The organism is Paenibacillus sp. 23TSA30-6, assembly GCF_014858585.1.
Lineage (GTDB): Bacteria > Bacillota > Bacilli > Paenibacillales > Paenibacillaceae > Paenibacillus.
In genome coordinates this window covers 1-57,671 of the sequence record NZ_SLTL01000027.1, presented here as the reverse complement: position 1 = coordinate 57,671, position 57,671 = coordinate 1, and the positions used below count along the sequence as shown (strand labels likewise).

Genomic DNA, 57,671 nt, shown 5'->3' with positions numbered 1-57,671 from the left:
TATGCTTCTGTAATGGAAAATATTCTTTATTTCTCTATGGTACGTATCTCCGAATTAATATGAATTCTCTACTTTTCCTTATATTCTTCACAATATACTCTAAACAACCGATAAAATAATAAATAGGCCATCGGAGGTTGGAAGAATGAATCTGCAATTTTCGGTTTCAACGAATCAGATGAATGGACAGGCGAACGGTGTGTCTCAAATTAGTGAAGGTTCCACTGCTGGAAACAAAACAACTGAGTTATTAGTAACTGCCATTAAAAGTGGATCAGCTCTAACTAAATTGGAGCAGCAGGGGGTTGCTATTCCTCTTGGAGAAGAGCAGCTTATCCGTGCTATAGACCGCGCAGTCAAAGCTCTTCAGGGGCCCACAACCACGTTGGAAATGAGTGTGCACGAAAAGACCCATCAGATCTTGGTTAAGGTTCTGAACAAAGATACAGGTGAACTGATTCGAGAAATCCCACCTGAAAAGACTTTGGATTTAGTGGCAAAGATGATGGAAATTGCAGGAATTCTTATCGATGAAAAAGTATAAGGAGGTAATGAAATGCGTATAAACGGTTTCTCAGGAATGGATATAGACAGTATGGTCACATCAATGATGACTGCCAAAAGAGCTCCTTTAAACAAGCTGAATCAGCAGAAACAGACATTGGAGTGGACGCGTGATAGCTACCGTGAGTTAAATACTAAAATTGTACAATTTAGAGACAAACTATCCAGCATGAGTAAGTCAGAGACAATGAATACTCAGAAATCGACGTTAACTGGTAATACAACGGCTATTAAAGCGGAAGCTAATGCTGATGCTAGCTCTACACCTATGTCTGTAGTCGTTAACAAGTTAGCAACAAAGTCCAATATGCAAACCTCTACAGGCTTACGTACTGCTGGAAGTAGTACAGCAGATGCTACTAAAAATACAACATTGGAGCAAATTGCAGGTGGTAGTGCATCAGATACTTATGAGTTAAATATAAATGACAAAACAATCACTTTTCTAAAAACCGATACAATATCTGCAGTGATGGGCCGTATCAATTCGGAAGGGGCGAACGTAACAGCGACCTTCGATGAAATCAGCGGCAAGTTCTCCATTACAGCTAAAGAATATGGGGATAGCAATAATATTAAATTAACAGGTGCCGATAAGCAGGCTAAAAGCAGTACGCTCATGGATTTATTCCAAATTAGTTCTACAGATGTAAAGGCGGCTGAAAAAGGAGAAGTTATAGTAACGAATACTGCGGATTCGAGTTCTAAAACTTATAATCCTGATAAGAACTCCCTTGTCGTTAATGGAGTGTCGCTGACTCTGTTAGAGACCACGGGAACCACTGGACCTGCCAAAATAACAACCCAATCAGATCCAACAAAAGCTATGGAGACCATTAAATCTTTTGTGGATACTTATAATGACCTATTAAGTACATTTAATACGAAACTAAGTGAACAAAAGTATCGAGATTTTCCTCCACTGACAGCCGATCAGAGGAAAGATATGAAAGAAGATGAAATTAAGCAGTGGGAAGAAAAGGCCAAAAGTGGTCTCCTCAAAAATGATTCCATTTTGAGTTCTGCTGTGTCTTCTATGCGCATGATTATTTCCAGTAAGTTAGGTGATTTGAGTTCAGTTGGTATTACTACAGGTCAGTACTACGAAAATGGTAAACTACAGATTAATGAAGAAAAGCTGAAGGCTGCTTTAACGACAAATCCGGAAAAGGTTTTGAGTATATTCCAAGGTTCGTCTGCTGATGTAACCAGCAAGCCTCTCTTTAGCGAATTAAGAAGTAAGCTTGATACTACGTTGGACATGTTTGTAAAAAAAGCAGGTACATCGAAATTTGATACGAATGGCAGTATGACCTTTAAAACAGAAAGTGTAATGGGAGATCAATTAAAAGGCTATAATCGCCGTATTACAGATCTAACAAGCAGACTCAAAGATGCTGAAACTCGTTATTACAAGCAGTTTTCTGCCATGGAATCGGCTATGAGTAAGTACCAATCGCAGTCGTCCAATTTGACAAACCTTTTAAAATAGTCTAGAAAAGGGTGGTTAGTTTGATTTCATCTCCTTATGAAAAATATAAACAGTCTTCGGTGCAGACATCTACTCCGGGGCAACTCATTATTATGTTATATGACGGTGCCATTCGCTTTGTAAAGGCCGGTCTTGAGGGAATATCATCCAATGATATTGCTAAAGCAAACATAAACCTGGGCAAAGCACAAACTATTATTAGTGAGCTAATGTCTACGTTAAACTACTCGTATGACATTTCCAAAAATTTATATGCTTTATATGAGTATATGAACTATTTATTGATCCAAACCAATATCAAGAAAAAGATTGAGTCAGGTGAAGAAGTTCTCGGTTATCTGCAAGAATTGCGTGAAACTTGGGTTGCAGTGAACAAGCTGACGGCAGGTATGTCATTGTCATCGGAACAGTAAGCTATGATAAATGACGCTTTATCCCAATTGGAGCAACTAACCCAACAATTCATACTTCGACTGAATGAGACAAATTACGAGGAAGTTGAGATTTTTGTCGAAGTTCGTCAAATGAAGGTGGATAAATTGCTGAGTGTCTTGGAAAATACGTCTATGACAGCGGAGCAAAAACGGAAATTAGAGTCTATTCTAAGCCATGATGCAATAATTGATCAGCACATGCAATCGCTAAAACAGGAAGCCCAAAATTGGCTTGTCCAGCGAAATATGGCCAAATCGCAACGCAGTGCTTATGAATCTAACTATACGCCTGATAGCTTTCTGATGGATCGTAGGAAATAAATTTAAAAAGCTCTCGCCCAACACGTTTTATTGTGTGGACGAGAGCTTTTTAACATTTGTAAAGTCTCTAATAAGTTTAAGCGAAAAGAAAGAACACATACAAAAAAATCTATCAATTTATCGTTTCAGGCACTAAAATGTAGTTTAAAACATGATTAGTAAGTCTACTTTAGTCCAAGTTTTAATAGTTCAAGAGAACAAAGTTGTTGACTATTTACCCATTGTATTATATATGGAATAACTATGCATGAAAACATTATCAATTCCAATTGACAATGGATAACTTTGGGTGGTATAGTCGGAAATGTGGGCGAGAGCTTCACTTCATTTGATGACGAAGGGAATGTTAGTGCATGCAAGGTAAAGTTAAATGGTTTAACGCAGAAAAAGGTTATGGTTTCATTGAAACTGCTGATGGCGGCGACGTATTCGTTCATTTTTCCGCAATTCAAACAGAAGGCTTCAAAACACTTGAAGAAGGACAAGACGTGGAGTTCGACATTGTCGAAGGCGCACGTGGACCACAAGCCGCTAACGTAACCAAATTATAATCATCCCCGGCATAGCCGACCTACATAATTGGTAAGATGGTTAGCAATGGATAACGCGCTAGCAACTGCCCTGGAATATATTCCAGGGCTTTTTTATGTTTTCTAAAGGAGCTAGGCGATACACAGCACGGTGAAAAGTTACTCTACAGAACCGTCGAAGTCAGCCATCTCCACGAAAATGGTGTTGGAGGAAGCAGACTGCTTCTCTACGCGTCTGTTTGGATAGCGGAATTGATAGCGCAGAATGACTTGAGCGATTAGATAAGCACGAAGTGCGGATTCAATGTCCAAGGAAAAGACGATGACGGTCTTATGGTCTGGGTCAAGACGGCCCAACGGGATACCTTGGAGCAGTTTAGGGTAAGGAAGTGGCACAGAGTTCACAGTGACCGTTCGCAGTAAAAGGAAATCTTCGGCTGCGAATGGTGCAGTGAGTAATAGCTCCTCCAGCGGAGTGTTGCCGATGTTTTCCACGTTGACGGTAAAGGACAAGGTATCTTCTTGCCCGACACGTAGCGCTGGAGCTAAGTGTGAGTTTAGGAATAGCTGCGATGACGGTCACGCCGACGGTGTTGGATTGAGCAGTCTCTTGAACAGTTTCACCTCCGCTACGACGTGAGGTATACGCGATGGTGGCTTGGTTGCTGAAGGTTCCATCCACGGGTGCTTCGCGGATTTGGGCTTGTAGCGTAAGGATGACAGTCTCACCTGGAGCAATATCCGGGAGATTGGTTCCTGTGCCCGGATTAGCGCCTGACTGAGCTTCCTCCTGGATCGTCAGGCTGTTAGGTACGTAAATCAGTCCTTGCGGCAACGGGTCTGTGAACAATGGATATAGCGCCGGGATATCGCCTTTGTTCGTGATTTGTACGGTAAATGTGAGCGTATCGCCTACGGAGGCATCGGCGGTATTCACATTTTTGATTAATTCAAGCAGTGGATATACGACTGGAGTGTTGATGGCATTTGTGGCCAGAGAGCCCGATACGGATCTTCCTCCAGGTAGTGTGAACGAATAGGCAAGCGTAGCCTGATTGACGATGTAGCCGGATGAAGGTGTTTTGGCTACGGTCACTTGATAAGTCAGCCTTAAGGACTGTCCGGGTTCCGCAGATCCGAGACTAACACCAACAGGCAGAATTGGTCCCCAACAAGGATTGACCGTTCAACTGAATGGTGCCAGGAACGAACAGAGTTCCATCAGGAATAAAGTTTTGCAGGGTAACTTCTGTGGAGATACTTACATCAAGCTGCGGGTCAAAGACGGCTACAGTCACGATGTTGCTGGTAACCTCGCTCGTACCGTTGCTATCAGCATACCGGAGCTGCACGCTATTGTTTAGACGGCCTCCGGCAGGCAGTGACTGAACGTTCATGGTGTAGGATACATTCACTTTTTGCCCCGGTTGAAGGCTGCCGATGAATAATGGTTCACCTGGTTTGATCAAGGCAGGTGAATCATTGACCGAGGTTGCAGATTCAGGGCTGACGGTAGTGGACAAGGCGGGGGTTTGAAATGTGACCGGATTGCTGGCGCTGGACAACACATTAGTGCTGCCGTTGGCATAGCTTCCTCCCCAAATAAGCTCAGCATACAGCACCGTACTGCCCGCAGGAAGCACAAGAAATGCTGTCGATGAGTTACTTGTAATTGCAGAGGTTGCGCCCAATGGATACGTGCCAAAGCGAGAGGCTGTATTGGTTGTGATGAAAGCGCCAATGCTGGTTACAGTTCCCGGTACTCCTACCGAAGCGGAATGGGCCAGTCCGAGCGTATTCCCTATAAAGGTAACAGCCCCCGTCTGGTTCGTTGCATAACGCTGAATAAAAGCCATGGATTAGCTTCCTACTTTCTACCTATTCCAATATTTTCCGTTTGGAGGGTCGTCGTTTGGGAAGAGCCAACGTAATAATCCTTTCGTATAAAATCGCCACGCATGGTAACTAAGTCGTGCATGCACCACAGGCCTGCATCGGATTCAGTGTGAAAAAGCCTCCCTCCTTTTTCGTTAAAGTAGCTGAGCGTAAAGCTGGGAATACATAAAATGTCACGATGCAGTAGATCAACTATTTTTATATGTGTTCATTATTCACATGTGTGTGCAGGTCTCTTTAAAACATGATCTTTTTCAAAAGATGAGATAGTCGCCAAGGGTTTTATCGAAAAAAGAAGATTTTTGTAAAATAGCTCCGAAATGTTGGGTGTTTTTTTACTTGGCGTTAACATATGTGCTATACTGAAGGGGCAAAGGAGGCGTGCCCTATGAACTTAACAGTACGAGGTCAACAGATCGAGGTTACCGACGCTTTGAAGGACTACGTTGATAAGAAATTCAGCAGACTTGAGAAGTATTTCGATGCACCCCCGACGTCTGACGGAAGTGTAACGTTAAGCACAACCAGAGATTTGCACACTGTAGAAGTAACCATTCCTTTGCCGGGGCTTGTACTCCGTGCCGAAGACGAAAGCGACGACATGTATGCGTCCATTGATGCCGTGGTAGACAAGCTTGAGCGGCAGATCCGCAAGCATAAAACCAAACTGAACCGTAAATTCCGTCAGGAAGGCAGTTTGAAGACCCTTTTTGTAGAAGGGACGGCAGGTGGCGTAGCTGTTGCTGAAGATGAGGATTCAGAATTGGATGAGCTGGAAGTCGTCCGCACCAAGCGTTTCTTATTGAAACCGATGGATGTGGAAGAGGCCATTCTTCAAATGAACATGGTTGGACATAATTTCTTCGTATTTGCCAATATCGATAACGAAGAAGTCAGCGTGGTTTACAAGCGCAATGACGGCAAATATGGTCTGATCGAACGGGAATAATCTGTAAGGCAGGAACTTATCTTGTTTTAAAATGAATAGAGGGTTCCCGATTGAAAGCATGCTTCATTGGAGATTGGGGAGAATGAAAATAACGACGAGCCTTATCCTTGCGAACCTGGCGGGGTAGGGCTCTTTTATATGTTTTTCTGAAAATGAAATGTAATTTTAATGCAAATAAACGTAACTAATTGTGTATTTCATGCGTCAATTGTTTTGGTATCTTTAACCGGATGCAAATCAGGGAGCGGCTTGTGTTGCGGCATGTCCTACAAACTGTTACAATTTATGCAAAGAACATCGCACGATGGGCTGGTATAGCCGGGCCTGTCAAACATATCGGGATCAATTTCATCATGGACCCTTTCTTATTGTGAAATTGATTCTATTAATTGTTTTGCGTGAAAGGGGTAAACCATGTTAGGAATTGTAAAGAAAATTTTTGGGGATACAAACGAACGTGACGTCAAGCGTTTAATGAAGACGGTTGAGCTGATCAATAAATTAGAGCCGGATTTCGAGAAGCTATCGGATGAGGAGCTGCAAGCGAAAACGGCGGAGTTTAAAGCCCGGATTGAGCAGGGAACTACAGCGGAAGAGATTTTGCCGGAAGCTTTCGCAACCGTTCGTGAGGCATCCAAGCGGGTGTTGGGCAAACGTCATTATGACGTACAGATGCTTGGCGGTATTGCGCTGCATGAAGGTAGAATTGCCGAAATGAAAACCGGCGAAGGGAAAACACTGGTGGGAACACTGCCGGTTTATTTGAATGCACTGTTGGGTAAAGGCGTGCACGTGGTTACGGTCAATGACTATTTGGCGCAACGTGACAGCGGAGAAATGGGACAAATCTATAACTTCCTGGGCATGTCGGTCGGGCTGAATTTGTCTGGTCTGGGTCATGGAGAAAAGCAAGCTGCATATGCTTGCGACATCACGTACGGCACGAACAATGAGTTTGGATTCGATTACCTGCGTGACAACATGGTGCTTTATAAAGAACAGATGGTACAACGTCCGTTGTACTTCTGTATCATTGATGAAGTGGATTCGATTCTCGTCGATGAAGCTCGTACACCATTGATTATTTCAGGACAAGCTCAAAAATCGACGGAGCTGTATTTTGCGGCTGACCGTTTTGTGAAGAGTTTGAATGTTGAAGAAGATTACACCTTGGATATCAAGGTGAAGTCGGTTGCTTTGACTGAGAACGGTGTATCCAAAGCTGAGAATTTCTTCGGACTGGAGAACCTGTACGATCAGGAAAGTGTGACAATTAATCACCACATCGTACAAGCCTTGAAGGCTAACGCTATTATGCGTCTGGATGTGGATTATGTCGTAGCTGACGGCGAAGTTCTGATTGTCGATGAATTCACAGGCCGTCTGATGGCCGGACGTCGCTACAGCGATGGTTTGCATCAGGCGATTGAAGCGAAGGAAAACATCGTTGTACAGAACGAGAGCATGACGCTGGCGACGATTACTTTCCAAAACTATTTCCGTATGTATCGCAAATTGGCGGGTATGACGGGTACAGCTAAAACAGAAGAAGAAGAATTCAAAAAAATATATGGTCTGGAAGTTCTCCAGATCCCTACGAACCGGGCGAATCAGCGTGTGGATATGCCTGACGTAGTATACAAGAGCGTAAAAGGTAAATTCCATGCGGTAGTGGATGAAATTGTGGAGCGCCACAAAAACAACCAGCCGATATTGGTAGGTACGATTTCTATTGAAAATTCGGAGCTTCTTTCCGAAATGCTGAAACGCAAAGGCGTCCGGCATAAAGTGCTTAACGCCAAGTATCATGCCGAGGAAGCTGAAATCATTTCCCGTGCGGGTGAAGCGGGTTCCGTAACCATTGCCACGAACATGGCGGGACGTGGTACAGATATCGTGTTGGGCGAAGGCGTAGCGAGTATTGGTGGTTTACACATCATCGGTACAGAGCGTCACGAATCTCGCCGTATTGATAATCAGCTTCGCGGACGTGCAGGACGTCAGGGTGATCCGGGCTCCACACAATTTTACTTATCGCTGGGCGATGAGTTAATGAAGCGTTTTGGTGCAGACAACGTGCTGAATATGATGGAACGCTTGGGCTTCGAGGAAGACCAACCGATTGAAAGCCGAATGATTACACGTGCTATCGAATCGGCGCAAAAACGCGTTGAGGGCAACAACTTTGACCAGCGTAAAGTCGTTCTCCAGTATGATGACGTGATGAATCAGCAACGTACTATTATTTACAAACAGCGTCGTGAAGTGCTGGAATCCGAGAACATTAAAAAAGTTGTATTCGACATGATCAAGCCTGTCATTGAGCGTGTGGTTGAAGCTCATTGCGGCGATGACATTCCTGAAAACTGGGAACTTGAAGAAGTGGCAGAATATGTGAACAGCAATCTGCTTGATGAAAATGCAATCAGTCGTGATGATCTGTGGGGTAAAGAAAAAGAAGAGATCGTTGAAATGATCTTCGAGAAAGTTACGGAAAGATACCACAGACGTGAAGAGACGATTGGTGAAGACATGGTACGCGAGTTCGAGAAAGTTATCGTATTGCGTGCAGTGGATAGCAAATGGATGGATCATATCGATGCTATGGATCAGCTGCGTCAAGGTATTCACTTGCGTGCTTATGGTGGTACCGATCCATTGCGTGAATACCAGTTTGAAGGTTTTGAAATGTTCCATGCCATGATCGCCAGCATCCAGGAGGAAGTAGCGACTTACATCATGAAGGCGCAAATTGAATCCAACCAAGAGCGTCAGGCCGTTATCGACGAAGACAAAATTTCGACGAGTGGCGAACCTGCTGCTCCTAAAAAGAAATCCGCCCCTTCGCGTCCGCGCAGAAAATAACGGATTGAAGGACGGATTTAGGGAAGCATTCATTTCCTGTAATGCATATAATGGCAGGCGGCAGTTTATCCAACTGACCGTCGGCCATTTTGTGCCATACAGGGGAGCACCCGGTTATTTAAAAGCCGTTTGACTTTACGGCGGTCGGTAGCGAAGCGAAGGATTTGAATCTGGAGAAGCGTCAGCGTTCGTAAGATCAAATCCTTCGCGTAGCGTCTCTTATCGCCCGTCCGTAACTCAACACATTTTTAAACCTTTAACCTAATGACTAAAAGGAGAATGACATAATGATCGATCCAAATGTAAAGCATGATTTAAGAGAAATAGGCAAGAAACTAACAAACCTTAGGGGGTCTCTTTGACTTAGATCTCAAACAGGAAATGATCGCAAACTTTGAGGAAAAGATGGCTGCGCCTGATTTTTGGGATGATAACGATAAAGCCCAAGCCGTGATCGCGGAAATGAACGCGGTTAAGTCTTCTGTAGACAGCTATGAACAGCTCCGTCAGGAATATGAGGATGCGGGGATGATGGCTGAGCTGGCTGATGAGGAAGGCGACGAAACACTGGCTGGAGAAATTGAAAACAGTATCAGGTCCTTGCTGAGCAAGCTTCAGGAGTTTGAATTGCAATTGCTTTTAAATCAGCCATATGACAAGCTTAATGCTATTTTGGAGTTGCATCCGGGGGCAGGTGGAACCGAGTCGCAGGACTGGGGTCAAATGCTGTTACGGATGTATACACGCTGGGCAGAAAAACGCGGCTTTAAGGTAGAAACGCTGGATTACCTTGCGGGTGATGAAGCAGGGATCAAAAGTGTAACGTTGCTGATCAAGGGCTATAATGCTTACGGCTACCTCAAAGCAGAAAAAGGCGTGCATCGTCTCGTTCGCATTTCTCCATTTGATTCTTCGGGTCGTCGGCATACGTCGTTCGTATCCTGCGATGTCGTGCCGGAAATTGCGGATGATGTGGACGTTGAAATCCGGACAGAGGATCTTAAAATTGATACCTACCGGGCCAGTGGTGCAGGCGGTCAGCATATTAATACGACCGACTCAGCAGTTCGGATTACGCATCTTCCTTCTGGCATTGTTGTAACTTGTCAAAATGAGCGCTCCCAGATCAAGAACCGTGAGCAGGCTATGACGATGCTTCGTTCCAAGCTCTACGAGCGCAAAATTGAAGAGCAACGGCAACAATTGGACGAAATCCGTGGGGAACAGTCCGATATTGCATGGGGCAGCCAAATTCGTTCTTACGTGTTCCACCCATACAGTATGGTGAAGGATCATCGTACCAGTGTAGAAACAGGCAACGTAGGGGCTGTCATGGATGGCGATCTGGACCCGTTCATCGACGGTTACCTGCGGAGTCAGATCAAGCTGGACGCAGAATAATAGCCTGTACGTTTTCCTACAGTCCCGTAGGCCAAGTGCCTGTGGACTGTAGGAATTTTTGTGTACACGGTATTTTTAAATTAAAGGAGAATACGAAAGATGTCCCAAATGAATCTCCCCGCTGCTCGGCGAAGACGCCGTAAGCCTCTGATTGCCGCCAGTGGCCCCGCTCGCAATGTGATGGATATTCTGCTCATTGTGCTCGGCTCCTTCATTACGGCGCTGACCTTCAATATGTTCCTGCTTCCGAACCGAATTGCATCCGGGGGTGTGTCGGGTTTATCTATTTTGGGCGAGGACCTATTTGGTCTGGAACCAGCTTATACGCAGTGGGGAATGAATATTCCGTTATTTATAGCGGGAGTGCTGCTGTTAGGAAAGAAATACGGTTTGCGTTCCCTGCTGGGGAGTATCATGCTGCCGTTATTTGTGTACGTAACTAAGGATTGGGCAGTTCCGACAACGAATCCGCTGTTGGCTTCGCTGTATGGTGGAATTGGAGTAGGATTGGGATTGGGCACCGTGTTCCGGGGCAGAGGCTCGACGGGTGGGCTGGCTATTTTGGCGCAGATCATTCAAAAATATTCCGGCCTCAGCCTATCACTCTGCGTCATGCTCATGGATGGTACGGTCATCACACTGGCTGGTTTTGCTCTATCGCCGGAACGGGCGCTGTATGCACTGATTGGTTTGTTTGTAACGGGCAAGGTCATTGATGCGGTGGAAATGGGGTTAAGCTACTCCAAAGTGGCCTATATCATATCCAATCAGAAGGAAAAGATCACACAGGCTATTTTACAGGACTTGGATCGGGGATTGACGGAGCTGGCAGGGCGAGGCGGTTATACAAACGAAGAACGTCCTGTGCTAATGGTTGTGGTAGGCCAAAATGAGGTGACTCGTCTCAAGACGCTTGTTCGCCTGGTAGATCCGGATGCTTTTGTGATCATTAGTAATACGCGTGAAGTATGGGGTGAAGGTTTTAAGAAGGAAGGCTAAAAACAGGATGGCTTGTCGGGAGGCATGGTTTTAAATAAGGGGAACTCCGTTTTTGCAAAACGTGGTTTCCCTTTTTGTATTTATGCAGGCTCTGATAGGAACCTCGACATCAAGTGCAGCCAATGGATAATCTTAATGAATACTAATGCATGAGAAAATTATTTCAAATTTGGGCGAATAACTTTACATGAGTATGTTGTATTTATATGAATAGAGTCGTATAATAATACATATTTCATAGGAACGGAATGGAGGAAGGTCTGTGAGCAGCAAGCTAAAAGTGGCAATTGTAGGTTCTACCGGATATGGCGGGGTGGAGCTCATTCGTTTTTTGGTTCATCATCCGCAGGTAGAGATCGTATCTGTTATTTCTTCGTCCAGCGCGGGTGTTCCGATCAGTGACGGGTTTCCACATCTGACGGACATTGTGGTTCAGGATTTGGACGGTGTCGATATTCAAGAGATTGCTGCCAAGGCTGATCTGGTTTTCACAGCTACGCCTTCTGGTGTCAGCACCAAGCTGGTGCCGCAGCTTCTGGATGCCGGATTGAAGGTCATTGACCTCTCCGGGGATTTCAGGCTGCGAAGCGGAGAAGCGTATGAAGCATGGTATAAAAAGCCTGCGGCTTCACCCGAATATCTCAAGCAAGCCGTATATGGACTCAGCGAGGTGTATGCAGAAAAGCTTGCTGGCGTCTCTTTTATTTCTAATCCGGGTTGCTACGCAACGGCTACCTTGCTGGGAATTATCCCTGCGTTGAAGGCGGATTGGATCGACCATCGGACGCTGATTGTAGATGCCAAATCCGGGGTATCCGGCTCCGGCCGGGGAACAAGTCTCGTTTCGCATTATGCGGAGATGAACGAAAATTTTAAAGCCTACAAGATTAACAAGCACCAGCATATCCCTGAGATCGAACAGGTATTGGGCGATATTGCAGGTGAGGACGTTATGATTACGTTTACGACGCAATTGGTTCCGATGACCCGAGGAATTATGAGTACGATCTATGTCACGTTAAAGGGTGAACATACAGATCAGGATCTCATCGGGCTATACCGGGATTATTATAAAGACCATCCTTTTGTCCGTGTGCGCGGTGAAGGTATATGGCCAGCAACGAAGGAAGTATTTGGCTCCAATTATTGTGATATCGGTTTTGCAGCAGATGCACGGACTGGGCGCCTTACGATTATTTCGGTCATTGATAATGTCGTGAAGGGTGCTGCCGGACAGGCGATTCAGAACTTAAACTTGATGATGGGATGGGAGGAGAACCTCGGACTGGGCTTCATACCGGTATATCCGTAAGCAGCAAGCAGCCGCAACATGGAAATGGGAAACGTAAGCGGGCGGGAATGGCTTCGCAAATGGAACCGTTACTTATAGAAAGCGTTGCAGACGAGGGCACACAATTATGGGCAAATCAGGGTTTACAGTAGTAAACGGGGGGAATATCGTAACTCCGCGCGGCTTTACAGCCGGAGGATTGCACTGCGGACTTAAAAATACCGACCGCAACGATATCGGCGCGATTCGCTGTGAGGTAGAGGCGACAGCCGCTGCGGTATACACCACCAATGTATTTCAGGCCGCACCGCTCAAAGTGACTCGCGAAAGTCTCGTGGATGGTCGGCTGCAAGCGGTCGTGGTGAACAGCGGGAACGCCAATGCCTGCACCGGACAGCAAGGAGAGCAGGATGCCTACGCTATGCGCTCGGCTGCGGCTCGTGAGCTGGGTGTTGCGGAGAGCAATGTAGCCGTTGCATCAACGGGCGTGATTGGCGAGCATTTGAAAATGGACCGTGTGCTTGGCGGCATATCCGCATTACCTGGCCGTGTGAACGGGGAAAACGACGGGGCAGAGCAATTTACGCAAGCCATTTTGACGACGGACTTGGTTAAAAAGGAAGCATGCGTGTCGGTTGAAGTGGATGGTGTGACCGTACACATCGCCGGGGCGGCGAAGGGCTCAGGCATGATTCATCCGAACATGGCGACGATGCTGGCTTTTATGACCTGTGATGCTGCAATTGGGCAGACTGCACTTCATCAGCTATTGAAGCAGGCAACGGATACCAGCTTTAATATGATTACGGTAGATGGCGATACGAGCACGAACGATATGCTGATCGCGATGGCAAGCGGGCTGGCGGGTAACCGTGAACTGCACGCAGGACATCCCGATTGGGCTGCTTTTGCCGAGGCGTTCACCTATATCTGCCGTGAGCTGGCGAAGGCAATTGCCCGCGATGGGGAAGGCGCTACGAAGCTGGTAGAGGTGTCCGTGAGCGGCGCGGTAAGCGATGCATCTGCTCAAGCGATAGCGAAGACAGTGATCGGGTCCAGTCTGGTGAAGTCGGCCGTTTTTGGTGCTGATGCGAACTGGGGCCGGATTATTGCAGCTGTCGGGCGGGCCGGAGAGCCGGTCAATCCAGATACGGTAGACATCCGCTTGGGTGATATTGTTGTGCTGAGCGCGTCCAGCCCAGTCGCTTTTGATGAAAATGAGGCGCTCTCCTACCTTCGGGGAGATACGGTGCGGATTATTGTGGATTTGCATAACGGAACCGGAACCGCCACAGCATGGGGCTGTGACTTAACTTACGATTACGTGCGGATTAACGCTGCATATCGGACATAGACAACGGAATAAACACGGATGTAATTCTGGCATTATTGTAAAATGGCACGGACTGTGCAGAGGAGAAAAGGGGAGATTATATGCAATCGGCAGTGGAAAACGCGGATCAAGCCAATCATGCGGGATTGGCGCGTCGTAATTTTGTGATGAAATGCGGAGGAAGTACGCTGGCTGCTTTGCCTGATTCCTTCTTTGACGATCTGGTTCGCTTGCAGTCGGAAGGTCTTCAACCTGTTATTGTACATGGCGGCGGCCCTGCAATCTCAGACAATTTGGCGAAGCTGGGCATCGAAACGGAATTCATCAACGGATTGCGCAAAACGACCGAGCCCGTGCTGGATGTCGTGGAAATGGTGCTGGCGGGCAGCATTAACAAGCAGATTGTACGCAGGATCGGAATGCACGGAGGTCGAGCGCTCGGTTTGTCGGGCAGTGATGGCTATTTAATCGAGGCAAAACCTGTGTCGAATGCCGCAGAGGTCGGCTGGGTCGGAGAAGTAACGTCTGTTCAGGCTTCCATTATTACAGGTGTGCTGGATATGAACTATATGCCCGTTATTGCGCCTATCGGGATTGATAGATCCGGTCAGCGCTACAATATTAACGCAGATACAGCGGCGGGTGCGGTGGCATCCCATATTGGCGTTAGCCGGATGATCGTCGTTACGGATGTACCAGGCATATTGAAGAAGATCGGCGGAGAGAAGAAGGTGCTGGAATCCATCACCGTACAGGAGATTGAGGATATGATCAGTACAGGTGAAATATACGGCGGCATGATCCCTAAGGTGAGAGCGGCTATAGCCTGCATCCACGGCAAAGTGAAGGAAGTCGTCATTGTGAACGGCAGCGAACCGCAGGTATTAAGCCGTGTGCTGGGCGGAGAAGCCATTGGAACGCGCATCGTGCGCATGCAGTAATCATCGTATTCAACCAAACGAAAAAGGAGCGTGAACATAATGAGTAAGGAACTAGATACCTTGGTGAGCGTCGAAACGCCGGGTACGGACGGAGCCGTTGTTGGAGCACAAACCGAAAAGGCAGCAGCACAGACTGACAGCTCTCTTTTTCCAACTTACGCAAGATACCCGCTCACACTGGTCAAAGGACAAGGAAGCTGGCTGTGGGATGATCAGGGCAAGCGTTATCTGGATTTCATGTCAGGCATTGCTGTTACCAATCTTGGACATGCGCCACAGGCTGTAGCTGAACGCTTGAAAAAGCAGATTGATGAACTATGGCATGTATCCAATCTGTTTCATATTCCGGGGCAGGAACGGGCCGCCGCTTTGCTGACTGCCAATAGCAGTGCAGATGCCGTGTTCTTCTGCAACAGCGGCGCAGAAGCGAATGAAGCTGCGATCAAGCTGGCGCGTCGTTATCACCAGAAGGTGAAGCAGACCGGACGCTACGAGATCATTACGTTCACGCAATCCTTCCACGGACGGACGTTGGCAACCTTGACCGCTACGGGTCAGGATAAAGTAAAAGAAGGCTTTTTGCCGCTTCCTGCCGGATTCAAAAGCGTTCCTCTCCATGATCAAGCTGCGCTCGAAGCGGCGATCAGCGAGAATACGGCCGCAATCATGCTGGAAATGGTGCAGGCAGAAGGCGGAATGTATCCGGTAGAACCTGCTTTTGTAGACGTGATTACAAAGCTTTGCAACGAGCATGGATTGCTTTTGATCATTGATGAGGTACAGACGGGCATGGGACGTACAGGCAAGCTGTTTTCCTTTGAGCACTACGGCATAGAGCCGGATATCTTTACGTTGGCGAAGGGCTTGGGCAGTGGGTTTTCCGTTGGCGCGATGCTGGGCAAAGGATATTTGCGCGAAGCGTTCACAGCGGGCAGCCATGGCTCTACCTTTGGCGGTACTCCGCTTGCTATGGCAGCGGTTCAGGCGACCATTGAAACGATTATTGATGAAAAACTTCCAGAGCGTGCGGCTGAGCTGGGCGAGTATTTGTTCCAAAGTCTGCAAAAGCAGCTTGGAGAGATTCCTTTTGTGAAGGATATCCGTGGAAAAGGCCTGATGGTCGGCATTGAGTGTGCTGAGCCTGTGGCGGAACTTGTTTTGGCAGGCCAAAAGAAGGGTATTTTGTTCATTACCGCAGGACCGAACGTGATTCGCCTGTTGCCTAACCTGTATGTAACGAAGGATGAAATAGATCAGGCTGTAGCCCTTATTACCGAGTTGATTCAGGAGCATATTGCTTAGTGTGGCTAAACCACCTAGATGAGAGTATAAAAGGAGACGATAGCATGAGCCAGGGCGGCGCATTGCAGAAAATCAATCTAAAAGGGCGGGATTTTCTGGAGTTGGACGACTACTCGACCGAAGAAATTCAATATTTAATTGATCTCGCCATCGAAATCAAGCGCAAGCATAAAAATGGAGAAGCCTATCAGCCGCTGAAGGGGAAAACGATCGGACTGATTTTCGAAAAATCCTCTACACGTACGCGGGTATCTTTTGAAGTCGGCATGTTTCAATTGGGCGGGCATGCCCTTTTTCTCAGTAAAAACGACATTCAACTAGGACGCGGTGAGCCTATTAGCGATATGGCACAGGTGATGTCTCGTTATTTGGATGGCATTATGATCCGCACCTTCGGACACGATAATGTTGTAGAGTTGGCGCGTAATGCCTCTGTTCCTGTGATCAATGGCTTGAGCGATTTGGCGCATCCGTGTCAGGTGCTGGCTGATTATCAGACCTTGTATGAGCAAAAGGGCAAGCTTAAAGGACTTAAATTGGTCTACATCGGGGACGGCAACAATATGGCGCATTCCCTGTTGATTGGTGGAGCGAAGCTTGGCGTGCATGTATCGATTGCAAGTCCTGCTGGATATGAGCCTGATCCGAGTGTTGTGGCAGCTTCCCGTGAGATTGCCAAGCAAACCGGCAGTGAGATTGTGATTACCCAAAGTCCGCAAGAAGCAGTAAAGGATGCAGATGCGATCTACACGGATGTATGGGCGAGCATGGGCTTTGAGGAAGAGCAGAAGGAGCGGGAGCTTGCTTTTGCCGACTTCCAGGTGAATGAGGAACTGGTTAAGCTGGCGAAGCCGGATTATCTGTTCCTGCACTGTCTGCCTGCGCATCGTGGCGAAGAAGTGAGCGCAGGTGTAATCGACGGACCGAATTCAGTGATTTTTGATGAGGCTGAGAACCGTCTGCATGCCCAAAAAGCATTGATGGTTGCTTTGATGGGATAAAGAAGTTATGTTTTATGGTTAGAAAGATTGCATTTGTGGAAGATGATCTGTAGATTTAGATGCAGATGTGAATGAAAGATAGTGGCTAGAAGCATTCGGGGAGGATTTCAATCATGGCAAAAGAAAAAATCGTACTCGCATATTCCGGCGGTCTGGATACGTCGGTCATTTTGAAATGGCTTAAAGAAACCTATGACGCTGAAATTATAGCGTTTACCGCAGATATCGGACAGAAGGAAGAGCTGGACGGTTTGGAGGAAAAAGCGCTCGCTACGGGAGCCTCCAAAGTGTATATTGATGATCTGCGTGATGAATTCGCCAAGGATTTTATTTATCCGATGTTTCAGGCGGGTGCTTTGTATGAAGGACAATATTTGCTAGGAACGAGTATTGCACGTCCATTGATCGCTAAACGGATGGTGGATATTGCGATTGCAGAGGGTGCAACAGCTATCGCTCACGGCGCGACAGGCAAAGGCAACGATCAGGTGCGCTTCGAGCTGAACGCGGCGGCGTTGACGCCCGATATCAAGGTGATCGCACCTTGGCGGCTGGAAGAGTTCCGCAATCAGTTCCCGGGCCGGGCAGAAATGATTGCCTATGCGGAGAAACACGACATTCCGGTAACCGCTTCTGCAGCCAAGCCATACTCCATGGACCGTAATCTGCTGCATATCAGCTATGAAAGCGGCGTGCTGGAGGACCCTTGGTTTGATCCGAGCGCTCCTGAAAACAAAGAAATGTTCTTGCTCAGCAATGCGCCTGAGGATGCTCCTGATGAAGCAGAATATTTGGAGCTGGAGTTCGAAGCAGGAAATTGTGTCGCTTTGAACGGAGAACAGCTAAACCCGTTGCAGGTTATGGAAAAGCTGAATGAGCTGGGCGGCAAGCATGGCATCGGACGTGTGGACATGGTGGAAAACCGTTTTGTCGGTATGAAGAGCCGTGGAGTGTATGAGACGCCGGGCGGTACGATCCTGTTCACAGCTCATCGCAAAATGGAGTCCATCACGATGGATCGCGAGGTCATGAATCTGCGCGACAGTCTGATTACTCGTTATGCTACGCTGGTCTACAACGGTTTCTGGTTCGCGCCGGAGCGTGTGGCTTTGCAAGCACTGGTTCATGAGAGCCAAAAGAATGTCAGTGGTACAGTGCGCGTGAAGCTGTACAAAGGCAACATTATTGGCGCAGGTGTCAAAAGTCCGGTCAGCTTGTACAACCCGGATATTGCGACAATGGAAGCCGACCCGACACAAGCCTACGACCAAGGGGATGCAACTGGCTTTATCCGCTTGAATGCCTTGCGTTTGAAGGTCAATGCGGGAGTAGCCAAAAATAATAAATAAATGAGTTAACCTAAAAATGTACGGGATGCGGGCCGTCCTTGTCCAAGTGACGAGGGCGGCTTGTATTGCAGAGAGGGGATCTTGCAAAAAATGAGTAAGCTATGGGGCGGACGTTTTACGAAGCAGACCAACAAGCTGGTAGAGGAATATACGGCTTCCATCGGATTTGATCAGGCGTTGGCGGAAGAAGATATTCAGGGCAGTTTGGCTCATGTGGCCATGCTGGGCAAATGCGGCATTATTCCGCAGGCCGATGCGGATACGATCAAGGAAGGACTACACACGGTATTGGAGCGTATCCGCCGTGGGGAGATTGAATTTTCGGTTTCGGACGAGGATATTCATATGAATATCGAAAAAAATCTGATCGAAGCGATTGGTCCGGTTGGCGGAAAGCTGCACACCGGGCGTAGCCGTAATGACCAGGTGGCAACGGATATGCACTTGTATTTGCGCGGACGTGTAGTGGCGCTGGTCGGTATGCTGCATGATGTACAAGCCGCACTAATCGGGCAGGCGAAGGATAATCTGGATACGATTGTACCCGGATATACGCATTTGCAGCGGGCGCAGCCTATTTTGTTCGCGCATCATTTGCTCGCATATGTATCAATGCTGGAGCGCGATATTGACCGACTCAAAGACAGCTACAAGCGCATTAATGTATTACCGCTCGGTGCGGGTGCTTTGGCTGGAACGACCTTTCCAATAGACCGTCATTTTGTAGCCGAGCAACTGGGTTTTGATGGCGTGTATGAAAATAGTCTGGACGCCGTTAGCGACCGGGACTTTATCGTAGAGTTTCTGGCTGGAGCTTCGCTAATCATGACGCACTTGTCGCGTCTAAGCGAAGAGCTGGTGTTGTGGAGCAGCACGGAGTTTGGCTTCGTGGAGCTGGATGATGCTTTTTGCACAGGCAGCAGCATTATGCCGCAGAAGAAAAACCCGGACGTACCTGAGCTGGTACGCGGTAAAACCGGACGCGTCTATGGCAATCTCGTTGGACTGCTGACCGTATTGAAATCCTTGCCGCTGGCGTACAACAAGGATATGCAGGAGGACAAGGAAGGCATGTTCGATACTGTCGCTACGCTGGAAGGGGCTTTGCAATTGTTCGCGCCGATGATCGCGACGATGAAGGTGAACAAGGATCGCATGCGTCAAGCGGTCAATCAGGACTTCTCCAATGCGACAGATATTGCAGACTTTCTCGTCGGTAAAGGACTTCCGTTCCGTCAGGCGCATGAGGTCATCGGCAAAACGGTACTGTATTGCATCCAGCATGGCAAGTATTTGCTTGATCTGACACTGGAGGAATTCCAGCAGTTTTCCGATTTGTTCGACGACCGCATCTATGAAGTGCTTCAACCAGAAGCGGTGGTTAATGCCCGGAATGTATACGGCGGAACTGCAACCGGACAGGTACAGGCAGCTATTGGACGCAGTGAACAGCTACTGAGCAGCACGTCTACATGGTTTGAAGGGCACAAACGGAGTAACTAATCAGCTAAAAGAAATATTATTCTCTGCACAGCAGCGGGATGTTGTGTAGAATTTGATAGTGTAGCACGTATAGCAGGATATCAAGACAGCAAGGGCACCGTTCGCGGTGCCTTTTGTGCTTTTTAAGGTATTTGGCTTTAATGATGATCTGAACAATAGTGGATTGCGTAAGGTTTCCTGGACAGGTACAATCACGGGAACTATAAAATAGTTCTATATACCTATGTATGCGTTAGTATGAAAGTTTCTAGGATTTACATTTTCGTATACCTACTCCTACTACGATTATGGTAGAATAGCACTAAGTTTTTAATTGGATTACCAATTCATCAGGACAAGACTGGTATCAAATGAATAAGTGGAAGATTTTGAGGGTTCTCTTTTGACCAGAAGACTTGCATTAATGTGTAAATGAAGGGTTTAAATGAGAATAAGAGAATGCCCTGCTTTTCAGGAAGAAGTAAGACTATGGATGCAGGGACAGGGCAAGAGGCAGAGTCGGGACGGTTCAGGGAGGTATTATGAGAAGCAAAAGAACGGCGCGGCAGTTAAAGAGCGCATGGATCGGTTATCACGCTTCTGACGCCGATCAGCTGGTGTCTTCGTTGCACGAAGAGCGGATACAGGCGGAGAAGTTGCTGCGCGAGGAACGGGAGCTTTTCCACGCGGCGCTGGAACGGAAGAAGCAACGGGACGCGGAGTTGAAGCAGCTACTTGCGGATTCGCTCGCAGAAGAGCGGCGTTGGATTGAAAGGGCGGGAATCCATGGGTGACAGGCTGAGGTGGCAGGTTGGGGGAGTTTCAATTCCCCAAACCAAGAGAAGAATAAAAGAAGAGCGTCACCAGATCGCTCGACTGGAGCAGCAACTGGAGGCCCAGCGGACGGAGCAGGCCCCGGTGCTGTACAAGCTGGATTTTCATATTGAGGAACTGGAACGGCGGCTCCAGGATACGGAACTGCGTATCCAGGCATTACAGAGCGCAGCGGATACGGCAGCAGCGGTGGAGCAGTTGCTGGATGAGAGTGTACAGGATGGACAAGCGCAGAAGGCGCAGGTCCAATATGCTAGTGGTCAACAGGAACAGGCTGCAGCAGGAGCCGCCTTGGGAGCAGTCTCCGGCTCGTCTGGTTCGGCAGGCGGAGAGGCCGCCACGAGAATACAGAACGGACGGAACGGCAAGGCTCGCCTGGGAGACCAATTGGTGGACAACGGCATGATTACCCGCGATCAGCTGACGGACGCCATCCGAAACCAAAAACGTTACGGTGGCAGGCTGGGCGACATTTTAGTAGAGATGGGCTTCATTACCGCCGAGCAGCTACAGGAACAGGTGGACGGTGATGAATCCAAAGAGCGACTGGGCGACATGCTGGTACGTTCCGGCTATATTGCACCGGAGCAACTGGAGCGGGCCCTGGAATTCCAGGCGAAGAGCGGCGGGCTGCTCGGCGACATTTTGCTTTCATTGCAAATGCTGGAGCCTGCGGATTTGTACCGCGCGATTGCTACACAGAACCGGATCGGCCGTATTGGTGAAGAACTGGCACTGGATGCAGCCTATAAGTTACCCGAGCAGGTGGCCATGGCTTACGGCGTGGTCGTCATTCATGAATATATGAACCGCTATATTGTGGCGGTCAGTGACCCGTTGCCAGAAGAGCGGCGCTTGAAGCTGGAGGAAATCCTCGGCATGCCGGTGGAGCAGGTGCTGGCGACCAAGGAAGAGATGGAGCAGCTCTGGGGTAAGATCTACGGTGAAGAAATGATGCAGGAGAGCACGACCGGATTGTTGGAAAAAGAGCCGCATAATTCGGCGCGCACGACCTTTACGAAGGGACAACTGTGGGTGTTCGCGGCGATGGGCGTGATTACGCTGCTCGGTCTTTTCTGGAACAGCTGGAATACGGTGCTGATCATCAATATGCTGATTCAGCTGTTTTATTTTGCCATGACGCTATTTAAATTTGGTATTATTTATCTCGGTTCCCGGCGTGGGGCGCAGCTTCGCTTCACGAAGGAAGAGGTCGACGCCATGGATGAGAAAAAGCTGCCGATCTATACGATTCTCGTACCGATGTACAAGGAGGCGGGCGTGCTTCCGATGCTGTTGCGGAATTTGGAGCAGCTTGATTATCCAAAATCCAAGCTGGATGTGCGGCTGCTGATTGAAGAGGACGATATTGAGACCATTGAGCTGCTTCGTGAAATGAAGCTGCCCGCCTATTATACGACACTGGTCGTCCCTGACGGCTTGCCCAAAACCAAGCCGAAGGCGTGTAACTACGGACTTATTCGGGCGCGCGGCGAATTTGTGGTTATTTATGATGCCGAGGATCGTCCCGACTCCGACCAGCTTAAAAAGGTCATTGCGGCGTTCGACTCGCTCCCTGAGCATTATGCGTGTATTCAAGCGAAGCTCAACTATTTTAACAGTACGCAAAATTTGCTGACCCGCTGGTTCACGCAGGAATACAGTATGTGGTTCGAACTGCTGCTGCCGGGTATTATGCAGTTAGATACGCCTATTCCTTTGGGCGGAACATCCAATCATTTTCGGATATCCGTACTCAAAGATATCAATGCGTGGGACCCCTACAATGTAACCGAGGATGCCGATCTGGGTATACGTCTGTATAAAGGCGGTTACAAAACCGCCATTGTCGATTCTCGTACATGGGAGGAAGCGAACAGTCGCGTAGGGAACTGGATTCGTCAGCGGTCACGCTGGATCAAGGGATACATGCAGACATGGTTGGTTCATATGCGTAATCCGGTGAAGCTGGTGCGCGAGGTGGGCTGGAAAGGCTTTTTCGGCTTTCAGGTAATGATTTTGGCGACACCGATGCTACCTTTGCTGAATCCGATCTTTTGGGGATTGCTAATTTTATGGTTTGGCTGGGAAATGGACTTTATTCCCAAGCTGTTCCCGGGTTATGTGTATTACCTGGCGAGCGCGGAATTTTATATCGGTAATTTTTTGTTCGTATTCAGTAACGTGGCCGGAATGTATTGGGTCATCGGGGAACTGGAAGAGCGCGGTGAACGTACATTTTCATATGCGATGGTCAAATATGGGCTACTCTCGCCGTTATATTGGGTACTTATGAGTATAGCTGCGGTGAAAGCAGCTTGGCAGCTCATTACCAAGCCGTTCTATTGGGAGAAGACGACGCATGGTCTGACCGATATGCACGACTTGGATGATGCCCCGGCACAGTCCTCCTGAATATGAAGAAAGAAGGAGCAAGAATGGAGACAAAAACACCTTTTTTATCCGTTGTCATTCCCATGTACAATGAAAGCTCGCATCTGGAGCGTTCCCTCAAGGTGATTGATGGGGTGCTGTCTGTTGTCACTTCACGTTATGAGCTGATTGTCATAGATGACGGTTCCAAAGATGATACGTGGCTCAAGCTGTCTGAATTGTCCCGCCGTATGCCTTCTCTGCTTGCACTTCGGCTGAGCCGGAACTTCGGCAAGGAGCTGGCGCTGTGCGCTGGTTTGGAAAATGCCTCCGGCGATGCCATCATCGTCATGGACGGCGATTTGCAGCATCCTCCTGAGATGATCGGGGAAATGGTGCGTTTATGGCAGGATGAGGGATACGATCTGGTCGAATGTGTGAAGGAATTCCGTGGAGAAGAGTCGGTGGGTAAAAAGCTTGGGGCTTCATTGTTCTACGCGACCTTGAATCGTCTGACAGGCTTTAACCTCAAAGATGCCTCGGATTATAAGCTGTTGGATCGCCGGGTGGTGGATGCCTGGATGGCGATGCCTGAGCGGATTCCGTTTTTTCGCGGGATGACGGCATGGCTTGGTTTCCGTAAAACCCAGATTTCGTTCAAGGTAGCTCCACGGGAGGAGGGTCCGAGCCGCTGGAGTCCGTTCGGGCTGATTCGGCTGGCAGCGGAAGCGATTGTTTCGTTTTCAACGGTGCCGTTGCGGGTAGTAAGTTTAATGGGACTCATTTTTATGCTGATTTCAGTTGTATTGGGAATTCAAACCTTGGCGCACAAATTAACGGGTACCGCTGTGACCGGTTTTACAACTGTTATTTTGCTGCTCTTGATTATCGGCAGTGTATTGATGCTGTCCATCGGAGTGGTAGGAGAATATATCGCCGCCATATATCACGAAGTCAAAGCCAGACCTCGTTATCTGATTGCAGACAAACGGGCGAACGCTGACCGATTGTGGGTGGACAGGGAGTTTAATCAACATGATCAGACGTTCATATCTAAAGTATCCAATCATTAAATATGGCATAGTGGGGCTGCTGGGTACAGGTATCCATGTCGGTGTACTTGTGCTGCTGGTAGAGCTGTTCAAGGTGCCTGCGGTAACAGCTACGACGATAGGATTTGTGGTGACGCTGCTCGTCTCGTATGTGCTGAATCGCAACTGGACGTTCGAGCCCACCGGCGAGGGGAGTCGCACCCAGTTTCTTAAATATTTGTTGGTTTGCTCCTGTGGCCTGCTCTTGAATGCAGGTCTTATGTACGCAACCATTCATTGGATCGGCTGGTCGTATCTGATTGGTGAGGTACTGACCACCATCATCGTGCCCGTTCATAATTATATCTGGAATCGCTATTGGATCTTCTCCGTTCCACAACAGCGTCAGAAAGAGACTTCATGATTTTGAGAAAACACGGAAAAATGTTAACTTTGTTCGCTTGCGTTACTGCGCTTGAACTGGCGGTGGGTATTTATTTTGCCTGGCATCTCGGCTATATGCACACCGATGCGCTCAGTCGGGTCGCTAACGCCTTTTATGTGCTATACAGCCGTGATCCTCATCTGGGGGCTATCGGGTTCGTATGGAATCCGTTGCCCAGCCTGATGGAGCTGATCGTGCTGTTGTTCTATCCATTATTTCCGGTGCTCGCTTCTCACGGGCTGGCGGCCGTGATTATAAGCAGCCTGTTCGCAGGGGCCAGTGCGGCACTATTGTACGGAACCGGAAAACAACTGGGGCTTCACGGTGGAATCAGTCTGCTGATTGCGCTGTTATTTTCGCTGAATCCGTTCATGTTTTTGTTCGGCTTCAACGGGCTGAGCGATTCGCCGTATATCTTCTTTATTCTTCTGACGGTGACCCGATTCTGTATGTGGTTGAAGGATCGCAAGGCGGCACACTTGATTGTGTCAGGCTTTGCTCTCGCTTTGGCCTTCTGGGTGCGCTATGAAGCGGTTCCGCTCGGTATGGGGATGGCTTTTGGGGTACTGCTGACGGTTCTTTTTCTACATCGGCGGCGCATCGCCAAAGACACGAATACAAAGGGATTATCCATCCGTGAGCGTCTGTACAAGGTGGAAGCGACCTGGCTGTTGTTATTGCTGCCGATCATCTTTTCTGGTCTGCTCTGGATCTTTTTTAACTGGATTATTATGGGGGACCCGCTTTATTTTTTACGTTCGGAATATTCCAATGCCACCCAATCGGCGGCTTTGCTGGAGGATCAGCGTTTTGCGGCGATGTTTGCCCATCCTGCGCTGATGCTGCAATTTATCGGGCAACGTACTTCATGGTATGTGGCCCCGCTGATTGCAATTTTGCTCGTACGTTTATTGGACAAGCGTCTGTTCAGTTGGAGCACATTAACACTGCTGGCAATCTTCCTATCCGTACCCGGTCTTCAATTTTTGCTGATGCTCAAGCAGTCTTCTTTCGGCTGGTTTCGGTACTTTATGTACGTGTTCCCGATTACAATCGCCTGGGTGCCATATGAGCTAAGTTTATTGAAGGGGAAAATGCGGGGAGTCGGAGTGTCTATGGTGACAGCCGGGATGCTGATTACAGCAGGCTTGTTGTCCTATGCGCTCAGCAATCCCGCTATTGCGGCAGATGAACACAGCTACCTGACGCATAGTGGAAATGAAAGCTATGACCGGCAATTAATTGAACGAAAAATTGCGCCGTGGCTGGATGAGCATTATAGTTCGTCTCTCATTTTGACAGATTCCTATGCGGCTTATCCAATTATTTTGAGCAGCATGATTCCAAAGAAATTTATGATTACGAGCGACTATGATTTTGGAAAATCCTTAACGGATCTGCCTGCTTCCAAGGTGGATTATGTTCTGGTAACGCGCATGGTGGAAGGGGTTCCACTGGATCAGGTAAACCGAAGCTATCCCGATCTGTTTGAAAAGGGCGCTCCGTGGGCTTCCCTGATACGTGATTTTAGTGGACAGTGGCGGTTGTACAAAGTGGAACATGATATAGAGCCATAATAATTGTATTTCAGGCAGCAGAGTAGTCGCGGTTGGGTTGATCCGGCTGTAGGAGGGAATTAGGATTCCAACCGTATTGCTACAACAAGTTTGAGGGGGAACGAGAGGAATGTCCTTTCGCAAATGGTCTGCAAACAGATGGATGGTTATAGGTCTGTTTGTGTTTATACTTGCGTTGGAGCTGTCCGCAGGCATCTATTTCAGCTACGTTCTGGGATATATGCATACAGACGCGCTCAGTCGCGTAGCCAATGCATTTTATGTGCTGTATAGCCGTGATCCGCATTTGGGTGCCATCGGATTCATCTGGAATCCGTTGCCCAGTCTTTTGGAAATGGTGATATTACTGCTATATCCGTTATTTCCAGCATTAGCATCCTACGGATTGGCGGCTGTCATTCTGAGTGCTACCTTTGCCGCTTTGACAGGTGTGCTGCTGTATCGGGCAGGTGTCAGAACAGGGCTTGGCTCGGGAATGAGCTTGATACTGGCGCTGCTCTATGCGCTGAATCCGTTTATTTTACTATTCGGTGCTAACGGACTGAGCGATTCGTTATACATATATTTTATTATGATGACAGTGATTGAATTTGCGCTGTGGCTCAAGGACCGCATGACGGCGAGTCTGATCGTATCCGGGTTAGCGCTTGCCATGGCGTTCTGGACTCGATATGAAGCAGTCCCTCTGGGGGTGGCGATGGCAGGCGGCGTGGTCGTGGCCATTCTGTTTCTTCACCGGAACATGGGCAGACGTGAGCTGCCTTTTCGGGAAAAGCTACATAAGGTCGAGGCGACTTGGCTGCTTCTCCTGCTGCCTGTTGTCTTTTCCGGTCTGCTGTGGATTTTCTTTAACTACCTCATTATGGGAAATGCCTTTTATTTCCTCAATTCGGAGTATTCCAACACAGCGCAATCGGCAGAGCTGCTAAATGATGATAAATTCGTGGAAATCTTTAATCATCCGTTGGTTGCTTTGAAATTTATCGCTTCCAAAACCCTCTGGTATTCTGTGCCGTTGTTTGCTATTCTGCTCATTCGCCTGATAAGCGGGCGGTTGTTGCGGTGGGGCACGCTGATTATTTTACTATTGTTCCTGTCTGTGCCGGGTTTACAATTTTTACTCATGATGAAGCAATCTTCATATGGATGGTTTCGCTATTTTATGTATGTGTTTCCGATTACCGTCGCCTGGCTGCCGTATGAGCTGAGTCAGCTCCAGGGTAGAGCGCGGCGGGCGGCCTTTGGTCTGGTGTCCGCCAGTCTGGTGCTTACGGCCGGATTACTTTCCTATGCACTGACTCGCCCGGATATCGCGCCGGATGAGAACAGCTTCCTCACACGAACAGGTAATGTGAACTATGTGAGACAGGTATCGGACCGGAAAATTGCGGTCTGGCTGGATGAGCATTTGCCCAAGTCAACCATTATGACCGATTCGGCCTCAGCCTACACCATGATCGTGTATAGCCAGTACCCGAAGCGCTTCCTGATCACAAGTGATTATACGTTTAATAGGGCATTAAGTTTTCCGCAGGAAAGTCATGTGGATTATATCCTTGTACCTCAGATCAAGTCGGGCATGCCACTGAGTAAAATCAACATGGTGTATCCGAATTTGTATGAAAAAGGAGCACCCTGGGTTCAGCTCGAACGCGAGTTTAACGGGGAATGGCGCTTGTACAAAGTGCTACCCAAGTCACAATCCGAATCTCCATCTACGGCTACGACGACAGCTCCTTGATGTGTGGCAGGACCATGAATTGGTTAGCATATTGCTTCATAACGAATACCCACAGCTTAACCACTTCGCCATGATACGGCGAGGGAAGCTGCGGGTATTTTTTTACACCTATTTACCGCCCCTTGAGCGGTAGCCAAGCGAGTACATCCTGAATTTTCGCGTCCCAGTATCCCCATTCATGAGTCCCTGGACCCTCTTCGTAGGTCAGTGGAATCCCGGCAGTAACGCACGCTTGTCGAAAAGTCTGGTTTCCCTCATACAGAAAATCCTCCGTACCACAGCATTGGTAGAGCCGAGGGAGTGAAGTCCCCAAGGGAGCATGACGTTGTAGCAGCTCCAGCAAGTCATGATCTGTTCCGCGTATTTCATCTGGACCAAAAATGTGACTCCATTCCGCCGAACTCATCGCTTTATGTATAGGGTCGATGCGTGCCGCATGTAAATCCATCACCCCCGAGAGACTGGCCGCGGCCGCAAAGCGCTCTGGATGCTGGAGTGCCAGTTTGAAGGCGCCGTACCCGCCCATGGAAAGACCGGCAACAAAATTGTCTTCCCGCTTAGCGGACAAGGGAAAGAAGGAGCGTGCCAAAGCTGGCAGTTCTTCACTGATAAAGGTTCCATATGCCCCTCCCTGCTCCATATCCGCATAAAAACTCCGGTGTACCTGTGGCATTACAACAGCAATGCCCAGTGAAGCAACGTAGCGTTCAATGGAGGTTCTGCGTAACCAGATCGAATCATCGTCCGACAGGCCGTGCAGCAAATACAGTGTAGGGTGTGGCCCGGTTCCTTGCTTGCCCTCCAGTCCTATCTGCGAACGGGTTTCCTGAGGGAGAATAACATGCATGGATGTGTTCAAGCCAAGGATTTCTGAATAAAATTGACATTGGATAAGAGCCATAGAAAAACCTCTTTTACTAGGGATTTTGTGACCTTATTACAGTGATCTAGTATACGACTGATGATTTATTCAGTATAACGTAGCCTGTCCAAATATACATATCCAAGTAAATAACTAGGCATTAAGTCCCGAGTCTCATGTATCCTACATAAGGACGGGTTATGGTTATATGGGACGATTTTTTTAATTTGGGGGTTATTTGGGTTTGATTTCTGGTAAAGTGTTTAAAAAAGAATGGTGAAGCCAATCAAAGGAGGAATTCAGAGTATGGGAAATAAGTTCAGAAACACGATTACTGGTGTATTGAGCACAGGTCTTATTCTTAGCGCATTCAGCGCAGCAGCAGCCGCCCCTCAGAATACAAGCGGTCATTGGGCAGGAGACCAAGTACAACGTTGGTCGGCTACAGGAAAATTAGACGGTGCGGTGAAAACGGATGAAGCCATCACACGTGCAGAATTTATCGTTCTCTTGAACCGTAGTCTCGGTACGTTCACGCAGGATACTCCAGCCGTGACGGACGTAACGTATGCGGACAGTGTTCAGGTAAACGGTAATGGAAACAGAACATTCAAAGATGTACCAGCTTCGCACTGGGCATACAATGAACTGACAAATGCCGTGAATGCAGGTTACATAAGCGGCTATGCAGATAACAAGCTCAAACCGAATGGGAAAGTAACACGTCAGGAAGCAGCGGCTATTGTGGGCAAAGCCATTGGACTGACAGCAGGTAACGCGGCAGATGTCACCAAGTTCATAGACTCCGACAAAATCGGATCATGGGCGAAGAAAAGTGTAGCTGCCGCTGCGGAGCAAAAAATTATCAATGGTTATCCTGATGGTAAATTCCAGCCATTGAAGTCGCTGACACGTGCAGAAGCGGTTGCCATTCTGGATGCAGCTTCCGGTTACAACCTGAGCGCGGTTGATAATCTTACATCGACTCCTGGCGGAACGGTAACAGATTCCACATACAGTAACGTTACGGATTCGACGTATGGTAACACGTCTACTTCTTCTGGAAGCGAAACAGAAGATAGCAGTACCAGCACTGACAGCACAACGAATAACAGCACTAATACGACTACGGATACTACGGACAGCTCCACAACAACAGATACAAGCACCGATACAACTACAGATACAAACACTGATGCGGTAGCTACCAGTGATACACTTAAAGTAAACGAAGTGTATGACGGCGAAGGTACGATCACAGGGACAGCTAAAGCAGGTTCCACAGTAACCGCCTATTCCAATGATTTGCCAATCGGTAGTGCAGTAGCCAAGGACGACGGCACGTTCAGCATTAACGTGCTTACTCAAAAAGCCACTGTTAGACTGATTATCAAAGCTGTGGATGCCGACGGTAACGAAAGTTCGCCTGTAGAAATTTCTGTTTCAGGCAAACGCAGCGAGTAAGGCCATCCTGTCACTTGAAATCCCCCTTTAACTCCGCTGGTACCCATCCAGGCGGTAGTCGAAGGGGGATTTTTGCTATGATGCTATGCGAAGTTTATTCACTTATGCCATCTTCTACAATAGGCTCCTGCTGTTCGCGTGTCTGCGACTCAGGCGATGCGCTTCCGCCGCGAACAGCCACAATGCGCTGCTGCGCACGGTAGGTATCACGGCTGATTCGGGTGCGTTCAACGGTCTTGCCATCCACGATCTTCATTCGGTACGTTTCCACCACGTATCCTGCCTTGCCCTGCCGAAGTACCTGATAGAAGCCGGGGGAAAGTGAGTCATTACGGATTGTCTTCTCTGGAATGGGTAATACACGAACCGTACGCGATTCCAGCTCATAGGACACATTGGACGGGAAGGTGCCGAAAAATTTGACGGTCAGCGTCCGGTTTTGGACAGCGGCATGAAGGAGCAAATGCTTGCCGGTATTGTTTTTGAAGCGAAAATTGATGGACCCCGTAGCAAAAGTCGCATCCTGCCCTTTGGGCAAATAGCTGACCGGCATGGAATGGTTGCGGCGCTCAACAATGTCCAGACCGACTCGCAGCGCCGCATTGTAGACGGTGCTGGATACCTGACAAATCCCGCCGCCGATGCCCGGTTCCAATTGTCCATTCACGATCACCGGGGCTTCACGAAAGCCGTGTGTGCGCTCAGCCTTGGCAATGATTTGGCCGTAATCGAATATCTCGCCCGGCTTGAGAATCAAACCGTCAACGGTGCTTGCCGCTGAATTGACGTTGTACACACGTCCTTCCGAGCTGCTGCCAAGGCTGGTGGAAAACTGGACGATTTTGCGCTCAATCCCTTCGCTTCGCAGACCGTCCACCGAAATTTCCGGCTCTAGTTGACGAAACGGCAACTCCACCCGCACTGGCTCCCCGGAAGCAGTAAAATCCTTGGGCAGCGCCTTATCGAGCGCTACGCCCAGTTTGGACCAATCCAGGCGACTGGCAGAGCGGCCCGGAATATAGCGAACCTGATCGTCCCCGTCGATCTGGCGCGTGGCATTGACAGGTTTGCCGTATCGTTGTTCCTCCCAATCGGCTCCCAGCCTGGCCTGCAAGGCCGACTCTTGCCGGGAAGGTGTGACGGTCCATTCTTTTCCAAAGGAAAACCGCGTCAGCGCGCGAGTCCAAAGATGCTCCGAGCCGAGCGCGTTCACGGCATCACGGAATGCCTTCGTTTCATAGTGGATACCCGCTTCCCCGAGCGTAAGCTTGATATCCTGCGCGCTACTGTCGCTGTCCGTCAGGATTAGGGGGCGTTGCTTCAATGCATTTAGTTTCGTGTCCAGCAGTCGAAGCGCGGCTGTTTTATTCATGGTTCCCACATTGACTCCTCCGACTGTTACGCCTTTCGGCAGCGTTTGCCTGTCGGCGTACAGATGCAGTCCTCCCCACAACATGGCCAACGCCAGAATTACAGTCCATATCCAGATGAAGGATAAATGAATTTTTTTCATAATGCGGCTGTCTCCTGTCTCGTAAGCTTGGCAGCGTGTTCATGTGCCATAATATTCATATATATGTGCCAAAAGCAGAAAACTTTCGGTACTATTTAGGTAACAAATTTGTTACAATGATAAACGGTATGATGAAATACAGGACTTTTTAAAGGAAATGCATGGAATATGTCGAATGGATATTAAGTTATACGTAATATGATTAAGCAGCGGGAAGTGATCGAGTGATTGAAATGCAGGATGTGTGGAAGACCTATACTAATGGAACCCACGCACTTCAGGGAGTATCGGTCAAAATTGACCGTAATGAATTCGTATACGTAGTCGGCCCGTCCGGGGCGGGTAAATCGACTTTTATGAAGCTTATTTATAGAGAAGAAGTACCGACCAAGGGGCAAATTTCAGTTAATGGATTTAATATCGGGAAGCTCAAGCAGCGTAAAATTCCCTACGTTCGTCGTAACATCGGAGTCATTTTTCAGGATTTCCGGCTTTTGCCGCGTTTGACGGCCTATGAGAATGTCGCTTTTGCGATGGAAGTCATTGAGGCTCCCAAGAAGCTGATTCGCAAACGGGTGCCGGAAGTGCTCGAATTGGTTGGCTTGAAAACGAAAATGAATCGCGAGCCTGCCCAGCTTTCCGGTGGGGAGCAGCAGCGCGTAGCTATTGCACGGGCTATTGTCAACAATCCGTCCGTGATCATTGCCGATGAACCCACAGGTAATTTGGACCCCGAAACATCGTGGGAGATCATGCAGTTGCTGGACGAAATTAATTTTCGCGGCACGACCATTGTTATGGCGACACACAATAAGGACATCGTAAATTCCATGCGTAAACGCGTCATTGCCATCGAAAATGGCAACATCGTAAGGGATCAGGTGAGAGGGGAGTACGGATATGACTTTTAATACCTTCTTGCGTCATCTGCGGGAAGGCTTCAAAAACATATTCCGCAATGGCTGGATGTCCGTGGCATCCGTCACCTCGATTGTTGTGTCACTGCTTATACTGGGTGTGTTTATTATGCTGGTGCTTAACGTCAACTCCTTGGCTGATCAGGCGGATAGCCAGGTGGAGGTTAACGTATTTTTGGAGCTGAATGTAGAACAAAACATGCGTGAAACGCTGCAAAAGGAAATCGCGGCGATGCCGGAAATTAGCAAAACCACCTTTATCACCAAAGCTCAAGGCTTGGAGGAGTTGCGAAAAGATTTGGGAGACAGCGGCAAGGAGCTGCTGGAAGGTTTTGATAAGGACAGCAATCCGCTTCCAGACAAAATCGTTGTAGAGGTCATTGAACCGACGACGGTCCCATTTGTGGCTGAGAAGATTGAGAAGCTGAACACGATACATCCGGAGAAACCGATTTTAAAGGTCCGTTACGGAAAAGGTACCGTGGAGACGCTCTTCACCATTACCAAGCTCATCCGTAATGTGGGCTTTATATTCGTAGCTGGATTGGGACTTATGTCCATGTTCCTGATTTCGAATACGATCCGCGTGACCATTTTGGCACGACGCAGAGAGATTGGCATTATGAAACTGGTTGGTGCGACCAACTTTTTTATACGATGGCCGTTTTTTATTGAAGGTGCGCTTATTGGCCTGATGGGTTCTGTGATTACGGTAGGTATTTTGTTTGCTGGTTATCAGCGTTTGCTTACAGCCATTCAAGGCGATATTGCACTGAATATGTTGAAGCTTATGCCGCTTCAGGGCGTTTGGATTCAATTGAGTGCCTTGCTTATCATTTTGGGGATGCTTGTCGGGATTGTAGGCAGTACCCTATCCATGCGCAAGTTCTTGAAAGTATAAAGATTCATTGGTGGACGTCATAGTCGGTATTCTTTAGAACGGGGAAGCCGGTGTTATTTTGCGATAAAGGATGGGGAGTGCAAGTTGAAAAAAACAGGATCTGTGTTGGCCGCTACCCTGGTAGCCGCATTGCTAATCCAGCCTTCTGACGGATATGCCAAAAGCATGCATGAAATCAATTCGCAACTGAATCAATTGGAAAAGCAGGCCCAATCTGCCAAGCAACAGCAGGAAAAGGCGGCTCAAGATAAACAGTATGCCCAACATTACAAAAATAAAACCGTGCAAAACCTGAAAATTGTACTCGACCAGATTAACAGTGTCAGCGACCAGTTGACTCGTGTAGCGGTTCAGATTGATCAAACCGAAGATAATCTGCGTGCAACCAAAAAAGATTTATCTGAAGCCATTGACCGCATTCAGGCACGTGAAAAGATGCTGGAAACCCGTGTGCGCTTGATGTATACGGACGGAACGGTCTCGTATATGGACGTGCTTATGTCTTCGGCCAGCTTTAGCGATTTCCTCAGCCGGGTGGATTCCCTGAAAACGATCGTGGAGCAGGATCAAATCCTGTTGGACGAGCATAAAAAGGACAAGGCTCTGGTCGTAAGCAAGAAGAAGCAGCTCGACACAGAATATAAAAATGCCAAGAAGCTGTATGCGCTCAAGCAGGACGCCAAAGTAGAACTGAATTCGAAGGAAAAAGAGAAGCAAAGACTGATTGCCAATTACGATCATGATATTGCTGAGTCAGATGAAATCAGCGAAGAGCAAAATGATATGCTGGTAGCCCTTGCTAACAAACGTGTGGGTCTGGTGCAGCAGAAAAACAAGCTCAGAGCGGAGCAGGCTGCCAAAGCAGCACGCGCTAGAGCGGCTGCACGTGCTGCTGAAGCCAAGCGATATGCTTCTTCTTCAGGCGCCGGCTCGAATTCCAGCCATGCGGCAGCCAGTACGTATACGGGCGGATCAGGCACATTGGCTTTACCTGTATCCCATTACCGACTCTCATCTACTTTTGGCATGCGGGTACATCCGATTACCGGCAAGCTTAAAGGCCACACAGGCATTGATATGGCGGCTCCGCAGGGAACCGATATTCATGCAGCAGAAGACGGTGTTGTCATTGTTGCGGAGTGGTGGAGTGGCTATGGAAACACGGTTGTGATTGACCATGGAGACGGGCTATGGACCCTGTACGGACATATTCGCAATGGTGGTACGGTGGTGCGTACAGGACAGACTGTGAAACGCGGTCAAAAAATTGCAGAAGTTGGTTCGACGGGCAATTCCACGGGACCTCACTGTCATTTTGAGGTGCGCGAGAATAACAAACCCGTAAATCCGATGAACTATTTATAGTAGATAAGGTAAGCCCTATTTGTAACCAATTCGGTTGTAAATAGGGCTTTGCTTTAATAGCTGTATTCCCGGTGCAGAACAGGTGCATTGAGACACGGAGTAGGATACAATTAACATATTCCGTACAAGCTAGACGTATACTGCGTGGATGGTTATGCGTTGTGAGGATAGGAACCAAGATAAATAGAAGGCGGTGGACGATTAGATGTTGAAAAAAAGTACAGCGGTACTCTTGATGGTGATCGGGCTGCTAGGCGGCAGTCTGCTCACTTTTGCTTATACTGGAGCGACGACAGTGGGAAACAGCGCTCTGGGCGAAGGACTGCTGGCGAGTGTGACAGGTAGCAGTTCCACCTCCAGAAGTGATATCCGTAAAATCGAGACAGCGATGGATCTGATCCAGGGGCAATATTATCAGAACGTCGACCGTACCAAGCTGGTGGACGGAGCCATCAACGGTATGATGGAATCGCTCGACGACCCATATTCCTCTTACATGGGCAAAGAAACAGCACAGCAGTTTGAACAGTCCATTGAAGGCTCCTTTACCGGAATCGGGGCCGAGGTAGCGGCAGAAAACGGAAAAGTGGTCGTGGTAACGCCAATTAAAGGCTCTCCGGCTGAGAAGGCAGGACTGCGCTCCAAGGACATTATTTTGTCCGTTAACGGTGAAACGCTAGACGGATTGGATCTGAACAAGGCCGTTTCCAAAATACGTGGACCTAAAGGCAGTCAGGCCAAGGTTAAAATCCAGCGTAGCGGCTCTCCTGATCCGTTGGAATACACCATTACCCGTGACAGCATTGATATGGAAACCGTGACGGCTCATATGGAAAGCGGCGGTGTAGGTGTAATCACGATTACCCAGTTCTCCTTGAATACAGCAGATCGTTTCAAAGAAGAACTCGCAAAGCTGGAAAAACAAGGGCTTAAAGGACTCGTCATCGACGTGCGTAATAACCCGGGCGGCGTGCTTTCCGTCGTGATTGATATTGCACAGCAATTTGTACCTGCTGGCAAAACGATTGTACAGGTGGAAGACAAAAATCAGAAGCGCGAAGAAGAGAAATCCAAAGGATCAAACAAGAAATATCCGGTGACACTGCTCATGAATAAAGGTAGCGCAAGCGCGTCCGAAATTCTGGCAGGAGCTCTCCAGCAATCGGCTGGCGCAGTATTGATCGGGGAAAATTCCTTTGGTAAAGGTACTGTACAAACCAGCTATGACAAGCAAATGGGCGACGGTAGTCTGCTCAAAATCACGATTGCCAAATGGCTGACGCCAAATGGAACGTGGATTCACAAAAAAGGCATTAAACCGAATATTGCGGTGGATCAGCCTGAATTCTTCACAGCAGCGCCACTCAACAAGGAAAAGCCGTTGAAATACAATATGAATAGCGGCGATGTGAAAAATGCGCAAATCATTCTGCAAGGCTTGGGCTACAAGCCGGGTCGCGAAGACGGCTATTTTGATAAAGTGACGGAAAGCTCCGTTCTTGCTTTTCAAAAACAGGCGAAGCTGACGGCTAACGGTGTGATTGATGCGAAGACAGCGGCGGCGATGGAAGCCAAGCTGATCGAAAAAATCCGTGATCCGAAAAACGACAATCAACTCAAGCAGGGGATTGAAGAGATTCGGAAGGAAATGAAGACGAGCGCAGCGAAATAATAATAAGGGCTACAACAAAGGGGGCTGGAAACAGCCTCCTTTTATTTTGGGATTTATTTGCAGTCTGCCGGATTGTCTTCCCTACGTTGGCAATTTCATATAGAATAAATGGATATGAAATGTACGTGATCCGCTAAACAGCGGGCCAGGGGCATAAGGAGTGTGAATGAACTTGGAATGGGCTTTACAATGGGGATGGAGCGTTCTAAATGCTTGCTTGTACCTGCTTTTGCAGCCGTTTTACTATATCTCGATACTCATTGTCGCGCTTGGCTATCGTCGGCAAATGCTGCTGGAGCGCAAGCTCTTTCATACCAAGCTGCATAATTGGGCGGGTGAGACGTGGCGTGTGGTCTGGAGTGGTCTAATCGCGGGGCTGGCCCTGTCCGCTCTGGGAATGTTCGTAAGTATCCATCTGACCTCGGCTTCTATCGTTTGCCTGTGGGTGACCACATTGCTGCTTATGCTGGTACGCGTGCGTTACCTGTGCCTGGCCTATTCGGTGGGCCTGCTGGGTGTAGCCCAGTTTGCTTTGAACGTGGCAGAAGGCTGGCAGCCTGTGGGAGCGCTTGGAGCATCGGTGGCAGCCATCCGTGGATTAGATATTCCGGCGTTGCTGGTGCTGGTTGCTGTGCTGCATGTGGCTGAGGCGCTGTTGGTTCGCTGGCAGGGAGGAAAAGCCGCAACGCCACTGTTCGTGGAGGGCAAGCGGGGAAGGCTGGTCGGAGGCTATCGAATGGAAGACCTCTGGCCCATTCCGTTGATGCTTCTGGTTCCTGTTCAGGGAGGTTTTACGCTTCCGTGGACGCCGCTGTTTGGTGATGGATCCGGATATATGCTGGCAGCCTTGCCTGTCCTAATGGGCTTCAGCAGCGTGACATTAGGCCAATTGCCACGCCAGAAGGCGGTGCTAACGTCTAACCGCCTGCTTCTCTACAGCGTAGCCTTGCTCCTGCTAGGCCTGCTGGCGGCGTGGTGGAGTCCGCTGGCGCTGGTGGCAGCGTTGTTCTCCTTCCTGGCCCATGAGGCGCTGATCTGGTACGGCAACATGGAGGAGAGCCGCCTCAGCCCTATGTTTGTTCATCCGGAGCAAGGGCTGCGTGTACTGGCTGTGCTGCCGGATAGTCCGGCGACGGCGATGGGCATTCTGCCCGGCGAGGCCATTTACCGCGTGAACAGCGTCGTCGTGAACAGTCGTAACGAGCTGCACCAAGCCTTGCGGATCAACTCCGCTTTTTGCAAGCTGGAGGTACGCAATCTTCAAGGTGAGAGCAAGTTTGTGCAGCGCGGCATGTATGATGGCGATCACCATCAGTTAGGAGTCGTGCTTGCACCGGATGCGGACGCGAATTGGGCCGTATCCATACATCCTGCCTCGATCTACCGGATTATTGCTATGCGCTTGGGCGCACGGCGGCGTAAAGGTGGACAGGCATCCAAGACGGAGAGTCCAAGTTTGGACACGATAGAAAAATAAAGAGTACAGCAAGAGGGCAGTTCTATTTGGCTAGATTTGAATAAGGCTGTCCTCTTTTTATATTCAGACAGTAGCCTGCTTGAAATGACTATTATGATCGAGATACAATGAATATGTAATGCGATATCTTGATGAACCGAATGCCTATTATGTGTGTCAAGCAGGGAGAGGGAAAGATGAATGCGATTCACTTTATTCGAGAGTACATCAGGCATCCACGTAGCGTAGGTGCTATCATACCAAGCTCAAGACAGTTGGCCAAGCAAATTGCCACACCGATTTTTTTTGACCAAGCATCGTGCATCATTGAGTACGGTGCAGGTACCGGTGTGTTTACGCAAGAACTGATTAAGAACAAGCGCCCGGATACACTACTGCTAGTGATTGAGGCCAATGAATCGTTTTACAAAACATTGCAAAGCAAGTACGGGCACTTGGAGCAAGTACACGTCATTCATGGATCGGCCGAGCATGTAGCCCGGTATATGAAACAGTATCATGTATCAAAAGTGGATTACGTCGTATCAGGACTCCCTTTTACCAGTTTACCAGCCGCTTTATCCAGCCTGATTTTGGGACAAACGGCCGAAGTATTGGGTCAGGAGGGCAAATTTATTACGTTCCAGTACAGTAAGGTAAAACACAATTTTTTTCGTACTTTCTTTGGTGACATCCAAATCAAAAAGGTACATTACAACGTCCCGCCCGCCTATGTTTTCACTTGCAGCCTGTAATCGGTCAGCTATGTAGAGGATTAGAATAGATACGAATGTGAAGATACGGATTTCCATGAGAAGACCTGGTCAGCGTCATTAAGATGTTGAAAAGGTCTTTTTTGTTGAGCGTTTTGGAAGAAAATTGTAACGCATGGCCCTTTCAAATGATCTAATAGATAGGCAACTTGAAAGGAGGACTCCTTTGAATATCGAGAATGAGGTACAGTGTCTTGCAATTGGCTGGTAACTGGGGGATTTCAACAGCAGGCGGGAGTGCATTTATGCGAGCGGGTGACTTGGGACTTCAGAAGGCCGAAGAAGCAGGTCTTGTAACAAAAATGGCGGCCAGCAGCACTCATAACGGAACCCAGCTCCGTATCTCGCAAGTTGCTTATGACGGTGTGCGTATGGCTTTGACACTGGAAAGTAACCGGGAGGACTTGGGCACAACGCTGCATGAACGAATTGAAGATATTACGTTATGGTGCAATGGCAAACCATTTCAATTTGATGGTCCTTCGCTAATTACTAACTCTGGAGGCACATCAGGTTCCGTCATCATTTATTATACTGATTTGGAGAGAATGTACTCGACAGGCAAAGGACTTCCTGACCAATTTAAACTAACGGCAGAAATACAAATTACAGGAATAAAACAGCCCTTTAAGCTTGAATTACCTGTACAAAAGATTCCTTCTAAAAACTTGGTGCTCACGCCTCGAATGGAGAAATCTAATGATTTTACCCGTTTGGTTGTGGAAAAATTAGAGATGACACCGATGTCTACCATGATCGTGACCAAGACCCATTACATAAGCTCTGGCCCGACTACGTATGGGAGTGAGGCATACGGGTATGGACTGGCTATGAATACACTGGGTTACGCGGTTTTGGATGATGAGGGGCAGGAACAACAATGGGTTACTGGGGATTCAGGAGGACGTCCCGGAACTAAAACAAGGACAGGTATTCACCAAATCCTCGTAGCTCCCTTTAAAAAAACACCGAAATTCATCACCATTAAACCCTATTTTAATGTAACCGGGCCGGGAGGCAAACCTGTATACGATGAACAAGGAAATTCGAAAAGAACATACCTGCCTGAACTGGAAATGAAAATTCCAATCGGAGAAAATAAGCTCAAGTAAGGTTTGAGTTTGAGGTAGATACGGAGAACTCTTCGGATGAAGTAGATCTGGAGAGTTCTTTCCGGAGATATAGGGATATGTTAAAATGCAAAATTTGTTTAAGGAATCATATTTTAAAATGGGACTTAACCTATATATTACATATGCTGGAACCTGTTAGATTTTGTGCGATTCAACGATAAATCTGAACTTTTGTTAAAGGAGATTTATATATGGTAAAACCGCTGATGTTCATGCGTTGGTGTGAGTATTATGAATTAAGTGATCGTGAGACAGATTTTATATCGTTTTTTATGATGAATTTCTCGGCTGCCCGATCAGGCAACCAACCAAAGCTTAGAGAGCAATTTATCGAAATTCAGAAAAAAACCTTTCCTGAATACCCGTTTGATATCACCCCGGAGGAACTGGATTATCCCAAATTTGAAGGACTGATGAGACAGGTGTTGAAAATTCATTTTGACACGGCGGAACTGCTATACTCCTTCTATCTTCAAAAGCTGTGCGCCCCCTTGGCAGAATACATTTTATCCACTGGAGAGTCAGAGCCTGCACGCATCTATTATAAGCTTATTCAAAAGGACAAGGTACGGTAGGGGAGATGGGTGTGAATCAACAAGAGTTTCTGAATAGATTGAAGAAGAATGATGAAAATATTGAAAACGGTTTAAGTATTCGTAAAAGCATTGGAAGGCAATGAAGGTTCCATTTCCCTCCAGTAAATAGCTGCTACTGATAAAGGAAAATGTGATTCTTCTACACCAATATCGCAATCCATAGGTAAATACCCAAGCTTGTTTTTCCTCAGGCAATTCAAATGTGTGTGAGTTTATTTCTGTTAAACATATATCGTTCTTAAGCTCTATATCTAGGGAGAGAAATAGTAGCTAGAACAACTTTGCAGCGAATTCATGTTCTACTATATGGCTATATAGAATAATCTTTGGATATGGACCTTCCGTCCAACAAATGGTTCGATATGCAGGCTTGGTCGGTAGAACGTATAGCAGAGCTGTACTATTACACATTTGTCAACAAGAAGCCGGTAACGGTATTACCTTGATGCAAACGGCAAACCCATCATGTGCGGTGTGAATACGGCTGTTGCAACACTTGTAGATCCGGGCCAATTCTGGATTTCGGACGGAGAGGAGAGTGTAGTCAACCGGATACTTGGAGCTTCGACTGGCGAAATTCAAGCGTGTATCAACAAAAACGAGTGGACGAACTACAATGTGGCAGATGAATACTCCTACGATCCTACAAAAAATTAGTTTGCAGATTAGAGTAAGGTGACGCTGTACCAGAACGATAAACTCGTTTGGGGTTAGGAGCCTTAAAGCCTGACGGAGCGGCACTCGTATGGGTGCCGCTCTTTTCAAATTTAAAGGAGGAAAGCGGCATGAAGGTGAAAAATAGTAGCAGTAGTATTTTGTCCAAGCGTTCCAAATGGCTGCCTGTCGTCATGGCATGCACGATTATAGTAGGGGGGGCTCTACCGGCTCCAACTGTAGTTCACGGTCAAACGGCAAAGACCGTTACCATTAAAGTCGATACATCCAAGGATCGTAAGCCTATTAGTCCTTATATATACGGTACGAATCAGGATTTGGCAGGCGATGAAAATCTGGCTGCCAGAAGACTTGGTGGCAATCGAATGACCGGCTACAATTGGGAAAACAACATGTCCAATGCAGGAAGCGATTGGCAGCAATCCAGCGATAACTATTTATGCAACAATGGCGGTCTGACAAAAGCCGAATGTGAAAAGCCGGGAGCGGTGACAACTTCGTTTCATGATCAATCGCTGAAGCTTGGCACTTATTCTTTAGTCACGCTGCCGATGGCCGGTTATGTGGCCAAGGATGGAAACGGAAGTGTGCAGGAAAGCGAACAGGCCCCTTCCGCTCGTTGGAATCAGGTCGTAAACGCCAAAAATGCGCCGTTTCAACTGCAGCCTGATCTGAATGACAATCAGGTTTATGCAGATGAATTCGTCAACTTTTTAGTGAAAAAGTACGGCGCTGCTTCAACAAAGACGGGTGTGAAAGGATATGCGCTCGACAATGAACCCGCTCTCTGGTCGCATACGCATCCGCGCATTCATGGTGAAAAAGTCGGAGCGAAAGAATTGGTAGATCGGTCGGTAAGTTTATCGAAAGCTGTTAAAGCGGTTGACGCGGGTGCGGAGATTTTTGGGCCGGTTCTTTACGGTTTTGGCGCCTATACAGATCTTCAAACTGCACCTGATTGGAACTCTGTAAAAGGAAACTACAGTTGGTTCGTGGACTATTATCTGGATCAAATGCGTCTCAGCTCGCAAGCCGAAGGCAAGAGATTGCTGGATGTTTTCGATGTACACTGGTATCCCGAAGCGATGGGCGGAGGCATACGAATTACAAATGAGGTAGGCAACGACGAAACGAAGAAAGCCAGAATGCAAGCGCCTCGTACTTTGTGGGATCCGACCTACAAGGAAGATAGCTGGATCGCTCAATGGAACAGCGAATTTTTGCCTTTACTGCCTCGATTGAAGCAGTCGGTGGATAAGTATTACCCGGGAACCAAGCTGGCTTTGACCGAGTATAGCTACGGGGGCGAAAATGATATTTCCGGCGGTATCGCTATGACCGATGTGCTGGGCATCTTGGGCAAAAACGACGTTTATATGGCAAACTACTGGAAGTTAAAGGATGGTGCCAACAACTACGTTAGTGCCGCTTACAAGCTTTATCGCAATTATGACGGAAAAAGCTCTACTTTCGGTGATATCAGCGTTAATGCGCAAACGTCGGATATTGCCAATAGCTCGGTGCATGCTTCCGTAACGGATGCATCCTACAAAGAACTGCACCTCGTTGTCATGAATAAAAGCATGGACAGTGCATTCGACGCCCAATTCGATCTTTCCGGCGAGACGACTTACGGTTCCGGTAAAGTATGGGGCTTCGACAAAAATAGCTCGCAAATTAAGGAAGCAGCGCCAATCACGCAAATTTCAGGCAACCGCTTCACCTATACAGTACCGCCTTTGACGGCTTATCACATCGTGTTGACTGCCGGCAATGATACGTCTGTGCCACCTGGGGAAGGTCCTGAAAGCTTTGCGCTGAGAGCTGAGGCTGGCGATGGGAAAGTCGATTTGTCCTGGGACGCTTCCAGCGGAGTTGTAGGTTACAGTGTACAGCGGGCAACGTATGAAAACGGTCCTTTTACTGCTGTAGCATCCAACTTGATCGAAACGTCTTATACGGATACGAACGTAACGAACGGCACTTCTTACTATTATAAAGTAACCGCAAAAACAAAGGCGGGAACGAGCGAATCCAATGTCTTGAAAGCGGTTCCGAGGACGCCTGTAGACGGTCCTGTTCGCTATGAAGCCGAAGACGGCACGCTGAAGGGAACAACTGTGGAATCCAGCGGGACCGGATTCTCAGGTACTGGTTACGTAACTAATTTCCACAATGCAGGGGATTCCCTGACGATGACGATCCAGGCAGAGGCGGCAGGCTTGTACAATCTTGCAATCGGCTACCGTTCTCCTTATGATGACAAACGCACGAATTTCTCCTTAAACGGCAAAGCGTCTGGCGAACTGGTGCTTTGGAAATCGGCTGATTTTAAAGAAACTTCCGGTGGTAAGGTTCTGTTGAATGCAGGGGCGAATACGATCGGTTTTGAAACGGGCTGGGGCTGGTACGATATCGACTACGTCAAGCTGGAGCCTGCTGCTGACCGTCCACCGCATGCGGTAACCAAATCGCTCATCAATCCGAATGCGACGGTAGAAGCAAAAGCATTGATGAACTACCTGGTTGATCAATACGGGAAGAATATGCTTTCCGGTCAAGAGGATATGCCCGAAATTGATTGGCTTCAAGCAAATGTAGGTAAGAAGCCGGCTATTGCAGCGCTTGACCTGATTGACTATTCGCCAAGCAGAGCGGAACACGGTCTTAGTTCCACAGAGACGGAAAAGGCGATTGAATGGGATAAGCAAGGGGGCATCGTTACCTTTGCATGGCACTGGAACGCGCCGAAAGGTCTTATCGATACGCAAGGAAAAGAATGGTGGAGAGGCTTCTATGCCGATTCGACTACATTCGATATAGAATATGCGATGAATCATCCAGAGTCCGAAGATTATAAATTGCTTATTCGCGACATCGATGTGATTGCAGGGCAATTGAAGAAGTTGCAGGATGCGAAAGTTCCTGTCCTGTTTCGTCCTTTGCATGAAGCGGAAGGCAAATGGTTCTGGTGGGGCGCCAAAGGTCCTGAGCCTGTTAAAAAATTGTATATTTTGATGCACGACCGTTTGACTAATAAGCACAAATTGAACAATCTGATTTGGGTTTGGAATTCTGTTGCTCCGGATTGGTATCCGGGAGACGAGTATGTGGATATTTTGAGCTTTGACTCTTATCCGCAAGCAGGCGACTACAGCCCGCAAATTGCAAAATATGAAGACCTTGTTACATTGGGCAAGGACAAAAAGTTAGTTGCCATGAGTGAAAACGGACCTATCCCGGACCCTGATCTGATGAAGGCGTATCAAGCCCATTGGAGCTGGTTCGCTACATGGTATGGGGATTTCTTGAGAGACGGCAAACAAAACAGTCTTGAGCATCTGAAAAAAGTGTATAATCATCCGAACGTCATTACGCTTGAAAAGCTCCCGACTAACTTAAAAACGTATGGTATTACCGAGCAGCCGTCAGAACCGGGCAGCTTCACGCTGAACGCAGCGGGCGAAACGGCGAAAGTAAAGCTGAGCTGGACAGCATCGGCGAAGGCGGTAAGCTATGAAGTGAAGCGTTCGACGGCTGAAAACGGCGCGTTCGCCACAGTAGCGAGCGATGTATACGGAAGCAGCTACACCGACACAGCCGTAACGGCAGACACGACGTACTACTACCAAGTCGTAGCGAAGAACGATGCAGGACAAACGGTTTCGAACACGGCTAGCGCAGCGCCGAAAGCGGATGTTCAGCAGCCGACAAAGGGACTGTTGCTCCAGTATCGCGCAGCGGATACAAATGTGAACGACAATAACTTGAAGCCACATTTCCAAATTTTAAACAAAGGTACAACCTCCGTACCGATCAACGAGTTGAAAATTCGCTACTACTACACGATCGACGGCGACCGCGCGCAGACATTCAACTGCGACTATGCGATGCTGAGCTGCTCAAAGCTGAATGGTAAGCTGGTTAAAATGGATAAAGCTGTAACCGGCGCTGATTATTATTTGGAAGTCAGCTTCAACTCGAATGCAGGCGTGTTAGCACCTGGAGGAAGCACGGGCGAAATTCAAACCCGTACTCATAAAACAGACTGGTCGAACTATAACGAAAGTGACGATTACTCGTATAAAGGCACGCAGACTTCATATGCTAATCATACAAAAGCTACGTTGTATCATAATGGCGTACTTGTTTGGGGAACCGAACCGACAGCTAATTAAGACAAGCGTCCGTTATACGGCAACATGTGAATCAACCGATTATTTGCGCCGATGGGGAGAGCCAGCACTGCGGGGTTCACTAGCTGATCAAACGGCTATGAATGGCACACTCAAGTTTGGAGAATGGGAGATCCCGCCATTTTAAAATTATATAAATACCATCACTGAAATGAGCAGGGGGATTTAGTATCCCACCTGCTCCTTTTTGCAGAAAATATTAATGAATTTAGGTACTTGCGTACAAATATTTCTTACTATCATACAAATTATAATCTGATGACCTATTCTCACTTTTTTCTTGAGCTTAGTCGCTACTATTTTAATAAAGGGAGCTACTCTGAGGCGATAGATAGTATGCTAAATAGTCTCAAAGCATCCTCACAGTTAAATGATAAGGCTTACTATATCAAGTCCATCACGTTATTGTTTGAGAAATATAAGGATCATTCGACACATGAACAGCGGACAGAATATGAAAAAGTGATTAAAGCAGTGGAGTGTAACATTAAGCAGATGACTTCTTAGAACATAAAAGGGCTATGTAACCTACTACTAAGGTAGAGTAACATAGCCCTTTTGAAATATTATGTTCATGACCAATCAGGAAAAAGTTAATTTTTTTCGTTATTCGCTGGACTCATCGGGGTTACTTGCTGTAAGCCCGCTTTCTGAGGAAGTGAACAGTTCCTTCAATATCCGATAAGCTTTATTTTGATCGGCTTCATTCTTTTGGGAGAGTAAATGAACACATTCCCATATCCAAGGCTGACTTCGAAGCTCCTCATATGGGTTGAAGTCAAAAAATGCAAATACGTTTGTTTCCAGCGCTTCGGCTATTTTCTCCAAAGTTTTAATCTGTACATTGACCTCACCGCGCTCCAATTTGCCGATATAGGAGCCTGTTGAATCGGATGCTTCCGCCAGTTGTTCTTGTGTAATACCACGCAACGTCCGAAATTGGCGGATTTTCGCTCCTATGAGTTTTGTTGTTTCCATAGACATCCACACTCCTATAGTATGAGTGTAGACAAAGGTAGATCAAGCGTGGAGGTAATTGTATTACCTAAATAGTATAATATTAAGTTCTTGTAAAGACTATTAAACATACATTAAATTCCAATATATATTAAAACGATGTAAAAAAGGGGTTGACCATCATCCAGTTTATTCATATAATTTCTAGTATATTGTAATTGTTTGTCGAGGAGGGTGATTTCAAAAATCATCTGAATATGCCGGGGGGTGTTTTAATGGAAAATACAACCACGATTCGCTCGGAGATTGAAAAAGAATTAAAACTTGGTGGTTACACTTTTAATAGTTTTGGACAAGCTACGGGTCTTAATCGGGGCATATTTAGTGCTATGCTTAACGGAAATCCGCCTAAACCTATCTCTGTAAGACAAATGGATTTGATTACTAAAGCGCTTAACTATCCAGAGGACTGGTTGTATGACCTATACGTAGATGAATGCTTTTACGATGGAAGACCTCATTGGAAAAGAGTTAAGCCGTTCCTTATTCGTTGTGTTGAAGTGGGAAATCTGAGGTGTGTGGAGAAAGTACTGTCACGGTTAATGGAGGATCTTAATCACATTCCAACGATCTTTTCTTTAGCAGAGGAACTGTACGAAAAAGGGAAGCTACAGGAGGCCATTCCTTTCTATGAATGTGTCATTGAGAATGAGAAGTATCAACATTCTGAGAGATTGGCAGTCAGCCACTATAAATTGTTTGTTGCTTCGGTAGGCCAAGATATGGAGAGAAACTTGGAAGCCGTACTGAGATTTATTCCTTATCGAAATCGCTTACCAGAGAGTTATCAATTAGATGGAATTTTAAAAATTATCAATACTTATTTTTACCTACATAAATGGGACAGCGTAGAGAAATATGGAGATGAGTTGTGGACTCTTGCCAAAACTGTTTATTTAAATCGATATGAGAATAATGCTAAAAGAAGAGTTAAAGATGACTTTAAAACAGAGAAAAATCTTGTTTTTTATTATGGATATGGCTACCTATCTAAATCTACAGCTCTTCAGAAAATGGAAATGTTTGAGGAAGCACAATCCTATATACAAAACTATGCTGATTTAAGTTGGTTCAAGGGACTTAATTCGGAGGGGGAGCAATATGTAAGTATGTTTAGTCTTTGGGCAAAGGCAAACTCTTATACACTGGATATGCTCTTAGGAAAGAGAGAGGTACTAGGTGAATATATTACTTTTCTCAATCAACACCCAGAAGAAAAATTATCTGGCCTTTTAACTATCTTAGAGTCAGCCAATATGTACAACTTTTCAGTAGATTATGTGCTTGAAAGTTTTTCAGCAGAGATTGATCAATTTAAATTTCTTGACGACGTAAAGAATAGAAACTATTATTGTTGTTTTTTATATCAAAGGGCAATTTATGAGTATAAGAATAACAGATTTGAAAAAGGCACAAACTATGTTCTGGACTGTCTTGCCTTATCATTAATTAGTCGGAATGATAGCGACTTTAAGCAATGTGTTGCATTATTTGAAGTCTATAGAGAGTTTGCGACTAGTGAGCAAACGAAAAGATATGAAAATATAATTAAGGAGGTGAATATCTATGAAAAAAGGTTATTCGATGGTACTAGCCTTAGGTATTCTATTCTTTAGTATATTCCCTTTATGTTATCCAATTAATGCAGAGCATTCTGATAGAATTATACTATTTAATCATGGTATGGGTTAAGTTTCATAGATGGACATAAGATTCATGAAAAAAATTCACACACTCCAGGTCAATCCCTAGGGATTGACTTCTTTGATTTATCCCGTTAAAGGGATGAAATGGGTTTTATTATATTATTAACCTATAGGGAAGGTATCAGCTTGTAAACTAACTATAAATACCATACCAAACAGGAGGTTTGTTGATGTGAAATTGAAAGAATTGGAGGATTGCATCGAAGAAAAGCGTAAGGAATTAAATGATTTGGCGAAAGAGGTGGGATTGAAGGATCGACAGGTGTTGATCAAGTCTATGGAGTTGGATCGGCTCCTTAATTTGTACAGCGATTGGAAATATAGCTACCACAAGCAAAGCATCTCCACAACTTCACCAGTGCGAGAGAAGCAACACGAGTTAGCCTTATCTTATTGAGTTTCCAGCATCATGACCAGACTTTACTTAATTTCATCTTGGGCTTCTAATACATAGTGGGGATATAGACTTAAACAAAATAATCTCTCTCGTATCTCGTACGCCGCTCTATACAACGCTGTTCGTACGGTTTATTGTTCTGCGTCACATCAGAGCGGAAGCCATCTAGAACGATGATATCTATCTAAAAAAACCTCCCGGTTCACGTTAAGTGTGACTAAGGAGGTTTTTGGCATTTACTGTTGAAGCTGGCGCAGTACGGTAATTTCGACACGGCGGTTTTTTTGTCGTCCGGCCTCGGTGGTATTATCGCCAACCGGTCGTGTATCGGCATAACCTGCGTATTGAAATTCTGTAGGAGATAATCCTTCTCTGTCTAGAAAGAATCGAAGCACGGATAGCGCCCGTGCCCCTGAAAGCTCCCAGTTGTCCTTGTAGGTCAAAGCGTTCGAAGCGCGTGTAAACGGAATATTGTCCGTATGGCCCTCGATACTGATCGGCGTTTTCAAATCCCGGAACAGACTGGCCAGCTTGGATAACGTGTTTGCAGAGCCTTGCTTGAGTGCAGCCCTGCCCTGATCAAATAAAAAGCGGTCGTTCAGGGTGATGACAATACCGCGCGGCTGATCGGATACGAAAATCTGATCTTGCAACTTATTGTCCGAAATATATTGCTCTATGACACCCATCAGATTTTGCAGTTCTTTTTCCTGCTTGCGAAATGCCTGCTCACGTTCGGTCAGTTTGGTCGGTCCGGCTGCTTTGTTATCGGATGAAGGTTGCTTGGTTGTGGGCGGATTCTTGCTTGTGTATCGGTCCGCCGTACCTGTAATGCCTGAACCTTGCTCTAAAATGGAATCGCCCTTATGGAATGTATCTTGCAGGGATTGGACAACGACTTCGTATTTTTTCGCATCCAGGCTGCTCATAGCGTACATCACGACGAAAAAAATGAGCAGCAGCGTGATTAGATCGGCATAGGTAATCATCCAGCGGTCACGATGGTCCCCGCCTCCTTGACGTTGGCGGCGCTTAGCGCGCGCTCTCATGGAAGTCCTCCTTTGGAGTAGCGTCCTCTGAACGTGAGCGACGAGGCGGCTTAGGCTCCAGATTTTGCTCTGAACGGATAAAGAACTCCAGTTTTTTGCGTACAAGCTTCGGATTCTCTCCGTTTTGAATGGCGAGAATGCCTTGCAGCAGTAAATCCATCGTGACCATTTCACTTTCGCTGCATGCTCTGATTTTGGATGCGATGGGCAGGAAAATCAGATTGGCGCTGGCAACGCCGTATAGTGTGGCGATAAAAGCGACAGCAATGGACGGTCCAAGCGCTGTCGGCTCGGTCAGGCTGCCGAGTACATGGATCAGGCCCATCACAGTACCGATAATCCCCATCGTAGGGGCATAGCCGCCTGCGGATTCAAATATTTTGGCATATCCTTCGTACTTATGCTCAATGGTATCTAACTCGAGTTCCAGAATTTGTTTAATTTGTTCCTGCTCGGTTCCGTCAATGACCAGTTGAAGACCTTCGCGCAGAAATGCATTCGGATGTTCTGAGGAAATACGCTCCAGCGCAAGCACTCCGGATCGGCGGGAGGTGGCTGCCATGGAAACCAAATCTTCAATATATTGCTCGGAGAGGTTGTCCTCACGGCTAAAGGCCATCCGAAGGGCAGCTGGTATGGTTTTCAGCTTGGAGGCGGGATAGCTGATAACAACTGCGGCGAACGTTCCGCCAAATACAATCAGAGCCGATGTACCTTGAAGCAGCCCTGTAAATTGTCCGCCTTCCCATAAGAAGCCACCGATTAATGCTATGATTCCGGCGATGATGCCCAACACGATGGTGATATCCAAAATTTAATTCACTCCTATTCAAGACTTATCGTTTGCATCCAAGGAAAGAAAGAGGTATAATACGGGAACAAACATTCCTATCCAACCATATTTCCCAAGTATCATTGCTCGGGAAATATCGACATAGGTTTACAGGTAAAGACGTTTCAGCTCGACTGTTGTAGAAACATGATGTTTCCATTTTAGACGATAAGGGTGATGCAGGGCAATGAGTGATATCGTTGTTAGCGATAAGACTTTTGAAATTCAGTCGGAATTCCAGCCTCAAGGCGATCAGCCTCATGCCATTCTTGAACTGGTAGAGGGGATTACAAAAGGAAAAAAGCATCAAACACTGTTGGGTGCTACGGGAACGGGTAAGACGTTTACCATCGCGCAGACGATTGCCAAATTGAATCGGCCTACTCTGGTTATTGCACATAACAAGACTTTGGCTGCCCAACTGGCGAGTGAGTTTAAGGATTTTTTTCCGAATAACTCAGTCGATTATTTTGTCAGTTACTATGATTACTACCAACCGGAAGCATACATTCCGTCTTCCGATACGTATATTGAGAAGGATTCCAGCATCAACGAGGAGATTGATAAACTTCGCCACTCAGCCACAAGCTCTCTGTTTGAGCGTCGTGACGTTATTATTGTAGCGAGTGTCTCCTGCATTTATGGTCTGGGTTCCCCGAAAGAATATTCAAGCCTGCTGCTCTCGCTTAGAGTCGGCATGGAGAAACCCCGCAATCAGATTTTGTCCCGCTTGGTCGATATTCAATATCAGCGGAACGATATCAACTTCGTGCGGGGTACTTTCCGTGTACGGGGGGATGTTGTTGAAATATTCCCGGCTTCCCATGGGGAACACGCTATACGGGTAGAACTGTTCGGGGATGAAATTGAACGGATCACCGAGATTAATGTGCTTACGGGTGAATTGATCGGTGAACGTGATCATATTGCTATTTTCCCTGCATCTCACTTCGTTACTCATGAGGATACGATGAAGGTAGCACTGGTCAACATTGAACGTGAGCTTGAAGAGCGGTTAGTGGAGCTGAAGGAACAGGGGAAGCTGCTGGAGGCACAACGTTTGGAGCAACGTACCCGCTATGATATCGAGATGATGAAAGAGGTCGGTTTTTGTTCCGGCGTCGAGAATTACTCAGGTCCACTGACATTCCGCGAGCGGGGGGCGACACCGTATACGCTGATGGATTATTTTCCGGATGATATGCTGATCGTGATTGATGAGTCTCATGTTACGTTGCCGCAGATTCGGGCGATGTATAATGGTGACCAAGCGCGTAAGAATGTACTGGTGGACCATGGTTTCCGTCTGCCATCTGCGCTGGATAACCGCCCGCTGAAGTTTGAAGAGTTCGAGGACAAGGTGAGTCAGATCGTCTACGTATCAGCTACACCAGGCCCCTATGAGCTGGAGAAATGCGAAACGACTGTGCAACAGATCATCCGACCTACGGGACTTCTTGACCCGATCATTGAGGTGCGGCCGAGCAAAGGACAGATTGACGACCTCATTAGTGAAATACGGCTTCGGATGGAGCGTGAGGAACGGGTGCTGGTCACCACGCTTACTAAGAAAATGTCTGAGGATCTGACCGACTATTTAAAAGAAGTGGGTATCAAGGTCAGGTATATGCACTCCGAGATTAAGACACTGGAGCGGATGGCGATTTTACGTGATCTTCGTTTGGGTACCTTTGATGTCCTGATTGGAATCAATCTGTTGCGGGAAGGTCTGGATTTGCCAGAAGTATCACTGGTGACGATTTTGGATGCGGACAAGGAAGGCTTCCTGCGTTCCGAACGTTCGCTCATCCAAACCATTGGACGGGCAGCACGGAATAGCGATGGCCGTGTTATTATGTACGGTGACAAAATTACGGATTCTATGGATAAAGCGATTAAAGAAACCGAACGCCGCCGTGCGATTCAAATTCAGTATAATGAAGACCATGGCATTACCCCGCAAACGATTCGTAAAAAGATTCGTGATGTCATTGAAGCGACCAAGGTGGCCGAGGCACGTAATGATTACCTTCCTGGCGAGACGGGTAAACTTTCCAAGAAGGAGCGTCAGTCGCTGATTCAGCGTTTGGAAGCGGAGATGAAGGATGCCGCCAAGAATCTTCAGTTCGAGCGCGCCGCCGAGTTGCGTGATGCTTTGTTGGAGCTGCGGGCTGATTAAGCTTTCAGGGGCGGCTAGTAGTGCGAACACATTGAAAAAATGAAATGGATGATTGCTTTTGAAAATAGAGAGGGCGGCCCATGCGGTCGTTCTCTTTGCGATATATCACTTGCATGGGGTATTCCATCGCAATATAGCATGACGTGAACTATGGTTAAGGAGATGAAACATTTGGCGAATGAAAGCATCATCATCAAAGGCGCAAGGGCGCATAATCTCAAAAATATTGACGTGACTATCCCAAGGGACAAATTTGTCGTCCTCACGGGGCTAAGTGGCTCAGGTAAATCGTCACTGGCTTTCGATACGATCTATGCAGAAGGACAGCGGCGTTATGTGGAGTCTTTATCCGCGTATGCGCGTCAGTTCCTGGGGCAGATGGAGAAGCCGGACGTGGATTCCATTGACGGACTGTCACCTGCGATTTCCATTGACCAAAAGACTACGAGCCGTAATCCGCGTTCTACTGTCGGTACGGTTACAGAGATTTATGACTATTTGCGGCTGTTGTTTGCCCGAATTGGTCACCCTCATTGTCCTGAACATGGCATTGAAATTACATCACAAACGGTTGAACAAATGGTGGACCGCATTTTGCAATACCCTGAAAAGACAAGGCTGCAAATTTTGGCCCCATTGGTTTCAGGACGCAAAGGTGAGCATAAAACGCTATTCGCGGATATTGCCAAGCAAGGCTTTGTACGGGTGCGTGTCAATGGCGAACTGCGTGAATTGTCCGAAAAGATCGAGCTGGAGAAAAACAAGAAGCATTCCATTGAAGTGGTTGTAGACCGGATCGTAGTGAAGGAGGATGTGCGTACACGTCTGTCCGACTCTATTGAGACAGCATTGAACCTTTCAGGAGGTCAGTTGCTGGTGGACATGATGGGGCAAGAAGAGCTGCGCTTCAGTTCTAATTTTGCCTGCCCGATCTGTGGTTTCAGTATAGACGAGCTGTCGCCGCGGATGTTTTCTTTTAACAGTCCATTCGGTGCTTGCCCGGATTGTGACGGATTGGGCGTTAAAATGGTTGTCGACCCCGACCTGCTTATTCCTGACCCGGAGAAAAGTGTAGAAGATGGAGCATTTCAGGCGTGGAGTGGAGGAACCTCCACCTATTATCCGCAATTTTTGCAGTCTGTATGCGAGCATTATAGTATTCCGCAGAACATTCCTGTCAGCCAGCTGACCACGGAACAAATGAACACCATATTACATGGAACGGGTGACCAGAAGATCCGATTCCGTTATGAAAATGATTTTGGACAACGCAAGGAAGCCTACGTGACCTTCGAGGGAATTATTCCGAATCTGGAGCGTCGTTATCGTGACACAGCTTCTGACGGTATCCGTGAATTTATTGAAGGATTTATGAGCGCAAAGCCGTGTAACACCTGTAAGGGACATCGTTTGAAGAAAGAAACTCTGGCGGTGACTATTCAGGAGCGTAACATTGCCTATGTAACTGATTTGTCCATCGGCGAAGCGTCTCAATTTTTCAAAACGCTGGTGTTGAGTGAGAAGGAACAGTCCATTGCCAATCTCATTTTTAAGGAAATTAACAGCCGTTTGGGATTTCTCGTTAATGTTGGATTGGAGTACCTGACCTTAAGTCGTGCAGCGGGCACGTTATCCGGTGGTGAGGCACAACGTATCCGGTTGGCGACACAGATCGGTTCCAGCCTGATGGGTGTACTGTATATTTTGGACGAGCCAAGCATCGGGTTGCATCAGCGGGATAATGACCGCCTGATTAGTGCACTGGAGCATATGCGGAATCTCGGGAATACGCTGATTGTGGTGGAGCATGACGAAGATACGATGATGGCGGCCGATTATATTATTGATATCGGTCCGGGGGCCGGAATCCATGGCGGAATGATCATGTCACAGGGGACTCCGCAGGAAGTCATGGAAGACCCGAATTCCTTAACCGGGCAATATTTGAGCGGACGCAAGTTCATTCCGGTCAATACCGAACGGCGCAAGCCTACGGATAAGTGGCTGGAGGTCCGCGGGGCTAAGGAGAACAATCTCAAAAATTTGAATGTTAAAATCCCGTTAGGTATTTTCACGGCTGTTACTGGCGTATCCGGATCTGGGAAGTCAACGCTGGTCAACGAAATTCTATACAAAACGCTGGCGCGTGATCTGAACCGGGCCAGAGTGCGTCCAGGTCAACATAAGGAAATTCGCGGGCTTGAAAATATCGATAAGGTCGTTGAGATTGATCAGTCTCCGATCGGCCGCACGCCGCGTTCAAATCCTGCAACCTACACCGGGGTATTTGATGATATTCGTGATTTATTTTCAAAAACAAATGAGGCCAAGGTCCGAGGCTACCAAAAAGGTCGCTTTAGCTTTAACATTAAGGGTGGTCGCTGCGAGGCTTGCAAGGGCGACGGCATTATCAAGATTGAAATGCACTTTCTGCCGGATGTATACGTTCCGTGTGAAGTGTGTAAGGGCAAACGCTATAATCGGGAAACTCTTGAAGTGAAGTACAAAAGTAAAAGTATTGCCGATGTGCTGGAAATGACAGTAGAGGATGCGACAGAGTTTTTTGAAAATATTCCGAAGATTCATCGCAAAATTCAGACGCTGCTGGATGTAGGTTTGGGATATATCAAGCTGGGACAGCCTGCGACTACCTTGTCCGGGGGCGAAGCGCAGCGCGTGAAGCTGGCTTCCGAACTGTATCGTCGCAGCACGGGTAAGACGATTTACATTTTGGACGAGCCGACAACGGGTCTGCATGTTCACGATATTGACCGATTGCTGACGGTGCTGCATCGTTTGGTCGATTCGGGAGAAACAGTATTGGTCATTGAGCATAATCTGGATGTGATTAAAACAGCCGATTATCTGATTGATTTGGGACCGGAAGGCGGTAGCGGCGGTGGCACGATTTTGGCTACTGGGACACCTGAGCAGCTCGTGAAGGTCGAAGAATCCTATACAGGACGGTATTTGAAGCCGATCCTTGAACGGGATACACAGCGCAGCCAAGCGCTTCAGACAGCCGATCTGTAGACATCATTTTATGTAAGTCTTGTAAGCCCCACACAGGTATGGAGGCAGAATACGAATTACCGTATTCATTCCTTTGCCTTGGTGGGGCTTTATTTTGTAAAAAAAGAGAACTTTTATCCAAATCTTGCGTTAAAGCATGTGACACATAGTTTACCAAGCGCTGGAATAATAAATCTATACGTATATTCATCGGCAGAAAGTCTCGGAGCAGTCTCCATTTTGGAGTTTCAAATGTTTGGGCTCGGGCTTGAAGAGGTAAATATATAACTCATGATTGTATAGCATCGCATGAAGTTCCGTGCCCACGTGACAACCATTACAAGCAAGCGAAACCGTCTGTAGTCTTATCACATCTAAGGTTTTTAAAAACATCTCTGAGGTAAAGTCATGAAGGGAGCTGGAACGTTTGAAGGGAATGCGAAACGGGTTTCTACGTACACGTGTTTATTCATGGACAGCAGGAGTTGCTTTAGCGGCATTGGTCATGGGGTTTAGCGCTGTTCCGTCTTATGCATCCGAGGTGTCTGAGGCGGCTGTACCCAAGCAGGCTGAGATTGAAACAAGCGCGGCGATTGGAAGCTTTGAGGATGAAGGGAATCCACACAATTATATTCAGCCCGCAGCGAATGGTGGGTTTCTGGTACTGAACATCGAAGACAACACTGAGACAAGTGTGGCGCATGTCACGTACGGCAAGCTGGACAGCTCGCTGGAGGGTGTGTGGAAACATGAGCTGGATCTGAACGTGCAGCCTGGTGCAAGCAGTAGGGGAGTCCAGCGGGAGACGTCGGATGGTGGCTCGCTGCTGCTTATCGACTATACGAAGCCAGATGGGATACGGGAGTTACAGGCTTCACGGTTAGATGAGGACGGGAATAGCGTGTGGTCCAAAACGTTACAAACGGATGGCTTGGCATCCCATAGACAGAACTCCCTTATAGGTTTGGAACCGCTTGCGGACGGAGGATTTCTTGTATCCTCTCTGAACCGGGCGGAACAAGCATTTACCGTACTCAAATACTCAGAAACCGGTGAGGAGCTGTGGAACCGAACGAAGGACGGGGTGACCTCGGGTTGGCTGGTTGGCAATCACGATGGATATTATGCACTTATGAACAGTCCGCATGGCCCGGTAGGAGTAGAGGCAGATGTGTACGGCCAGGAAATCCGTAATATCCATTTTGACTTGGGCTCTGGTAAAGATATTGCAGAGGTACGGGAGTTGTCCGGTGGCCATATAGCCGTCACAGGGCTTAAAGGGAATAGCAAGCGTACACAGATTTTGAGTAATGGACTACAATTGTTCGGCGATACAGAGGATTATCCGGCCGACCGGGTATATCTGCCGGAGGAACAGGTGTACGTCCAGTTTAGTGACCGATATGATCCGCTGGGGAGCAGCACGAAGATGCATGGGATCACCATCACTGGTTTGAAAGGAAACGGTACGAAGGTTTGGGAAACCACTACTCATTACAAGGAAGATAATTCCTTCGGCATCCGATACGACACGGGACTCATATACAAAATACCGACAGGCTATGCAGTGGTGACATCCACATCCGGCGGGGCCCGAAAACCGATAGTGCTTGATTTTGCGAAAATATGGATACCGGAATAATCCAGGCCACTGAAAAAGTCCCCCAGCTCACCAAAAGAGACAGTTCCTCATTTTTTTGAGGAGTCTGTCTCTTTTTTTCGGTATAGTTGAAGTATCTTATCCAAGGTTGGTGATCCCTGTGCTCCCGAAACAGCAGAGCTTTTTGTTGAGTCCGTATACAGAA

General features: G+C 47.4%; 47 protein-coding genes. 39 read left to right on the top strand and 8 right to left on the bottom strand.

The features are described from left to right. The first annotated feature begins 145 nt into the window (after positions 1 to 145). The 5 genes from E0698_RS20885 to E0698_RS20865 all read left to right on the top strand — a co-directional run bounded on the left by E0698_RS20885 (position 146) and on the right by E0698_RS20865 (position 3,362). Complete coding sequence (locus E0698_RS20885) at positions 146 to 544, top strand: flagellar protein FlaG (RefSeq protein WP_149095588.1); 399 nt, start codon at positions 146 to 148, stop codon at positions 542 to 544. A 12-nt stretch (positions 545 to 556) separates the two neighbouring features. After that, positions 557 to 2,056, top strand: a complete 1,500-nt coding sequence (gene fliD, locus E0698_RS20880; protein WP_192512798.1) for a flagellar filament capping protein FliD — start codon at positions 557 to 559, stop codon at positions 2,054 to 2,056. A gap of 20 nt (positions 2,057 to 2,076) precedes the next feature. Continuing rightward, positions 2,077 to 2,469 (top strand): flagellar export chaperone FliS, encoded by a 393-nt coding sequence (gene fliS / locus E0698_RS20875; RefSeq protein WP_192512797.1) that lies wholly within the window; start codon positions 2,077 to 2,079, stop codon positions 2,467 to 2,469. A gap of 3 nt (positions 2,470 to 2,472) precedes the next feature. Beyond that, positions 2,473 to 2,811 carry a hypothetical protein gene (locus E0698_RS20870; RefSeq protein WP_052647029.1) on the top strand — a complete coding sequence of 113 codons (339 nt, stop codon included), beginning with the start codon at positions 2,473 to 2,475 and terminating at the stop codon, positions 2,809 to 2,811. Positions 2,812 to 3,164: 353 nt separating this feature from the next. Then, entirely contained in the window at positions 3,165 to 3,362 is a 198-nt protein-coding gene (locus E0698_RS20865) for a cold shock domain-containing protein (RefSeq protein WP_013373372.1), read from the top strand. A 138-nt stretch (positions 3,363 to 3,500) separates the two neighbouring features. Here E0698_RS20865 and E0698_RS27090 read toward each other — a convergent pair whose 3' ends face one another. Genes E0698_RS27090 through E0698_RS27080 form a run of 3 tightly spaced genes read right to left on the bottom strand, consistent with a single transcriptional unit; the run spans position 3,501 to position 5,197 of the window. Next, the gene (locus tag E0698_RS27090; RefSeq protein WP_238354085.1) at positions 3,501 to 3,746 is read right to left on the bottom strand and encodes a hypothetical protein; all 246 of its coding nucleotides are present in this window, start codon (positions 3,744 to 3,746) and stop codon (positions 3,501 to 3,503) included. Further along, positions 3,718 to 4,437 carry a DUF11 domain-containing protein gene (locus E0698_RS27085; protein WP_337916395.1) on the bottom strand — a complete coding sequence of 240 codons (720 nt, stop codon included), beginning with the start codon at positions 4,435 to 4,437 and terminating at the stop codon, positions 3,718 to 3,720. Before E0698_RS27085 ends, E0698_RS27090 begins: the two co-directional genes overlap by 29 nt. A 46-nt stretch (positions 4,438 to 4,483) precedes the next feature. Further along, positions 4,484 to 5,197 (bottom strand): hypothetical protein, encoded by a 714-nt coding sequence (locus E0698_RS27080; RefSeq protein ID WP_238354084.1) that lies wholly within the window; start codon positions 5,195 to 5,197, stop codon positions 4,484 to 4,486. A gap of 428 nt (positions 5,198 to 5,625) precedes the next feature. Between E0698_RS27080 and hpf the strand changes: the two genes are divergently transcribed. The 17 genes from hpf to E0698_RS20775 all read left to right on the top strand — a co-directional run bounded on the left by hpf (position 5,626) and on the right by E0698_RS20775 (position 28,151). Next, positions 5,626 to 6,186 (top strand): ribosome hibernation-promoting factor, HPF/YfiA family, encoded by a 561-nt coding sequence (gene hpf, locus E0698_RS20855; protein ID WP_192512796.1) that lies wholly within the window; start codon positions 5,626 to 5,628, stop codon positions 6,184 to 6,186. Between the two features lie 414 nt (positions 6,187 to 6,600). Further along, the gene (gene secA / locus E0698_RS20850; protein WP_192512795.1) at positions 6,601 to 9,051 is read left to right on the top strand and encodes a preprotein translocase subunit SecA; all 2,451 of its coding nucleotides are present in this window, start codon (positions 6,601 to 6,603) and stop codon (positions 9,049 to 9,051) included. A gap of 287 nt (positions 9,052 to 9,338) precedes the next feature. Next, positions 9,339 to 10,452 (top strand): peptide chain release factor 2 gene (gene prfB / locus E0698_RS20845; RefSeq protein WP_155985392.1). Its coding sequence is split into 2 segments (ribosomal slippage): positions 9,339 to 9,410 and positions 9,412 to 10,452, totalling 1,113 coding nucleotides; the frame shifts between segments, so codons are not numbered across the junction. A gap of 99 nt (positions 10,453 to 10,551) precedes the next feature. Further along, a complete protein-coding gene (locus E0698_RS20840; protein WP_192512794.1) occupies positions 10,552 to 11,451 on the top strand; it encodes a YitT family protein in 900 nt (299 codons plus the stop codon). Between the two features lie 262 nt (positions 11,452 to 11,713). Further along, on the top strand, positions 11,714 to 12,763 hold the full coding sequence (gene argC, locus E0698_RS20835) for an N-acetyl-gamma-glutamyl-phosphate reductase (protein WP_192512793.1): 1,050 nt from the start codon (positions 11,714 to 11,716) through the stop codon (positions 12,761 to 12,763). A gap of 106 nt (positions 12,764 to 12,869) precedes the next feature. Beyond that, complete coding sequence (gene argJ, locus E0698_RS20830; RefSeq protein WP_192512792.1) at positions 12,870 to 14,096, top strand: bifunctional glutamate N-acetyltransferase/amino-acid acetyltransferase ArgJ; 1,227 nt, start codon at positions 12,870 to 12,872, stop codon at positions 14,094 to 14,096. A gap of 80 nt (positions 14,097 to 14,176) precedes the next feature. Next, positions 14,177 to 15,016 carry an acetylglutamate kinase gene (gene argB, locus E0698_RS20825; protein WP_192512791.1) on the top strand — a complete coding sequence of 280 codons (840 nt, stop codon included), beginning with the start codon at positions 14,177 to 14,179 and terminating at the stop codon, positions 15,014 to 15,016. Positions 15,017 to 15,055: 39 nt separating this feature from the next. Then, positions 15,056 to 16,318, top strand: a complete 1,263-nt coding sequence (locus tag E0698_RS20820; RefSeq protein ID WP_192512790.1) for an acetylornithine transaminase — start codon at positions 15,056 to 15,058, stop codon at positions 16,316 to 16,318. A gap of 44 nt (positions 16,319 to 16,362) precedes the next feature. Continuing rightward, positions 16,363 to 17,319, top strand: a complete 957-nt coding sequence (gene argF / locus E0698_RS20815) for an ornithine carbamoyltransferase (RefSeq protein WP_192512789.1) — start codon at positions 16,363 to 16,365, stop codon at positions 17,317 to 17,319. 113 nt (positions 17,320 to 17,432) lie between these two features. After that, positions 17,433 to 18,668 carry an argininosuccinate synthase gene (locus E0698_RS20810; protein ID WP_044646925.1) on the top strand — a complete coding sequence of 412 codons (1,236 nt, stop codon included), beginning with the start codon at positions 17,433 to 17,435 and terminating at the stop codon, positions 18,666 to 18,668. Positions 18,669 to 18,758: 90 nt separating this feature from the next. Further along, a complete protein-coding gene (argH, locus tag E0698_RS20805; RefSeq protein ID WP_192512788.1) occupies positions 18,759 to 20,171 on the top strand; it encodes an argininosuccinate lyase in 1,413 nt (470 codons plus the stop codon). Between the two features lie 521 nt (positions 20,172 to 20,692). Continuing rightward, positions 20,693 to 20,944, top strand: coding sequence for a hypothetical protein (locus tag E0698_RS20800; protein ID WP_149095598.1), 252 nt, complete (start codon positions 20,693 to 20,695; stop codon positions 20,942 to 20,944). Next, positions 20,937 to 23,399, top strand: coding sequence for a glycosyltransferase family 2 protein (locus tag E0698_RS20795; RefSeq protein ID WP_192512787.1), 2,463 nt, complete (start codon positions 20,937 to 20,939; stop codon positions 23,397 to 23,399). Before E0698_RS20800 ends, E0698_RS20795 begins: the two co-directional genes overlap by 8 nt. A gap of 23 nt (positions 23,400 to 23,422) precedes the next feature. Then, positions 23,423 to 24,430: a glycosyltransferase family 2 protein gene (locus E0698_RS20790; protein ID WP_134912221.1), complete on the top strand. Its 1,008-nt coding sequence runs from the start codon at positions 23,423 to 23,425 to the stop codon at positions 24,428 to 24,430. After that, complete coding sequence (locus E0698_RS20785; RefSeq protein WP_192512786.1) at positions 24,393 to 24,812, top strand: GtrA family protein; 420 nt, start codon at positions 24,393 to 24,395, stop codon at positions 24,810 to 24,812. Before E0698_RS20790 ends, E0698_RS20785 begins: the two co-directional genes overlap by 38 nt. Continuing rightward, complete coding sequence (locus E0698_RS20780) at positions 24,809 to 26,410, top strand: glycosyltransferase family 39 protein (RefSeq protein WP_192512785.1); 1,602 nt, start codon at positions 24,809 to 24,811, stop codon at positions 26,408 to 26,410. The genes E0698_RS20785 and E0698_RS20780 overlap by 4 nt, the downstream gene beginning before the upstream one ends. 109 nt (positions 26,411 to 26,519) lie before the next feature. After that, positions 26,520 to 28,151, top strand: coding sequence for an ArnT family glycosyltransferase (locus tag E0698_RS20775; RefSeq protein WP_192512784.1), 1,632 nt, complete (start codon positions 26,520 to 26,522; stop codon positions 28,149 to 28,151). Between the two features lie 112 nt (positions 28,152 to 28,263). Here the strand turns inward: E0698_RS20775 and E0698_RS20770 are convergent, their stop codons facing one another. Further along, entirely contained in the window at positions 28,264 to 29,052 is a 789-nt protein-coding gene (locus E0698_RS20770; protein ID WP_134912225.1) for an alpha/beta hydrolase, read from the bottom strand. Between the two features lie 267 nt (positions 29,053 to 29,319). Here E0698_RS20770 and E0698_RS20765 point away from each other — a divergent pair, with 267 nt between their 5' ends. After that, on the top strand, positions 29,320 to 30,477 hold the full coding sequence (locus E0698_RS20765; protein WP_192512783.1) for an S-layer homology domain-containing protein: 1,158 nt from the start codon (positions 29,320 to 29,322) through the stop codon (positions 30,475 to 30,477). A 94-nt stretch (positions 30,478 to 30,571) separates the two neighbouring features. Here the strand turns inward: E0698_RS20765 and E0698_RS20760 are convergent, their stop codons facing one another. Beyond that, positions 30,572 to 31,990 (bottom strand): VanW family protein, encoded by a 1,419-nt coding sequence (locus tag E0698_RS20760; RefSeq protein ID WP_192512782.1) that lies wholly within the window; start codon positions 31,988 to 31,990, stop codon positions 30,572 to 30,574. Between the two features lie 224 nt (positions 31,991 to 32,214). On the opposite strand from E0698_RS20760, the gene ftsE reads away from it, so the two are divergent. The 11 genes from ftsE (at position 32,215) to E0698_RS20705 (ending at position 45,656) form a co-directional block, all read left to right on the top strand. Continuing rightward, positions 32,215 to 32,901, top strand: coding sequence for a cell division ATP-binding protein FtsE (gene ftsE / locus E0698_RS20755; protein ID WP_014278394.1), 687 nt, complete (start codon positions 32,215 to 32,217; stop codon positions 32,899 to 32,901). After that, positions 32,891 to 33,808, top strand: a complete 918-nt coding sequence (gene ftsX / locus E0698_RS20750; protein WP_192512781.1) for a permease-like cell division protein FtsX — start codon at positions 32,891 to 32,893, stop codon at positions 33,806 to 33,808. The genes ftsE and ftsX overlap by 11 nt, the downstream gene beginning before the upstream one ends. Positions 33,809 to 33,892: 84 nt before the next feature. Next, positions 33,893 to 35,173, top strand: a complete 1,281-nt coding sequence (locus E0698_RS20745; RefSeq protein ID WP_134912229.1) for a murein hydrolase activator EnvC family protein — start codon at positions 33,893 to 33,895, stop codon at positions 35,171 to 35,173. A 205-nt stretch (positions 35,174 to 35,378) separates the two neighbouring features. Further along, on the top strand, positions 35,379 to 36,845 hold the full coding sequence (locus E0698_RS20740) for a S41 family peptidase (RefSeq protein WP_192512780.1): 1,467 nt from the start codon (positions 35,379 to 35,381) through the stop codon (positions 36,843 to 36,845). Positions 36,846 to 37,011: 166 nt separating this feature from the next. Beyond that, positions 37,012 to 38,322 (top strand): serine protease, encoded by a 1,311-nt coding sequence (locus E0698_RS20735; protein ID WP_192512779.1) that lies wholly within the window; start codon positions 37,012 to 37,014, stop codon positions 38,320 to 38,322. A 176-nt stretch (positions 38,323 to 38,498) separates the two neighbouring features. Continuing rightward, positions 38,499 to 39,056 (top strand): class I SAM-dependent methyltransferase, encoded by a 558-nt coding sequence (locus E0698_RS20730; protein WP_134912232.1) that lies wholly within the window; start codon positions 38,499 to 38,501, stop codon positions 39,054 to 39,056. 197 nt (positions 39,057 to 39,253) lie between these two features. Further along, positions 39,254 to 40,186, top strand: a complete 933-nt coding sequence (locus E0698_RS20725; protein WP_192512778.1) for a DUF5643 domain-containing protein — start codon at positions 39,254 to 39,256, stop codon at positions 40,184 to 40,186. Between the two features lie 212 nt (positions 40,187 to 40,398). Beyond that, the gene (locus tag E0698_RS20720; protein WP_192512777.1) at positions 40,399 to 40,782 is read left to right on the top strand and encodes a hypothetical protein; all 384 of its coding nucleotides are present in this window, start codon (positions 40,399 to 40,401) and stop codon (positions 40,780 to 40,782) included. A gap of 353 nt (positions 40,783 to 41,135) precedes the next feature. Further along, positions 41,136 to 41,249 carry a glycoside hydrolase family 48 protein gene (locus tag E0698_RS20715; RefSeq protein WP_134912235.1) on the top strand — a complete coding sequence of 38 codons (114 nt, stop codon included), beginning with the start codon at positions 41,136 to 41,138 and terminating at the stop codon, positions 41,247 to 41,249. Positions 41,250 to 41,277: 28 nt separating this feature from the next. After that, entirely contained in the window at positions 41,278 to 41,460 is a 183-nt protein-coding gene (locus tag E0698_RS20710; protein ID WP_192512776.1) for a hypothetical protein, read from the top strand. Positions 41,461 to 41,588: 128 nt separating this feature from the next. Next, the gene (locus E0698_RS20705) at positions 41,589 to 45,656 is read left to right on the top strand and encodes a glycosyl hydrolase (RefSeq protein ID WP_192512775.1); all 4,068 of its coding nucleotides are present in this window, start codon (positions 41,589 to 41,591) and stop codon (positions 45,654 to 45,656) included. Positions 45,657 to 46,280: 624 nt separating this feature from the next. On the opposite strand, the gene E0698_RS20700 is transcribed toward E0698_RS20705, so the two are convergent. Next, entirely contained in the window at positions 46,281 to 46,652 is a 372-nt protein-coding gene (locus tag E0698_RS20700) for a helix-turn-helix domain-containing protein (RefSeq protein WP_192512774.1), read from the bottom strand. A gap of 254 nt (positions 46,653 to 46,906) precedes the next feature. Here E0698_RS20700 and E0698_RS20695 point away from each other — a divergent pair, with 254 nt between their 5' ends. Both E0698_RS20695 and E0698_RS20690 read left to right on the top strand, forming a co-directional pair. After that, the gene (locus E0698_RS20695; RefSeq protein ID WP_192512773.1) at positions 46,907 to 48,307 is read left to right on the top strand and encodes a DNA-binding protein; all 1,401 of its coding nucleotides are present in this window, start codon (positions 46,907 to 46,909) and stop codon (positions 48,305 to 48,307) included. A 262-nt stretch (positions 48,308 to 48,569) separates the two neighbouring features. Next, positions 48,570 to 48,794 (top strand): aspartyl-phosphate phosphatase Spo0E family protein, encoded by a 225-nt coding sequence (locus E0698_RS20690; RefSeq protein ID WP_134912244.1) that lies wholly within the window; start codon positions 48,570 to 48,572, stop codon positions 48,792 to 48,794. Between the two features lie 236 nt (positions 48,795 to 49,030). Here the strand turns inward: E0698_RS20690 and E0698_RS20685 are convergent, their stop codons facing one another. Both E0698_RS20685 and E0698_RS20680 read right to left on the bottom strand, forming a co-directional pair. Beyond that, complete coding sequence (locus tag E0698_RS20685) at positions 49,031 to 49,843, bottom strand: OmpA/MotB family protein (RefSeq protein ID WP_149095613.1); 813 nt, start codon at positions 49,841 to 49,843, stop codon at positions 49,031 to 49,033. Continuing rightward, positions 49,827 to 50,654, bottom strand: a complete 828-nt coding sequence (locus E0698_RS20680) for a flagellar motor protein (RefSeq protein ID WP_192512772.1) — start codon at positions 50,652 to 50,654, stop codon at positions 49,827 to 49,829. Before E0698_RS20680 ends, E0698_RS20685 begins: the two co-directional genes overlap by 17 nt. 208 nt (positions 50,655 to 50,862) lie before the next feature. Between E0698_RS20680 and uvrB the strand changes: the two genes are divergently transcribed. From uvrB to E0698_RS20665, 3 genes are all read left to right on the top strand, one after another. Continuing rightward, on the top strand, positions 50,863 to 52,854 hold the full coding sequence (gene uvrB, locus E0698_RS20675) for an excinuclease ABC subunit UvrB (RefSeq protein ID WP_149095614.1): 1,992 nt from the start codon (positions 50,863 to 50,865) through the stop codon (positions 52,852 to 52,854). A gap of 171 nt (positions 52,855 to 53,025) precedes the next feature. Then, a complete protein-coding gene (uvrA, locus tag E0698_RS20670; RefSeq protein ID WP_192512771.1) occupies positions 53,026 to 55,887 on the top strand; it encodes an excinuclease ABC subunit UvrA in 2,862 nt (953 codons plus the stop codon). Positions 55,888 to 56,302: 415 nt separating this feature from the next. Further along, complete coding sequence (locus tag E0698_RS20665) at positions 56,303 to 57,508, top strand: hypothetical protein (RefSeq protein WP_223264353.1); 1,206 nt, start codon at positions 56,303 to 56,305, stop codon at positions 57,506 to 57,508. Positions 57,509 to 57,671: the final 163 nt, after the last annotated feature.

Bases quoted from the DNA above. Each gene is read 5' to 3' on its own strand.
- E0698_RS20885 (WP_149095588.1), top strand. From the start codon at position 146: ATGAATCTGCAATTTTCGGTTTCAACGAATCAGATGAATGGACAGGCG.
- fliD (WP_192512798.1), top strand. From the start codon at position 557: ATGCGTATAAACGGTTTCTCAGGAATGGATATAGACAGTATGGTCACA.
- E0698_RS20870 (WP_052647029.1), top strand. From the start codon at position 2,473: ATGATAAATGACGCTTTATCCCAATTGGAGCAACTAACCCAACAATTC.
- E0698_RS20865 (WP_013373372.1), top strand. From the start codon at position 3,165: ATGCAAGGTAAAGTTAAATGGTTTAACGCAGAAAAAGGTTATGGTTTC.
- E0698_RS27080 (WP_238354084.1), bottom strand. From the start codon at position 5,197: ATGGCTTTTATTCAGCGTTATGCAACGAACCAGACGGGGGCTGTTACC.
- hpf (WP_192512796.1), top strand. From the start codon at position 5,626: ATGAACTTAACAGTACGAGGTCAACAGATCGAGGTTACCGACGCTTTG.
- secA (WP_192512795.1), top strand. From the start codon at position 6,601: ATGTTAGGAATTGTAAAGAAAATTTTTGGGGATACAAACGAACGTGAC.
- E0698_RS20840 (WP_192512794.1), top strand. From the start codon at position 10,552: ATGTCCCAAATGAATCTCCCCGCTGCTCGGCGAAGACGCCGTAAGCCT.
- argJ (WP_192512792.1), top strand. From the start codon at position 12,870: ATGGGCAAATCAGGGTTTACAGTAGTAAACGGGGGGAATATCGTAACT.
- argB (WP_192512791.1), top strand. From the start codon at position 14,177: ATGCAATCGGCAGTGGAAAACGCGGATCAAGCCAATCATGCGGGATTG.
- E0698_RS20820 (WP_192512790.1), top strand. From the start codon at position 15,056: ATGAGTAAGGAACTAGATACCTTGGTGAGCGTCGAAACGCCGGGTACG.
- argF (WP_192512789.1), top strand. From the start codon at position 16,363: ATGAGCCAGGGCGGCGCATTGCAGAAAATCAATCTAAAAGGGCGGGAT.
- E0698_RS20810 (WP_044646925.1), top strand. From the start codon at position 17,433: ATGGCAAAAGAAAAAATCGTACTCGCATATTCCGGCGGTCTGGATACG.
- argH (WP_192512788.1), top strand. From the start codon at position 18,759: ATGAGTAAGCTATGGGGCGGACGTTTTACGAAGCAGACCAACAAGCTG.
- E0698_RS20800 (WP_149095598.1), top strand. From the start codon at position 20,693: ATGAGAAGCAAAAGAACGGCGCGGCAGTTAAAGAGCGCATGGATCGGT.
- E0698_RS20795 (WP_192512787.1), top strand. From the start codon at position 20,937: ATGGGTGACAGGCTGAGGTGGCAGGTTGGGGGAGTTTCAATTCCCCAA.
- E0698_RS20790 (WP_134912221.1), top strand. From the start codon at position 23,423: ATGGAGACAAAAACACCTTTTTTATCCGTTGTCATTCCCATGTACAAT.
- E0698_RS20785 (WP_192512786.1), top strand. From the start codon at position 24,393: ATGATCAGACGTTCATATCTAAAGTATCCAATCATTAAATATGGCATA.
- E0698_RS20780 (WP_192512785.1), top strand. From the start codon at position 24,809: ATGATTTTGAGAAAACACGGAAAAATGTTAACTTTGTTCGCTTGCGTT.
- E0698_RS20775 (WP_192512784.1), top strand. From the start codon at position 26,520: ATGTCCTTTCGCAAATGGTCTGCAAACAGATGGATGGTTATAGGTCTG.
- E0698_RS20770 (WP_134912225.1), bottom strand. From the start codon at position 29,052: ATGGCTCTTATCCAATGTCAATTTTATTCAGAAATCCTTGGCTTGAAC.
- E0698_RS20765 (WP_192512783.1), top strand. From the start codon at position 29,320: ATGGGAAATAAGTTCAGAAACACGATTACTGGTGTATTGAGCACAGGT.
- E0698_RS20760 (WP_192512782.1), bottom strand. From the start codon at position 31,990: ATGAAAAAAATTCATTTATCCTTCATCTGGATATGGACTGTAATTCTG.
- ftsX (WP_192512781.1), top strand. From the start codon at position 32,891: ATGACTTTTAATACCTTCTTGCGTCATCTGCGGGAAGGCTTCAAAAAC.
- E0698_RS20740 (WP_192512780.1), top strand. From the start codon at position 35,379: ATGTTGAAAAAAAGTACAGCGGTACTCTTGATGGTGATCGGGCTGCTA.
- E0698_RS20735 (WP_192512779.1), top strand. From the start codon at position 37,012: ATGAACTTGGAATGGGCTTTACAATGGGGATGGAGCGTTCTAAATGCT.
- E0698_RS20730 (WP_134912232.1), top strand. From the start codon at position 38,499: ATGAATGCGATTCACTTTATTCGAGAGTACATCAGGCATCCACGTAGC.
- E0698_RS20725 (WP_192512778.1), top strand. From the start codon at position 39,254: ATGAGGTACAGTGTCTTGCAATTGGCTGGTAACTGGGGGATTTCAACA.
- E0698_RS20720 (WP_192512777.1), top strand. From the start codon at position 40,399: ATGGTAAAACCGCTGATGTTCATGCGTTGGTGTGAGTATTATGAATTA.
- E0698_RS20715 (WP_134912235.1), top strand. From the start codon at position 41,136: ATGGACCTTCCGTCCAACAAATGGTTCGATATGCAGGCTTGGTCGGTA.
- E0698_RS20705 (WP_192512775.1), top strand. From the start codon at position 41,589: ATGAAGGTGAAAAATAGTAGCAGTAGTATTTTGTCCAAGCGTTCCAAA.
- E0698_RS20700 (WP_192512774.1), bottom strand. From the start codon at position 46,652: ATGGAAACAACAAAACTCATAGGAGCGAAAATCCGCCAATTTCGGACG.
- E0698_RS20695 (WP_192512773.1), top strand. From the start codon at position 46,907: ATGGAAAATACAACCACGATTCGCTCGGAGATTGAAAAAGAATTAAAA.
- E0698_RS20685 (WP_149095613.1), bottom strand. From the start codon at position 49,843: ATGAGAGCGCGCGCTAAGCGCCGCCAACGTCAAGGAGGCGGGGACCAT.
- uvrB (WP_149095614.1), top strand. From the start codon at position 50,863: ATGAGTGATATCGTTGTTAGCGATAAGACTTTTGAAATTCAGTCGGAA.
- E0698_RS20665 (WP_223264353.1), top strand. From the start codon at position 56,303: ATGCGAAACGGGTTTCTACGTACACGTGTTTATTCATGGACAGCAGGA.